General features: G+C 37.2%; 56 protein-coding genes and 1 pseudogene (2 of these 57 running past the window's edge). 33 read left to right on the forward strand and 24 right to left on the reverse strand.

Annotated elements, in window-relative coordinates; all coding sequences use genetic code 11:
* The 3 genes in view from ptsP to ACHMWN_RS14655 are tightly spaced (at most 10 nt apart) and all read left to right on the forward strand, a layout consistent with a single transcriptional unit that may run on beyond the window.
* On the forward strand, window positions 1–629 hold the final stretch of the coding sequence (ptsP, locus tag ACHMWN_RS14645; protein ID WP_397302536.1) for a phosphoenolpyruvate--protein phosphotransferase. Its footprint begins 1,081 nt before the window's first position; only the last 629 of its 1,710 coding nucleotides appear in the window; the start codon falls outside the window, past its left edge; the stop codon is at window positions 627–629.
* Window positions 626–892: an HPr family phosphocarrier protein gene (locus tag ACHMWN_RS14650; protein WP_397302539.1), complete on the forward strand. Its 267-nt coding sequence runs from the start codon at window positions 626–628 to the stop codon at window positions 890–892. Before ptsP ends, ACHMWN_RS14650 begins: the two co-directional genes overlap by 4 nt.
* A 10-nt stretch (window positions 893–902) precedes the next feature.
* On the forward strand, window positions 903–1,661 hold the full coding sequence (locus ACHMWN_RS14655) for a 6-phosphogluconolactonase (RefSeq protein WP_397302542.1): 759 nt from the start codon (window positions 903–905) through the stop codon (window positions 1,659–1,661).
* Between the two features lie 13 nt (window positions 1,662–1,674).
* On the opposite strand, the gene ACHMWN_RS14660 is transcribed toward ACHMWN_RS14655, so the two are convergent.
* The 11 genes from ACHMWN_RS14660 to ACHMWN_RS14710 form a co-directional block, all read right to left on the reverse strand.
* Window positions 1,675–2,892: a glycosyl hydrolase family 8 gene (locus ACHMWN_RS14660; protein ID WP_397302544.1), complete on the reverse strand. Its 1,218-nt coding sequence runs from the start codon at window positions 2,890–2,892 to the stop codon at window positions 1,675–1,677.
* The gene (locus ACHMWN_RS14665; RefSeq protein WP_397302547.1) at window positions 2,885–3,643 is read right to left on the reverse strand and encodes a ThuA domain-containing protein; all 759 of its coding nucleotides are present in this window, start codon (window positions 3,641–3,643) and stop codon (window positions 2,885–2,887) included. The genes ACHMWN_RS14660 and ACHMWN_RS14665 overlap by 8 nt, the downstream gene beginning before the upstream one ends.
* A 57-nt stretch (window positions 3,644–3,700) precedes the next feature.
* On the reverse strand, window positions 3,701–5,488 hold the full coding sequence (locus ACHMWN_RS14670; protein ID WP_397302549.1) for a glycoside hydrolase family 9 protein: 1,788 nt from the start codon (window positions 5,486–5,488) through the stop codon (window positions 3,701–3,703).
* 28 nt (window positions 5,489–5,516) lie between these two features.
* Window positions 5,517–6,572, reverse strand: a complete 1,056-nt coding sequence (locus ACHMWN_RS14675) for a glycoside hydrolase family 18 protein (protein WP_397302550.1) — start codon at window positions 6,570–6,572, stop codon at window positions 5,517–5,519.
* Window positions 6,573–6,582: 10 nt separating this feature from the next.
* A complete protein-coding gene (locus ACHMWN_RS14680; protein WP_397302552.1) occupies window positions 6,583–7,662 on the reverse strand; it encodes a family 20 glycosylhydrolase in 1,080 nt (359 codons plus the stop codon).
* 85 nt (window positions 7,663–7,747) lie between these two features.
* Complete coding sequence (locus ACHMWN_RS14685; RefSeq protein WP_397302554.1) at window positions 7,748–9,109, reverse strand: DUF4998 domain-containing protein; 1,362 nt, start codon at window positions 9,107–9,109, stop codon at window positions 7,748–7,750.
* 31 nt (window positions 9,110–9,140) lie between these two features.
* Window positions 9,141–10,340, reverse strand: a complete 1,200-nt coding sequence (locus tag ACHMWN_RS14690) for a DUF5000 domain-containing lipoprotein (protein ID WP_397302557.1) — start codon at window positions 10,338–10,340, stop codon at window positions 9,141–9,143.
* Between the two features lie 148 nt (window positions 10,341–10,488).
* Window positions 10,489–12,414, reverse strand: coding sequence for a RagB/SusD family nutrient uptake outer membrane protein (locus tag ACHMWN_RS14695; protein ID WP_397302560.1), 1,926 nt, complete (start codon window positions 12,412–12,414; stop codon window positions 10,489–10,491).
* Between the two features lie 28 nt (window positions 12,415–12,442).
* Window positions 12,443–13,141, reverse strand: coding sequence for a hypothetical protein (locus ACHMWN_RS14700; RefSeq protein WP_397302562.1), 699 nt, complete (start codon window positions 13,139–13,141; stop codon window positions 12,443–12,445).
* Window positions 13,142–13,249: 108 nt separating this feature from the next.
* Window positions 13,250–15,193, reverse strand: a complete 1,944-nt coding sequence (locus ACHMWN_RS14705; protein WP_397302565.1) for a SusC/RagA family TonB-linked outer membrane protein — start codon at window positions 15,191–15,193, stop codon at window positions 13,250–13,252.
* Window positions 15,156–15,686, reverse strand: coding sequence for a carboxypeptidase-like regulatory domain-containing protein (locus ACHMWN_RS14710; RefSeq protein ID WP_397302567.1), 531 nt, complete (start codon window positions 15,684–15,686; stop codon window positions 15,156–15,158). Before ACHMWN_RS14710 ends, ACHMWN_RS14705 begins: the two co-directional genes overlap by 38 nt.
* Before the next feature lie 822 nt (window positions 15,687–16,508).
* Between ACHMWN_RS14710 and ACHMWN_RS14715 the strand changes: the two genes are divergently transcribed.
* On the forward strand, window positions 16,509–16,739 hold the full coding sequence (locus tag ACHMWN_RS14715) for a hypothetical protein (protein ID WP_397302568.1): 231 nt from the start codon (window positions 16,509–16,511) through the stop codon (window positions 16,737–16,739).
* Here ACHMWN_RS14715 and ACHMWN_RS14720 read toward each other — a convergent pair.
* Window positions 16,729–16,953 carry a hypothetical protein gene (locus ACHMWN_RS14720; RefSeq protein WP_397302571.1) on the reverse strand — a complete coding sequence of 75 codons (225 nt, stop codon included), beginning with the start codon at window positions 16,951–16,953 and terminating at the stop codon, window positions 16,729–16,731. The genes ACHMWN_RS14715 and ACHMWN_RS14720 overlap by 11 nt on opposite strands.
* A 717-nt stretch (window positions 16,954–17,670) precedes the next feature.
* On the opposite strand from ACHMWN_RS14720, the gene ACHMWN_RS14725 reads away from it, so the two are divergent.
* From ACHMWN_RS14725 to ACHMWN_RS14735, 3 genes are all read left to right on the forward strand, one after another.
* Complete coding sequence (locus ACHMWN_RS14725) at window positions 17,671–18,600, forward strand: alpha/beta hydrolase family protein (protein ID WP_397302573.1); 930 nt, start codon at window positions 17,671–17,673, stop codon at window positions 18,598–18,600.
* Between the two features lie 8 nt (window positions 18,601–18,608).
* On the forward strand, window positions 18,609–19,517 hold the full coding sequence (locus ACHMWN_RS14730) for a helix-turn-helix domain-containing protein (protein ID WP_397302574.1): 909 nt from the start codon (window positions 18,609–18,611) through the stop codon (window positions 19,515–19,517).
* Window positions 19,518–19,622: 105 nt separating this feature from the next.
* A complete protein-coding gene (locus ACHMWN_RS14735) occupies window positions 19,623–20,000 on the forward strand; it encodes a hypothetical protein (RefSeq protein WP_397302576.1) in 378 nt (125 codons plus the stop codon).
* Between the two features lie 46 nt (window positions 20,001–20,046).
* Here ACHMWN_RS14735 and ACHMWN_RS14740 read toward each other — a convergent pair.
* Window positions 20,047–21,070, reverse strand: a pseudogene (locus ACHMWN_RS14740) (LLM class flavin-dependent oxidoreductase).
* A 344-nt stretch (window positions 21,071–21,414) separates the two neighbouring features.
* Here ACHMWN_RS14740 and ACHMWN_RS14745 point away from each other — a divergent pair.
* The 4 genes from ACHMWN_RS14745 to ACHMWN_RS14760 all read left to right on the forward strand — a co-directional run bounded on the left by ACHMWN_RS14745 (window position 21,415) and on the right by ACHMWN_RS14760 (window position 23,258).
* Window positions 21,415–21,780 (forward strand): hypothetical protein, encoded by a 366-nt coding sequence (locus ACHMWN_RS14745; RefSeq protein ID WP_397302578.1) that lies wholly within the window; start codon window positions 21,415–21,417, stop codon window positions 21,778–21,780.
* Window positions 21,758–21,949, forward strand: a complete 192-nt coding sequence (locus tag ACHMWN_RS14750; protein WP_397302580.1) for an OmpA family protein — start codon at window positions 21,758–21,760, stop codon at window positions 21,947–21,949. Before ACHMWN_RS14745 ends, ACHMWN_RS14750 begins: the two co-directional genes overlap by 23 nt.
* A gap of 31 nt (window positions 21,950–21,980) precedes the next feature.
* The gene (locus ACHMWN_RS14755; RefSeq protein WP_397302582.1) at window positions 21,981–22,673 is read left to right on the forward strand and encodes a PRC-barrel domain-containing protein; all 693 of its coding nucleotides are present in this window, start codon (window positions 21,981–21,983) and stop codon (window positions 22,671–22,673) included.
* An 81-nt stretch (window positions 22,674–22,754) separates the two neighbouring features.
* Window positions 22,755–23,258, forward strand: a complete 504-nt coding sequence (locus tag ACHMWN_RS14760; protein ID WP_397302584.1) for a DUF892 family protein — start codon at window positions 22,755–22,757, stop codon at window positions 23,256–23,258.
* A 45-nt stretch (window positions 23,259–23,303) separates the two neighbouring features.
* Here ACHMWN_RS14760 and ACHMWN_RS14765 read toward each other — a convergent pair whose 3' ends face one another.
* The gene (locus ACHMWN_RS14765; protein ID WP_397302586.1) at window positions 23,304–24,065 is read right to left on the reverse strand and encodes a DUF72 domain-containing protein; all 762 of its coding nucleotides are present in this window, start codon (window positions 24,063–24,065) and stop codon (window positions 23,304–23,306) included.
* A 158-nt stretch (window positions 24,066–24,223) separates the two neighbouring features.
* Here ACHMWN_RS14765 and ACHMWN_RS14770 point away from each other — a divergent pair, with 158 nt between their 5' ends.
* The 7 genes from ACHMWN_RS14770 to ACHMWN_RS14800 all read left to right on the forward strand — a co-directional run bounded on the left by ACHMWN_RS14770 (window position 24,224) and on the right by ACHMWN_RS14800 (window position 28,571).
* Entirely contained in the window at window positions 24,224–24,523 is a 300-nt protein-coding gene (locus ACHMWN_RS14770; RefSeq protein ID WP_397302587.1) for a DUF2892 domain-containing protein, read from the forward strand.
* The gene (locus ACHMWN_RS14775; RefSeq protein WP_397303604.1) at window positions 24,441–24,980 is read left to right on the forward strand and encodes an SRPBCC family protein; all 540 of its coding nucleotides are present in this window, start codon (window positions 24,441–24,443) and stop codon (window positions 24,978–24,980) included. The genes ACHMWN_RS14770 and ACHMWN_RS14775 overlap by 83 nt, the downstream gene beginning before the upstream one ends.
* Window positions 24,981–25,189: 209 nt before the next feature.
* Window positions 25,190–26,590, forward strand: a complete 1,401-nt coding sequence (locus ACHMWN_RS14780) for an MBL fold metallo-hydrolase RNA specificity domain-containing protein (RefSeq protein ID WP_397302590.1) — start codon at window positions 25,190–25,192, stop codon at window positions 26,588–26,590.
* 83 nt (window positions 26,591–26,673) lie between these two features.
* Window positions 26,674–26,952: a hypothetical protein gene (locus ACHMWN_RS14785; RefSeq protein WP_397302593.1), complete on the forward strand. Its 279-nt coding sequence runs from the start codon at window positions 26,674–26,676 to the stop codon at window positions 26,950–26,952.
* A 15-nt stretch (window positions 26,953–26,967) separates the two neighbouring features.
* The gene (locus tag ACHMWN_RS14790; RefSeq protein WP_397302595.1) at window positions 26,968–27,522 is read left to right on the forward strand and encodes an arylesterase; all 555 of its coding nucleotides are present in this window, start codon (window positions 26,968–26,970) and stop codon (window positions 27,520–27,522) included.
* Between the two features lie 134 nt (window positions 27,523–27,656).
* Complete coding sequence (locus tag ACHMWN_RS14795; RefSeq protein ID WP_397302598.1) at window positions 27,657–28,121, forward strand: XRE family transcriptional regulator; 465 nt, start codon at window positions 27,657–27,659, stop codon at window positions 28,119–28,121.
* Window positions 28,122–28,136: 15 nt separating this feature from the next.
* On the forward strand, window positions 28,137–28,571 hold the full coding sequence (locus ACHMWN_RS14800) for a DUF1810 domain-containing protein (protein ID WP_397302600.1): 435 nt from the start codon (window positions 28,137–28,139) through the stop codon (window positions 28,569–28,571).
* On the opposite strand, the gene ACHMWN_RS14805 is transcribed toward ACHMWN_RS14800, so the two are convergent.
* Window positions 28,564–29,019: an NUDIX domain-containing protein gene (locus tag ACHMWN_RS14805; protein ID WP_397302601.1), complete on the reverse strand. Its 456-nt coding sequence runs from the start codon at window positions 29,017–29,019 to the stop codon at window positions 28,564–28,566. The genes ACHMWN_RS14800 and ACHMWN_RS14805 overlap by 8 nt on opposite strands.
* 135 nt (window positions 29,020–29,154) lie before the next feature.
* Here ACHMWN_RS14805 and ACHMWN_RS14810 point away from each other — a divergent pair, with 135 nt between their 5' ends.
* Entirely contained in the window at window positions 29,155–30,231 is a 1,077-nt protein-coding gene (locus tag ACHMWN_RS14810; RefSeq protein WP_397302604.1) for an FISUMP domain-containing protein, read from the forward strand.
* A 130-nt stretch (window positions 30,232–30,361) separates the two neighbouring features.
* Here ACHMWN_RS14810 and ACHMWN_RS14815 read toward each other — a convergent pair whose 3' ends face one another.
* The 3 genes from ACHMWN_RS14815 to mnmE all read right to left on the reverse strand — a co-directional run bounded on the left by ACHMWN_RS14815 (window position 30,362) and on the right by mnmE (window position 33,325).
* On the reverse strand, window positions 30,362–30,589 hold the full coding sequence (locus tag ACHMWN_RS14815) for a hypothetical protein (RefSeq protein WP_397302607.1): 228 nt from the start codon (window positions 30,587–30,589) through the stop codon (window positions 30,362–30,364).
* Window positions 30,590–30,797: 208 nt separating this feature from the next.
* Window positions 30,798–31,652: a GIY-YIG nuclease family protein gene (locus ACHMWN_RS14820; RefSeq protein WP_397302610.1), complete on the reverse strand. Its 855-nt coding sequence runs from the start codon at window positions 31,650–31,652 to the stop codon at window positions 30,798–30,800.
* Window positions 31,653–31,966: 314 nt separating this feature from the next.
* The gene (gene mnmE / locus ACHMWN_RS14825; RefSeq protein WP_397302612.1) at window positions 31,967–33,325 is read right to left on the reverse strand and encodes a tRNA uridine-5-carboxymethylaminomethyl(34) synthesis GTPase MnmE; all 1,359 of its coding nucleotides are present in this window, start codon (window positions 33,323–33,325) and stop codon (window positions 31,967–31,969) included.
* Between the two features lie 333 nt (window positions 33,326–33,658).
* Between mnmE and ACHMWN_RS14830 the strand changes: the two genes are divergently transcribed.
* Window positions 33,659–34,783 carry an AI-2E family transporter gene (locus ACHMWN_RS14830; RefSeq protein ID WP_397302615.1) on the forward strand — a complete coding sequence of 375 codons (1,125 nt, stop codon included), beginning with the start codon at window positions 33,659–33,661 and terminating at the stop codon, window positions 34,781–34,783.
* Between the two features lie 20 nt (window positions 34,784–34,803).
* Here the strand turns inward: ACHMWN_RS14830 and ACHMWN_RS14835 are convergent, their stop codons facing one another.
* From ACHMWN_RS14835 to argS, 3 genes are all read right to left on the reverse strand, one after another.
* Window positions 34,804–35,577 (reverse strand): sulfite exporter TauE/SafE family protein, encoded by a 774-nt coding sequence (locus ACHMWN_RS14835; RefSeq protein WP_397302616.1) that lies wholly within the window; start codon window positions 35,575–35,577, stop codon window positions 34,804–34,806.
* A gap of 209 nt (window positions 35,578–35,786) precedes the next feature.
* Window positions 35,787–36,059: a hypothetical protein gene (locus ACHMWN_RS14840; protein WP_397302618.1), complete on the reverse strand. Its 273-nt coding sequence runs from the start codon at window positions 36,057–36,059 to the stop codon at window positions 35,787–35,789.
* Between the two features lie 381 nt (window positions 36,060–36,440).
* On the reverse strand, window positions 36,441–38,216 hold the full coding sequence (gene argS / locus ACHMWN_RS14845) for an arginine--tRNA ligase (RefSeq protein ID WP_397302619.1): 1,776 nt from the start codon (window positions 38,214–38,216) through the stop codon (window positions 36,441–36,443).
* Window positions 38,217–38,355: 139 nt separating this feature from the next.
* Here argS and ACHMWN_RS14850 point away from each other — a divergent pair, with 139 nt between their 5' ends.
* The 9 genes from ACHMWN_RS14850 to ACHMWN_RS14890 all read left to right on the forward strand — a co-directional run bounded on the left by ACHMWN_RS14850 (window position 38,356) and on the right by ACHMWN_RS14890 (window position 49,489).
* The gene (locus ACHMWN_RS14850) at window positions 38,356–39,798 is read left to right on the forward strand and encodes an arginine deiminase family protein (RefSeq protein WP_397302622.1); all 1,443 of its coding nucleotides are present in this window, start codon (window positions 38,356–38,358) and stop codon (window positions 39,796–39,798) included.
* 94 nt (window positions 39,799–39,892) lie between these two features.
* Window positions 39,893–40,804, forward strand: coding sequence for a citrulline utilization hydrolase CtlX (gene ctlX / locus ACHMWN_RS14855; RefSeq protein WP_397302625.1), 912 nt, complete (start codon window positions 39,893–39,895; stop codon window positions 40,802–40,804).
* Window positions 40,805–40,891: 87 nt separating this feature from the next.
* Window positions 40,892–41,245: a hypothetical protein gene (locus ACHMWN_RS14860; protein WP_397302627.1), complete on the forward strand. Its 354-nt coding sequence runs from the start codon at window positions 40,892–40,894 to the stop codon at window positions 41,243–41,245.
* 59 nt (window positions 41,246–41,304) lie between these two features.
* Window positions 41,305–41,883 carry a PhnA domain-containing protein gene (locus ACHMWN_RS14865; RefSeq protein ID WP_397302630.1) on the forward strand — a complete coding sequence of 193 codons (579 nt, stop codon included), beginning with the start codon at window positions 41,305–41,307 and terminating at the stop codon, window positions 41,881–41,883.
* Window positions 41,884–42,051: 168 nt separating this feature from the next.
* Window positions 42,052–43,446: an arginine decarboxylase gene (locus ACHMWN_RS14870; RefSeq protein WP_397302633.1), complete on the forward strand. Its 1,395-nt coding sequence runs from the start codon at window positions 42,052–42,054 to the stop codon at window positions 43,444–43,446.
* A 256-nt stretch (window positions 43,447–43,702) separates the two neighbouring features.
* Window positions 43,703–44,416, forward strand: coding sequence for a 3'-5' exonuclease (locus ACHMWN_RS14875; RefSeq protein WP_397302636.1), 714 nt, complete (start codon window positions 43,703–43,705; stop codon window positions 44,414–44,416).
* Complete coding sequence (locus ACHMWN_RS14880; RefSeq protein WP_397302638.1) at window positions 44,416–46,134, forward strand: ABC transporter ATP-binding protein; 1,719 nt, start codon at window positions 44,416–44,418, stop codon at window positions 46,132–46,134. Before ACHMWN_RS14875 ends, ACHMWN_RS14880 begins: the two co-directional genes overlap by 1 nt.
* A 133-nt stretch (window positions 46,135–46,267) precedes the next feature.
* Window positions 46,268–48,409, forward strand: coding sequence for a ribonuclease R (gene rnr / locus ACHMWN_RS14885; protein ID WP_397302640.1), 2,142 nt, complete (start codon window positions 46,268–46,270; stop codon window positions 48,407–48,409).
* A 117-nt stretch (window positions 48,410–48,526) separates the two neighbouring features.
* Complete coding sequence (locus tag ACHMWN_RS14890; protein ID WP_397302643.1) at window positions 48,527–49,489, forward strand: polyprenyl synthetase family protein; 963 nt, start codon at window positions 48,527–48,529, stop codon at window positions 49,487–49,489.
* A 78-nt stretch (window positions 49,490–49,567) separates the two neighbouring features.
* Here ACHMWN_RS14890 and rpmA read toward each other — a convergent pair whose 3' ends face one another.
* Window positions 49,568–50,026 (reverse strand): 50S ribosomal protein L27, encoded by a 459-nt coding sequence (rpmA, locus tag ACHMWN_RS14895; protein WP_397302646.1) that lies wholly within the window; start codon window positions 50,024–50,026, stop codon window positions 49,568–49,570.
* 57 nt (window positions 50,027–50,083) lie between these two features.
* On the reverse strand, window positions 50,084–50,395 hold the full coding sequence (rplU, locus tag ACHMWN_RS14900; protein ID WP_055133669.1) for a 50S ribosomal protein L21: 312 nt from the start codon (window positions 50,393–50,395) through the stop codon (window positions 50,084–50,086).
* Between the two features lie 399 nt (window positions 50,396–50,794).
* On the opposite strand from rplU, the gene ACHMWN_RS14905 reads away from it, so the two are divergent.
* The 4 genes from ACHMWN_RS14905 (at window position 50,795) to nudK (ending at window position 56,294) form a co-directional block, all read left to right on the forward strand.
* The gene (locus ACHMWN_RS14905; RefSeq protein WP_397302650.1) at window positions 50,795–51,769 is read left to right on the forward strand and encodes a GLPGLI family protein; all 975 of its coding nucleotides are present in this window, start codon (window positions 50,795–50,797) and stop codon (window positions 51,767–51,769) included.
* A 106-nt stretch (window positions 51,770–51,875) separates the two neighbouring features.
* A complete protein-coding gene (locus ACHMWN_RS14910) occupies window positions 51,876–52,841 on the forward strand; it encodes a GLPGLI family protein (RefSeq protein WP_397302651.1) in 966 nt (321 codons plus the stop codon).
* Window positions 52,838–55,483, forward strand: coding sequence for a carboxypeptidase regulatory-like domain-containing protein (locus tag ACHMWN_RS14915; RefSeq protein ID WP_397302654.1), 2,646 nt, complete (start codon window positions 52,838–52,840; stop codon window positions 55,481–55,483). Before ACHMWN_RS14910 ends, ACHMWN_RS14915 begins: the two co-directional genes overlap by 4 nt.
* Window positions 55,484–55,715: 232 nt before the next feature.
* Complete coding sequence (gene nudK / locus ACHMWN_RS14920) at window positions 55,716–56,294, forward strand: GDP-mannose pyrophosphatase NudK (RefSeq protein ID WP_397302656.1); 579 nt, start codon at window positions 55,716–55,718, stop codon at window positions 56,292–56,294.
* 123 nt (window positions 56,295–56,417) lie between these two features.
* Here the strand turns inward: nudK and ACHMWN_RS14925 are convergent, their stop codons facing one another.
* Window positions 56,418–57,671, reverse strand: partial view of a M56 family metallopeptidase gene (locus ACHMWN_RS14925; protein WP_397302658.1) — the 3' portion only. Its footprint extends 222 nt past the window's final position; 1,254 of the gene's 1,476 nt are visible here — the last part of the coding sequence; the start codon falls outside the window, past its right edge — the gene reads right to left on this strand; it ends in the stop codon at window positions 56,418–56,420.

Raw genomic sequence — 57,671 nt, forward strand, 5'->3', positions numbered from 1 at the left:
GCATTTGCTTAGACAGAAAGGATTTGTTTATCATTCAGTTAAAAGCAATATTAAGGGCTTCTACACTTGGTGATCTTAAAATCATGTTTCCAATGGTCTCTAATAGAAAAGAAATTCGTGAGGCAAAAATGATCCTTGAAGAAGCAAAATCTATCCTAAGAGAAGAAAAATTACCTTTTAACGAGCACATCAAAGTAGGTATCATGATTGAGGTTCCATCGGCAGCAGTAACAGCTGATATCTTAGCTAAGGAAGTCGACTTTTTTAGCATAGGCACCAATGATCTTTGTCAATATACCTTAGCGGTCGACAGAATGAACGAGAAAATCACTCATTTGTACGATCCTTTTAATCCAGCTGTATTAAGGCTTATTCGGCATGTGATTGAGCAAGCTCGAAAGTACAAAATTCATGTTGGAATGTGTGGCGAACTCGCATCAGATCCTTTAGCTACACAATTATTAATGGGAATGGGACTGGAAGAATTTTCTATGAGTCCAGCCTCAATTCCCATGGTCAAAAAGATTATTCTTTCCAGCAGTATGGAACAAGCAAAAGAGCTTTGCAAATATGTGATGGAGATGGAGAGTTCAGAAGATATTACTACCTATTTAAAACAAACACTATGATAACGAAAGATTACATGATTACGGCTCCACAAGGGCTACATGCACGACCGGCTACAACTTTAATTAAATTGGCAAAGAACTATAAATCTACCATAAGCCTCATTAGAGGAGAAAAAACCGTTTTACTGAACAGCATGCTAAATATTCTCTCTTTGAATATAAAAGGCGGAGAAACCATTTCAATAAGCATTACAGGCGAAGATGAATTTGAAGCTTTAGCAAATATTGATCAGTTTTTTACACAAGAATTAAAAGACCTATAATACTTTACAGATGAAAATTACCATTACAAAAGACGAACAAGAATTTGATATTGTTTCGGCATGGCGCATTATCGCACAGATGCTAGAAAAGAAAAATTCTGTAATTGGCCTTTCAACAGGGCAAACAACCATTAATATGCACCGCATCGTCTCTGATATTTACACTAAATATCCATTTGATGTAGCTAATATTACTTTATTTAATGTAGATGAGCTAACCAATTTGGATCGTTCGTATGCAGGCAGCTGTTATACGATGATTTTAAATCAGATCGCTGGTCCTTTGGGTATCCCTGAAGAAAATTTCATTATGCCACCAACCCTATCGGACGACTTTGAAGCAGAGAGTTTATTGTTTGAAAAAAGACTTGCTGAGCGTGGTGGCGCAGATTTACAGATGCTTGGTTTGGGTAGCAATGGTCATATAGGCATTAATCAGCCTGGTACACCATTCGAAAGCGAGACTTGGGTATCACCAATGGATCCAGATTTTGAGGCCCGTGTACGTAGAGAAACTCAAGTGCCACCAGAGATTGTTTTAGGCGGTTTAACACGTGGTGTAAAAAATATCATGCATACGCGTAAGCTTATTCTTATCGCTAAAGGGGCACATAAAGCTGAAATCGTTAAACAAGCTATTTTAGGTCCAGTAACCACTGATATACCAGCTTCTGTAGTACAATTGCATCCTAATTGTGAGATTTTGCTAGATGCTGATGCAGGTGCGCTAATTGCAGATTATGCCAAAATAAGAGGATATAATTTTTAAATAATAAGGTAGCTCATTGAGGAATCCACCAATTACCAGAAGCTACAATCATGCAGAGCAAAGTAATCGAATCGCCAAAATAGCTATCATATTTATTAACGCCATTATCCCAGAGCTTATTAAGCCATTCTTGATTACGCTTGTCTGTCATTGCGCTTACCATAAACGGCGATTGAAACGTAAGGTCTTGGTAAGTTCTTCCAGTAAGAACAGCACCATCCAATTGATAACCTGAGTAAATTTTAGCAGGATCACCAGTCGATGCTTTTTGAATCCACGCATTCAATGCAGTAAGTTGTGCTAAGCCTCTTTTATCTCCAGTTGTGATGTAATCGGTCGCTAATCTCCAAGGGAAACGAGCAGAATTATAAGAATAAGATCCGTCAACTTTATCTTCAAGTAATTGACCAATAGCTGGAATAAATTGACCATCTTTTCTTTCAGAGAAATCGGGCATTAAACCTGTTGACGAACTGTAGTTGGCCAAAATATGTTGCGTAACCCTATATGTACTATCTATCACAGCATTCCATGCGTTGTTTCCTGTTGCTTTTTGATATGCTTTTAGGTGTTGAAGCATATAGTCGGATGGTCGTGTTCCATCATTTACTCGCGAACCTTCTTTAGTTGCCCAATCGCCCATTTTAAGGGTTTTGAATTTAGTGTGAACTACAGATTGCATAAGCGCATCGATCACCAATAGACCTTCAGCTTTGTAATTAATCTCGCCTTTGCTTCCCCATATTTTATCTGCCAGCAATAAAGCATAGGCAATATCCATATCACCATCCGTTGCAGCACTACCTCCAACAGAAACCACTTTACCATCTCGTATTCCTTGCTGCCAGCACATTAAATGTTTGTTCCCATTACTTGGATGAGCTTTAAAGAAACGGACCATGCCATCAAAATACAACTTGGCATCTTTATCGTACCAAGCCATATAGGCTATAGATACCATTCCATAGCCATGCGCTTCGGAAACAGTTACAGGCCCATTGCGCTGATACTTAATGTAATATTGTCCTTTTACACCAATATCCTCGGTGAGGTAATTCTTTTTCCAACGATCATATACCAATCCTAAATCAGAATTCAGTTGCGCTGGAGATTTATGATTAGGCATGATGGTACCAGCTGTATAAGCTGCTTTTATTGGTGTCCGTTGTTGAGCACTGCTGATGATCGGTAATAAAAGCGCCAATATCAGAAGCATCGTAAGTTTATTCATTTTCAAATACATTTCCCTTTTTATCTGTAGCTATTACCCAACGCAATGCAGCTATAATGAGCCTATTCTGCGTTGCATCTTTAAATATTTCTCCTCCATGTCCAAAATTCAAGTAGATCATTCGATAATTGGTATTTGTCCATACTACTGGTGTATCTCCTCCTGGAAGAATATCCTTTAAACCTAATGGATAATTATCTTTAGATAGAGATGCGAGCACTTTTACATCTTTATTTGCACGTGGACTCGGTTTCCATTGGTACCACTCATTGGCGGGAGCAATATACGTTTTAGGTAAGCCATTAGTAATTGGATGTTTGGTATCTTCTACCACCAGTTTTGCAGGCAGCGGTGGCCAACTATTTCTATCAAATATACCTCCACCCAGAAAATTCACAAACCAAGGCCATTTGGTTGTACGATCGTTGTAGGCAGCTACGTGAAAGCCCATACATCCACCTCCATTTTCCATATATTTTTCAAAAGCTTGCTTTTGCGCAGGGCTAGTTGGAAAATCGTTTAACATCATGATTAATTGGTAATCTTTCACCTTTTCATCATTCATGTCGTCCATATTGGTAGTAAGATCGAATACAAAACCTTTTCCTATGGTTAAATCTTTAAAAAATTTAATGGCATCATTTGCAAAATTCACATGTGCAGATTCTACTGTAGTACTGTAAAATGCCAATACTTTAAATCTTGGATATCGTTGTGCTTTTAAATTTGTACCAACTAAAATCATCAGCATAATGCTGAATATTAGTCTCTTGTTACACATTAATTTCATCATTTGTTTAGCTTATTATTAGTTAACAGACATTGCGGTTACTGCTTGCAAGAACCAGCCAGTGTGCGGAATCCATTGTTCGCTCCAACGCCATTCGTTTCCGTTATCACTTACTTTAAAGTCGATACCAGAACCATCTCCTTTTCCATCTTTCCCTGTGATGCCATTAGAAATCCCTCCCTTTCCCGTTCCATGACCATACATTGAACTCATGTATGGCACATTGTTTTGGCCATAGCCATACATCATACACATATTGTAGGGGTTACAACCTAAAACCCATGATATCAGGTGGTCTGCAAAGTGGGAAAGTTCAGGTTTTACACCATAAGCACCGTTTCCAGGATATACCAAACGTCCACCAACAATTGCTGCGGTTGCCAAAGAACCCAATCTTGCATCTTCGCCCTGCCACCACCAGCCACTTTCATTTTCATGTGGAATGAAAAAACCGTTTTTCACTTTTCCTTTAAACAAAAAACTCTGTCTTGCATAACCAAAAGGATTAGTTGTTTCTTTGGTAATTCGAAGATTATAATCTAATGCCGTTTTAATGGTTAATAAAGCATTTTTTCTGAATACTGGATTTTTTTCCACATCAAGATACCTTGCCAGCGCAATAATAGGTAGACCTGCATCGGCTGCATGCCAAAACGGACGACCAGCATCATTTGCCAAAAAGTATCCGGCTGGAGCAAGTCGTTTATGTAAGTTCTCAGAGCGAATTCGGGCTTCTTTTCTATAAATTTCTTTACCTGTAGTTTTCCAGAGTTCAGTAGCGGCCATTAAGGCACAATAATCGTCTATAATGTTATTTTTATGATCATCAGCATACTTTAAGCTAAACTTTTGCAAATGGGCGAAAGCACGTTCTGCTGCATTTAAATATTCTTTCGAACTAAAGTCGCCATTTATATTCCAGCGAGAGATACGTGCCAGTGCTGCAACCGCCACACCTCCACCTTCACGATAAGCACACTGGTAATCATCTGTTGTTTTACTATCCGCTAACAATCCCACCACCCTTCTCGTCGATGGATCTTTATCAAAATAACTAAAAACAGTCATGTAAAAATAACCTTCAGGGTCAAGTGATCTCATCAGGTAATCTGCTCCATAAATAGCCTCTGCAGTAAGCGCTTGCTTACTTCCAACATTTTCTAACAAAGCAGGTAGCGTTTCTACTGTGTTAATCATAGACCATGTAACCATAGGAGTTTGCTGAGGCAACATTACGTTGGTGTAAGCTAAATGCGAGAAGTACTTGCTCACATCACCTGAAGCATCGCACCAACCGCCTGTTAAATTCACAGTACGGGTACTACCATGTAAACGTATGGCTTTATCAGCTTTTAGTTCTTCGGGAGAATTTGCTCGTTGATGCTGGAAAAAACCTACAATTGCTGGAATAGAAATCTTCCCAATTAAAGCCTCTCCTATTTGAAAAGGATAGGAGTCGATGGTTTCTCCATTCATAATCATGCGAATTTTGTATGTTCCATTTTTAGAGAATTCAGAGAAAACTATAGGGCTATAATATTCCGTTCCCCAGCTTATTACACGTTGAGCTGTCTTAACTTTTCCTGAAAATACTGACAATCCTGTTGCCGTATTTAACAGTTGAAAACTAATATCATTAGGTAAAGGCTGCGTACTTTTTACCATCGCTTGTTTTGTGCCCTTTTGATTATAAGCTACTTGGTTCACCAATAGTTGAATTTCATTTTTAAAAGGGCTGCTCGCTCTAGCAAATGAGAAATTCGTCAACAGCACGCATACCAAAATCATGATGATGTTATTCTTCATATTATTATAAAAATTGTAGCTTAAAACCTTATTTATTAACTCCAGCATATACTGCTTTTCTCAATACCCCATCCTCTGTATCACCAGAATAATCCCAATACATAGCGCCTAGCATTCCACGATTAAGCAAGTACGCACACTTAATTTGTATGGATTCTGGATTTTCGTACGTACATACAAATTCTCCTTTATCGTTTTCCAAATAAGGTACTTTCGCTACGGTATCCCATTGGTTTTTATAACCGCTTAGTTTAATCACTTCTTTATAATCAATAAAATTAGCTATCCCACTTTTGCCATGCCCATAAAATGGAATACCTAACACTAATTTTTGTATAGGCATACCTGCAGTTACATGTGCTGTCACTGCTTCATCTACACTGATCCATCCTGTATATTTTGAGCGATATAGACCAGCATGGTGCGTTGGCGGATTCCCCATATCGTAAGTCATGATGTTTACAAAGTTGACTATGGGTTCAATAGCTTTGAAATCAATGTATTTTGCATCGGCACATGAGGCAAGGGTTAACAGTTTATCGTTTCCAATTTTGCTTCTGATGGCCTTCATTAGCAAGGTATAATTTTGTGTATCATTTGGCGAAGCAGATATATTAGCGGCCTTGCTAGTGGGATATTCCCAATCAATATCAATCCCATCTAAATTGAATTCTTTTATGATGCGTAAGCAATCTTCTGCAAATTTACTTCTGGTGGTATCTGATGCAGCCATTTCGCTAAATTTTCCACTTCCCCATCCTCCTATAGAAATTAGAACTTTCAAATTTGGATGAGCATTCTTTAAGGCAGTCAACTTTCTAAGTCTTTCGGGATTATCAACACGAACTCCATTAAAACTGGCATTCACATGGCCAAAAGCATAATTAAGGTGTGTAATATAGGTTGGATCAGGAATTACGTTGGTCCAAGAGGTTACATAAGCTACTACAATCTTCTTTGATAATTGCGGTTGTTGAGTGTTGTTGGCAACAAAGCTTTGGAAAAAAGGAAGTATACTTATGCATAGCATAAATCCTAAAAATTTTATCGTTCTCATCAGCTGGTCATGGTGCTTTGTTTTCATTGATATCAATTTATTTAGTTTGGTTTATTTCGTTAAAGAGCGCTTTAAAACAATTCACTTCGCTATTTTCAGAAGTGCCTTTCTGTCCATAAAATTCCGCAAGAAAGGAATCAGCTCCCGACCAAATTGTTTGCATCATACCTTCATATCGGGGTTTTAAGGTGGAAGTTGCCGCTTTTTTAAAATTAATCATATCTCTAGTTTGTGCGACCGCATTATTTACGTTTTTCCACGGACAGGTAATTACAGATAAACCTTTCATTGCAAAGTAAACAGCGGTTTGATCTGGTCTTTCATAATGCCAATCGCAAATCATCACGTTCTTATTAATCAAATCTATGGCTTGATGTGTATTGTTCATACTAGCTTCCCAAGCACCAATACCAGTGGTTTTACCATCAATTAAGCGATCGCCCCAAATCCAAAGTTGTCTTTTGGTTAACGCTAAGTGATTACTGATTTTGTTCACTTCGTTCGCATAAAGTTCTGCTTTATTTAACCCTGAACATCTTGGACACTTGTCATCTCCAATGTAAAATACTTCGTCCATTCCGGCATGGAAAGCATCTGCTTCAAAAGCATCACAAATTTCATCAACTAAGTCAAAAACTACTTTATGTACATCTGGGTGTAATGGACAATAACTTTTACAATACAAACCATCTGCATTTGGCCATTCATACTTTTCAGGCATTTTTACATGTGGTGTTTCATCAAATTCTGGATACACTTTTAATAGCTTCCCTACAGTACTTGCCCATGACTGATGCCCTAGAAGGTTAATTTGAGGAATAATGCGGATTTGGTTTCGTTTACATGCTGCAACTATTTTTTTAACATCTTGGTTGGTTAAAGCACCACCATCTATTAATTCTGGATGGCTTTTAAACTGATAGTTAAAATCAATACGCAGTACCAAGGTGTTCACTTTTCTTGGCGCTAATTCTTCTTCAATAAATTTAATAAACGTATTTAATTGCTTAGCACTTGGTGCAGCAATACAAAATCCACGAGTTTGAAATACGTCTTGTGCCTTCAATTGCACCAGTACACTACACAAAAACAAAAATGAAATGATTACTTTCTTCATAGTTGGGTTCATTGATTAATTAATTGATTCATTAGTCATTGAATATACCCACAATGAACTAACGAACCAATTAACTTATTTTTTATTAAAATGCCAGTGACTTCATTCTTGTCCCTGAAATTTTAAGGTAGTTATTTGTCGTAGTTGTTCCTATCAATGTTGCCACAAAACCAAAGGAAACTTGTGTGGGTTGGTTTATGGTGAAGTTAATGGTAATTGTATAGGCAACCCCGGTTGCAGATGGTTTAATTTGCACAAAAGATGCATCATCTGTATTGCTTAAGGTAGATAAACTAGTCTTAGCACCTAATACCTCCACATTTGGAATTTGTGAACCCACACTTGCTACAAAATAAGACAATGAGGATGCAGAAGCAAGACTTGCATTCCCTACTCTTGCTTCTATGCTGTATTCACCTGCTGGTAATAATTGCGTTTGGTAAATTTTACCATTAGTAATGGTATTTAATGCAGGTGTAGTCACATTCTTTCCAGCTTCCATTGACATAGATCCGAAATTGGTGACATTTTCTGCGGTTCTCTGTACATAGGTACCATACGTATCAAAACCAGTCCCCCAGTTATTGGCTTGCGCATTTGAGGTCCACGAGGCTAATCGTCTCCAAGTAGCAGTGTTACCAGAAACTACAGCACCTTGACTTGTACTTACAGGTTGGAATTGGGTACCTGTTGCACTTCCAGGAGCCATTTTACCAGGATTAGCAATAAAACTTGCCGTTACGTCTGTTCTAGCATTAATACCAGTTCGATAAGCGGTATAAAATGTATCGATTGCCATTGTATCCGGCAAGTAAACAGTTCTATAATCAAATGTACTGCGGTATTTATAATCCAATAGTGTAGCTGTTGCAGCGCTAACTGGTTTTTTTGTTCTAATTGTTGCACCAGCAGTATTAATGTACGAAAGATCCATGTATTGAGCACCACTTGTTTTATCAAGTCCACCCCATGTAATGGTAGTGGTTGTGCCTTCTAAAGAGATATCTGCCGTAGGCATATTGATTAAAGATGCGGCATAATTATCGCCATACACTTTTACACCGCTTTTTACCACTGGGATAGAAGGATTGCCTTCTTTATCGTAGGTAATGATCTCGAAATTATAGCTTCCTTCAAATAGATTATTTACATACGTTTTTAAGGTATCTACAGCTAGTTTACGTGTAACAGGTACAATCAAAGAATCCTGTCTGCTATTCCAATATATTTTACATTTCGTAACCTTTCTATCCGAAATAAATAAACCTTGAACGAGTACACGGTTTCTGCCCGAACGTATTTTTAGAGAGTCGACCTTACCTGTATAAGATATTTCACCACCCTCACTGTATTGTTTAAAATCATCCATTTTAGTACAGGATGTAAGTGCTGCTATCCCTATTGTTAAGAGAAACAGCACTAGTTTTATGTTAAGCATCTTTTTCATTGTATAATCATGTTTTAAATGGTAATGAAATTTATTTAGGGTTACCATATGCCTGAACTTCAGAGATCATTAAGAAATTTGTTCCTTGCCAGTTATTGATACATTTTATCCTCACGTAACGTAGCTTAGGTACATTAATATCAAGATCGTAGCTTAAACCAGCCGCAGCAGTTGCCTGATCTTCATCACTTACTTCTCCATAAGGTAAACCAGAAGGTTTCACTGAAGTGTACGTTCCTAATTTGTACCAGCTATCGTATGAACCATCTGGATTAGGATTTGCAGAACCCCATATTTCGAAGTTTTTCATGTTTCCACGGTAATAATAGGTTTTTCTTCCACTTATGGTTTCAGGATAATCCCAAATTACCAATCGACTAAGCTGAGCCAATTGCCCTAAATCAAACGTAATAGAGTGTGGTCCTTGGTCTGTGATTGTTGGCGGTGTATAAGCAACACTAGGGAAGGTTACGGTTTGACCATCCCACATTGCTTTTACCCCAGTAGGATCTGTTCCGTTATTAGAGAAATTTGCACGTTGATCTCCTGGCCAAATTACAGGTTGCATTTCTTTGTACAATGATTTAGCTAATGGCAATTCAAATAATGGTTTAACCGTTGTAAACAAGGTATCGGTTTGGTTTAAGAATCGATCACGAATGACTACCGCTATTTTTGTTGGAATGGTATCTAAACCACGGATATTTTTGGTAATGTCTATTGTTGAGGTGTAAATTCCATCAAACGCAACCCAACCTTTATACCCTTGTAACCGCATAGGAATGATAGAAAGATTAGCTCTCGCCTCGTTTTTTAAGGAAATGTTAATCCCACCAAAAGCAGGTACCACTTTCATGGTTCTATATGCAATTTGAATGGCATTTTCTAAAGGTTTCACCTTTACCGTTACTGGTGCTGAAGGGACCTCACTTTTATTTACTACACGCAAAGTCACATCATGTACTTCTGTGTCGCCAAAACCATCTACAACCATCTGACTGGTATAAAAAGATGCTCTTACTTCTCTTTTTGCGCCCGACAACAAGGTATATTCTGCTTTTACATATGCTACATCTTCATCTGTTGGTAAGGTATAGGTCAGTGTAGCTTGTCCGGATTGGTTAGTTACGTTTACATTGGTTACTTGACCTGGTGGGTTTGTATTATTTCCCAAGGGGCCAATAATATCTTCCTGACATCCACTCAACACGGTAAGGAGCGGTAGTGCCATGACTAAAATTGATTTAATTAATTTCATCTGTTTATAAGTTTATTTTTTTAAGGGTCAGATGTTCCTTACCACAACCAAATAATCGTATCTTTTTGTTTTTTAATGATTATTTAGTTGTGGTCGGTTCATTTCTTAAGTTTTAAAATAATTACCATCCTGGATTTTGAACTAAATTTGTATTTACCCTAAAGGCTCCCGATTGTATTGGCCATAAGTAATCTCTTGGCGCAATAAATGTTTGGTTATAGATCACTCTAGTTTGGTAATACCCAACTGGAGAAACTTGACTAATCGTCCAACCTGAAATAGGGGCATTTAATTCTGATGCAGCAGTTTTCCATCTGCGTAAATCCCAGAAACGACTTCCTTCAAATGCTAATTCAATTCCTCTTTCACGTCTGATCAATTGTCTTACATACGCTTGATCGTTTAATTTTGCTGCGCCATTATCTACATAGGCATTCCACGAATCTTTCACCCCTAATAATCCAGCTCTTGTTCTAATCAGATCTAAATATTTATAGATGTCGTCATTTGTAGGACCAGTGGCTTCATTTAAAGCCTCAGCGTACATTAAATACAAATCAGCAAGTCTAATTTCAGGCCAATCGTATTGTTTTACAGTATTGGCAGTAGCCGAATTCACCAAGTTTACTTCCACTAGCTTTTTGATAAAATAGCCAGTTTCATTATAATATCCTTCTGCTCCGCTATTACCTGGTTGGCTATATTTAGCTTGCATGTAAAAAGTACCCTCATCTCCAACACCTGGGTTATTTGCAATCATATACCACGTACCGCCATCAAATCCAAGATCTGCATAAAAGCGTGGTTCGCGATCGAAGTTTACACGTGCAGTTTGGTAACCTTCGTTTATGGCAAAACGTTCATCACGAGTAGACGTTCTCAAATCGTTTTTCGTTGTAAAATTTAAGGTCTTATCTTCATCCATAGGTACTCCGTTTTTCGTATAAAACAGATTTGCAATCTTCATGGGAGCCGCCAATTGAGCGTTAGAATTGTTAGGCGTAAAACTAGAGGTAAGACAACCCATTGCTACACGTTGCAATTGACCTGCATAACTGTTTGATAATCCCCACACTCGTTCACTATTCCAACGTTCTGAGATGACATTTCTTAAGGTCATTTGTTGGTTGGTAAAAGGAGAAAGAACGCCATTTGGAACTGCAGTATATAATTTTATGCCTGCTAGTTCACTTACATCAATAGCGGCCTTTGCAGCTTGAGCAGCTCTATCCCATTTTGCTTTATCAAAAGTGGTTTTTACTAATGGTGTTCCATCTTTATTGACTAAACGGCCATAATCTGAATTTCCATTAAACAATGGACTTGCAGCAAGGAGCAATAGTTTAGCTTTAATTGCCAATGCAATAGGCTGAGTCATTCTACCCAGTTCATTGGTTCTATCGCTAATGGTAACTGGTAGCGCAGTAACTGATTTATCAATTAGTGAAACCACATAATTTACACAATCATCAAAAGGAGCTCTCGTCACCATCATTTCTGATGTTGGCGCATCGATATCAATATTCTTATCTACAATAGGTACTGGTCCATACATTCGTAGTAGTTCGAAGTTGTAATACGCTTTTAAGATATTCACCTCTGCAAGCCAGCGAGCTCTTAAATCTGTGGTTAAATCAAATACTTTATTTTCATCGCTCACATTTTCAAGGAATATATTACACTGTCTTATCGCTTGGTATCTACTTACCCATACCCCAGAAATTGGGTTGGCTGAGTTTTGACGTCCCAATGCGATATCCCAGTTCATCAATCCACCTCCGGTATCAAATGTGCCCCTTCTACTATTCGGGATCCACATCTCATCACCTGCAAGAAATGCAGGGTTCCCCATCGGATCACCATTTCTTGGTAAATACGAGTAACAGGTAAATAAAAACTTTTCAGCTTCATTTTTACTTGTAAATGCATTATCTATAGTTGGTACGTTATCTGGAACTACATCCAGAAATTTTTTGCAGGAAGAAACGGTAAATAGTAGTAAAACTAATACTGGCCATATCTTTCTTAATTGCATTATATTTTTCATTTATTTCTTTATTAAATGATGAACTAGATTAAAATCCTAAATTAACTCCCAGGTTATATACACGTTGAAGTGGGTAGTCTAACCCATTTCCACGTACTTCTGGATCCCACAAATCGAACTTGCTCATTACAAAAAGATTTCTCGCACTTGCGTAAATACGGAAGTTAGCTAAGCCTAATTTTTGTCTAAACTTTGCAGTTGGTGTATAGCCAATTTCTACCTGTTGCAAGCGTAAAAATGCGCCATTGCGTAACCACCAGCTAGAATTCACATAATTGTTTGGTGTTGGTGTGCTACTTAAACGTGGGAAAAAGGCATACGAGTTACGACTATCTTCAGACCAGTGATTGTCTGCAACCGCTTGTAAAAGGCCAGTTTGATAGCCGGCAATTTGCTGGAATGGTGCAATACCGCTTTTACTCAAGTCATCCAGGTTAAACCCACCACTATTCACAAAAAATGCAACACGAGCATTCCCTTGCATTTGGGCACTGATGTCGAAATTTTTATACGAACCAGAGAAACCAAAACCATAAGTAATTTCTGGTGTACTCGGTAATCCCATAAACACTCTGTCATCTGCATTGATAATTCCATCGCGGTTAACATCTCGGTATTTGATGTCTCCACCTCTTACTGGTGTATTTCCTGCTAATGCAACTTGACTTGGTGAATTGGCTACTTCAATATCATCGGTAAATAAACGCTCGGCAATATAGCCCATCATCTCGCCCGAAGAATGTCCTACACGGTATAGGTTCTTTAAACTTCCTGGATAAGTAGGTTCATCGTATTTTACGATTTTATTAGTGGCGTACGTAAATGTACCTCTAATCTAAATCCATCCATTTTTAAATGATTTGCTGTAATCGGTCTGAAAATCTACCCCTTTACTGTCTGAAATCCCCACATTGGCACTCGCATCAGCAAGTAATCCCATTGTGGTAGGAATACCACTTCTTTGCTGTAAAATGTTTGACGTGCGTTTTTTGTACGCATCGATAGTTATGTTAACCGAATGGAATAGCGAAAGATCCATTCCTAGATTGAGTTGTTTCGATTCTTCCCATGTAATTGCAGGGTTAGCATATCTAGATATGGTAATTCCATTCCTAGAATAAGCCGTTGCTGGGTCTTCACCAAAAGTAGCTCCTGGGCCACTCGTCAAATTTACGTTTGAGAGGTAAAAGAATCGATCTGCATCTGCACCTATCTGGTCATTTCCATTTAATCCATACGATGCTCTGAATTTCAGTAAACTTAATACCTTACTTAAAGGTTGGAAAAACTTCTCATTCGACAACACATAACCAATACCTGCTGAAGGGAAAAATCCGAAACGATTTTTCTCAGCAAATCTTTCCGTTCCGTTGTAACCGAAGTTAAATTCAGCTAAGTATCTATCGTCATATCCATAGGTAAACCTTCCCGATACACCAACATTACGTTTTGGAAGTGAATTTTGTAAGCTACCTGCATTACCAGAAAGAGAATTACGTAGAATTCCAACCAACATACCACTAACCGAATTCTTTTTAAAGGTTTGGGCATAATTTATGGCTGTTTCTGTATAGAGTGTTGCTTTGATATCTTTACTACCTTCAGCATAACTTAAATAGTCGCTACCTACAGTACCCACATTTAAAGGTCCACCATTATTAATTTCTGTTAAGGTAATATCCTTTCCATCGATAGAGTTGGCGCTGTAGTAAAATGGATTATACGCTCTTGAAACTGCATAACTACTGTTACGTTGCACATACCCCATAAACCGTGCTCTTAATCCTGGAATGAGCACCTTTAAATCTTGGTTCACTTCTATTTGTGGTTGCAAGTTTGAGGTATTAGACTGACGATAGCCTCGTACCAAATCTGCATAAGGGTTTACGTAAAGCCCTCCGCCAGTAATAGATCCTGGTACAGATTGTACCACAGCATTACCAAATAAAACGTGTTTTATTTTAGGCGCATAGTCTGAAGGATACTTCATTGGGAAGTTTACTGGATTGGCAAACATGGCTCGTTGAAAAACATCTTTACCAGATCCAAGGGGCCCATTGTAATCATCAAACTGTCCGTATACTCTAATATCTGCTCTAGTAGTTGGGGTTAGATTTAAGGTAACGTTAGATCGGATGGAATAATTAATGAGCTTCACATTACTATTGAAGTTGTTCAATTTATCTACATTATAAATCCCATTATCTATGTTGAATGTTCCTGCAACATAATAATTGGCTTTATCTGCACCACCTGTTACACTCATGTTAAATCGTTGATTATAGGTATAATCTTTTATCACTTGTTTAATCCAGTCGTTATCTGGGTATAAATAAGGATTTGCTGTGCCCGATGCAGTACGGTCTATTTTTGTTTGTGAATAAGGCAATGGATTTAACGGATTTCTTGTTAAAGCCGCCTCATTAGCCATTAACATATAGGTAATGTTATCTGCGTAGTTCAGGTTTTCGGTATTACCAGATATGGTATTGTCTGTACGGAAAGCAAATTTTGTTTTTCCAGGCTCACCTTCTTTTGTTTTAATGAGGATTACACCATTTGCACCACGTGCGCCATATACCGCAGCTGCTGTGGCATCTTTTAATACCGAGAAACTTGCGATATCATCTGGCTGTAAGCGAGCAAGATCATTTTGAGTTGATTCGATCCCATCTATCAAAATTAAAGGATCAACTTTTCCCGCTCCAAATGATCCAAGTCCCCTAATAAAGAAAGAGGCATTATCCGCACCAGGTTCTCCCCCCGCTTTGGTATCCAATTACCCCTGCAAGTCGTCCTGCCAACATTTGTGTCAAGTTACTGGTAGGTCCTTTCAGGTCTTTCGGGTTAATGGTGGTTACTGCACTCACCATACTTATTTTCTTTTGCGTACCAAAACCAACAATAGCCACCTCATTCAGTGTATTCTCATCTGATTTTAACGTCACATTTAAGAAGTACTCTCCCGTGGCTGTTGGTTTAAAGTTTTGGATATCGAATTTTTGTGCGATAAATCCTACAAATGAAATGGTAAGTGTTCCTTTCTTAGGCACATCGATTTTAAAATTTCCATCGCCATCTGTTGATGTTCCTAGTTTTGTGCCTTCAACAGCAATGTTTACACCTGGTAAACCGCCTACGGTATCTTTTACTATACCTCGTACTTTGATTACATCTTGTGCCATGCCACGTTGTGTTGCAAATAGCAATAATAGAAGTACAAAGGAAATGCGTACTGTGCTTAACAGTCGTTTTTTGGGCGCCTTTACCATGGTTTTATCGTTAATTTAGTGAGCGCCTCTGATTGTAAATTATAGTATAATTTAAACTTCATAATAATTTAGAAAATGCTTTTAAGAGTTATTATTGATTAAATTTTAGGTCATAGTTCTCCATTGGCGAATTCATTCATTCACCTTAAATGGACTACACATACGAACTTGTGGATTAGAAGAGAATTGGTCTAAGTTTTTTCATTTACGTTTGGTTTAAGTTGGTTTGATTGGTTAATTAGTTTGTTATCTATAAGATGATTGTTCTATCGTCATCTAATTTTTAGTAGGGAGACTGGTGGGAAGTTTTTAAACACCGAGCGGTGCTACCCATATAAGCGTGTTCTTCATCGTTATGTATTTGGTTAGCGTTTGATTTAATACGATAAAACTATTCGAATGAAATGATAATAGCAAGGGTTGTGGGTTTCAAGGGATTGGTAAACAATAAGTTACAAAAAACACTGATACGCTTTAATCGCAACAGTTCTTCTCCATTTTATTTGTTTTTACTACGTTGAGGGTACATTCTAATTTTTACCTTGATACGCTATGAAAACACTAAAAACTGAAGTTTGTAGAGGCAATGAGGGGCTGACTTTTAATTTCTATTTTGGTAGTGAGCGCCTGTAAAGGTCACTTGATCTGAGATTTAGAAAGCGATCTTTCAGGTTTTTATTCGTTTATTAGGTAAAATAACCCATACTTCTTCATCTTCTAATGCTGTTAATTACCAGTCCAGAAAACCATATCCTCCTTGAAGTGTTTCCTTAGAAAAGGAACGTAAAATATACAGTCCGATGTAACCAAAACTAATTCGTCATGGAAAACCAAAAAGAGCAACCTAATGAACGCAAAGCAGAAAGCGGTAGAAATGTACATTTACAAACCGAGCATACTGCTCATGCAAAAGATAAGTTAAAACATCGTTCAGATGATGCTGGGTATACTGAACAAGAAAATCAGTTTGCAGATGGAAAGGGGACGCAGTTAAACGAAGAGATGGATTCGCAGCACGACCAAACCCAAGCGACAGATGAGGTTAAAGAATAGATTTTCCTAGTTCGTGTTCGGAAATCAACTCTCCGATTTGCGTTGCAAAATCATCACCCATGTCATTCGTCGACTTCCATTCCATGCCTAAGGTGCCTGGCTCTGGATATACTGTTCCGAGCTGATCTTCTCCCTCCATTACCTGAAAAGATCCATCTTGCTGAGGGTGGATGGTGTATGTAATATCCAATACTTGTATGTCAAAATCTTCCATGTTTGTTTATTTCATCAACAGTATTGGGTTGATTTTGTTTTTCTAATATTCTAAATTTCTTGCTTACTGCTTCCTTCGTGCTCGTCATCCTGAGCGTAGCCGAAGGATTTTTCTTTTAGCTTACCTCCATTAGGCTTGTTCTTTATTCTTCCTGTTCCCCTCCATGCTCGTCATCCTGAGCGTAGCCGAAGGATCTTTCTTTTAGCTCGCCGCCGCTAGGTGAATGGCTTCGAAGATGGTTGATAATTATATTGATCGTCATGCTCAGCTTGACTGGGCATCATAATACATTGGAAGGTTTTCATCGTTTTATTATTCCCAACGATTAATGCACTGGCTTGCCTTGGTTCGCCGCCACCGAGGGCTCTAAACTTTTTCTTGATAAAAAGTTTAACAAAAATCAAGTCAGGAACGATGCTTCCACCCACAAGGCTTACGCATTGCCCGCCGTTCCTGTCTGCCCTACGCTCTCAGTAAGTGTAGGTTTGACTTGTGATTTAGGAAAGGTTGTAGTGTGGTTATCTAGTTCTTTATTCATCCTGCTTCATCCATGCTCGTCATCCTGAGCGTAGCCGAAGGATCTTTCTTTTAGCTCGCCGCCGCTAAGGCTCTCCCATAATTCTACTTCACTTTGGCTACGAAATACCCCGATTTCACTACACCGGTGGGCTTAAAACTGATGAACTTTGACTATATCAAAATTTAATCAATAATAAAATGAAACAGTCAAAAACACCCATCATCAGCTTTAGTCCAGTTATATTACCGGTTCCTGGACGTCACGTCGACCTTGAAATAAAAGTTTCTGCTCCTGCAAGCGGAGATAACCTACCTGTCATTCTTCTTTCGCATGGACATGGTGCCTCCAACTTCCTTTCTTCATACAGAGGATATGGCCCTATCGTAGACTTTTTTGCAGCAGCAGGATTTGTAGTTATTCAACCTACGCATCAAAATTCTAAAGCACTCGGGCTTTCTTCATCCCTTCCTGAAGCACCCCTTTTCTGGAGCTCAAGGCCCGCAGACATGAAATTTATTCTAGATCATCTGGACGAAGTTATTTCTACAGTACCAGGGTTAACCGGTAGAGTTAATAAAACAGAAATTGCTGCTATCGGCCATTCTTTAGGCGGCCATACTATTGCAATGCTTGCTGGCATGGAAGTGACAGACCCCTCAACAGGAAAAATTGTAAATGTAACAGAACCACGAATAAAAGCCCCAGTAATGATAGGTTTACCTGGCGGTCCTGATGGATTGAACGGAGCGGTCAGAGATCATTATCCTGTAATGGCAGGCTCTAATTTTAGCACTATGGTTTTACCAGGGCTCATTGTAAACGGTGACAAAGACAAAAACCTCATGTTCTCTGATCTGGACAATTGGCGTGCCGATGCTTATTACCTAAGTCCAGGCCCAAAAGATTTGCTAACCGTATTTGGCGCTGAACACATCTTTGGTGGCATTTCAGGTTATGATGCCCTTGAGACAAGTGATGAAGATCCAGAACGTGTTGCATTTGTATGTCAAACCATTCTTGCGTATATTCGGAGTACATTCGATCCTTCCGATTTAAGTTGGGAACAAGCAAAGGAAAACCTTAATGGCGTACAGGATGCTTTAGGCAGCATTGAAAGCAAATTATAACAGACAATATGAAAGATGAACTATCTAAACATAGATTCGATTCTTTATCAAGGTTGCATAAGGTGCTGGATATGCCTGCACCTATGCACCCATTAGTAACTTTAATAAACAATGCCACAGGATCCATTCCGTTAGAAAGGCTTCCCAGTCCGCATATCTTAAATTTTTACAAAATCTCTTATAAGGTGAACTTTAAGGGAAAGTTTAAATACGGGCAGCATTACTACGATTTCGACGAGGGAGGAATGTTTTTTGTTTCACCAAATCAGATTACAGGAGCCCACGAAACCCTCAGTGATCAATCTGGTTATACTTTACTTTTTCACCCTGATTTTTTACTTGGTTACGAACTTGCTAAGAAAATAAAAGCGTATGGTTTCTTTTCTTATTCCACTCATGAAGCGTTGCATTTATCCGAAAAAGAAAAATCTACAATCATTGCTGTTTTTAAAAGTATTGAAGAAGAACTGGAAAACAGAATTGATAATTTTAGTCAGGACGTCGTTATTTCTCAGATTGAATTACTGCTGAATTACGCCAATCGATTTTACAACCGACAATTTATCACCCGTAAAGCGGTAAGTAGCGATTTACTTCAAAGGGTAGAAGAAATCTTGCACACTTATTTCCTGTTACCACACAAGCAAGGGCTTCCAACTGTCCAATTTCTTTCTACGCAATTAAATGTCAGTGCTAGTTATTTAAGTGATATGCTACGCTCACTTACAGGGCAAAACGCACAACAGCATATCCACAACCACCTAATTGAAAAAGCAAAGGAGCAGTTATCAATAACTCAGGCTTCCATAAGCGAGATAGCCTATGGATTAGGATTTGAACATCCGCAATCCTTTAGTAAACTGTTTAAGCTCAAAACCAGCATCTCGCCCTTGGATTTCAGACGTTCTTTCAATTAACACTATTCGGGCACAATACACGAATTATAGCTCATAGCATTTATGCAGTGTTTATACTTTGTAGCGTTTTTTAACTTAGATTCGTATAGGTAGAAAAACCAAAACATGAAAAACTTACTATTCACTGGTGCACTACTTTGTGCTTTATTACTGAATGCCTGCAAAAAAGATGACCAAACTACAGGCGAAATCTACGGAAAATGGATATTGACTGAACAATATGCAGACCCTGGAGACGGCAGCGGGACCTATCAAAAGGTAAAAGAATTTAAAACTATAACCTTCCTTCCTACTGGAGAAACGATGGGTGACGTTTTTGAGCCGCTTACACGCTTTAAGGTTTTGGACAGTGTGCGTGTGGAAATCACCACCAAAAATGTTAACCAGCCTCTTATTTATCAGTATAAAGTTACTGCCAAGCAATTGATACTTAATCCGCCATGTATTGAAGGTTGTGGATTAAAGTTTAAGAGAGTTAAATAGTGCCGTGGGTATTTGATAGCTTGATGCTACCTTATAATCCAAGCTATTATCTCCATCCCAACCCTGGGGCAACGTGCTCCAAAATGGATGAAAGTACATGTACATTGTAATCCACTCCTAGTGTATTTGGAATGGTTAATAGCAATGTATCCGCTTCCTGTATCGCCTCATCCCCTGCTAGTTCTTTAATGAGCTGATCAGGTTCTGCCGCATAACCCCTTCCGAAAACTGCCCTTTGAGTAGGTTCGATATATCCAAAACTGTCTGCTCCTTTTCCCTGTCCTCCAAAATAATACCTATCCTGATCGTTCATGATTGCAAAGATCGATCTGCTCACGGAAACCCTCGGCTCTCGTTCGTGTCCAGCGTTTTTCCAAGCTTCCTTATATAACCTAATCTGCTCCGCCTGCTGGATATGAAAAGGTTTGCCATTTTCATCAAACTTTAGTGTTGAGCTTTGCAAAAACATACCATTTTCCGCCGCCCAAATTGCTGTCGCATTGGAAGCAGCTCCCCACCAGATGCGCTCCCTAAGCCCTTGCGAATAAGGTTCGAAGTCTCAAGAGGCCGGGTGGATTTGGAAACATTGGATTAGGATTTGGCTGAGCAAAGCCTTCGCCCTTCAAGCGTTCCAAAAATTCCATTGCTTTTTGTCTTCCCATGTCCGCGTCACTTTCTCCGTCGTTTAGCTCATAACCAAAATATCTCCAGCCATCAATCACCTGCTCGGGCGAACCGCGACTAATGCCAAGTTGCAGCCTACCCCCAGCAATCAAATCGGCTGCTCCAGCATCTTCTACCATATACAGCGGATTTTCATAGCGCATATCGATTACTCCAGTGCCAATCTCGATCTTGGTTGTCTTTGCCCCGATTGCCGACAACAACGGAAAGGGCGAGGCTAATTGCTTTGCAAAATGGTGTACTCGGAAATAAGCACCATCTAGGCCAATCTCTTCTGCGGCAACCGCAAGATCAATGGATTGCAAAAGCGTATCACTAGCAGTTCTTGCTTGATATGAGGGATGGTCTGACCAATGACCGAACGATAGAAATCCTATTTTTTTCATGTTTAAGATTAAACTCAAATATAACCATCAGAGAAGTCTATTCTGGTCAGAAGATGGTCAAAACAAATGCATTGGCATACTCAATGATCTGATAAAAAACAACGTATTGAGTTTCGCCTAAGGTTTAAAATAAACGTGCAGGTAAACGTATACATTACCTATGCAAATAGAAAGATAAAAAACCAGCCTGTGTAAACAATTTCTCATTCGTGCTGTTAACTAAACCAATTACAAAACAATCACACCTTAATAACAAACCTATGGCCCATTTAGAAGTAGAACCAAAACCGAAACGTCCCTGGTGGATATGGCTACTGACTTTCCTTGTACTCATCCTGCTTTCTGTGCTGCTACTCAGAAAATGCGATCCAGAAAAATCAAATGCGGAGAGTGTAACTAAAGATTCCACCACAGCAATTGCCACAACTGGCCCCGATTGGAAAGCCGTAGACTTTGCTGCAGCTACCATGACCGATGCTGATATAGCTGACAGCGACATACAAACTCGCTCCAATGGAACCTACACCATTTACTCCCTTGGTGAGAATATTCTTTTCCCAACAGATGGAAATGAGGTATCTGAGGCAGGAAAAACGAAATTGAAAATCATTAGCGATGTACTCAACAACAGATTTAAAGAGGCGACTATAGGCGTGTTTGGCGCAACTGATTCTACAGGACCTGCCGATGAGAAGTCAAGAATTGGGTAAACAGCGAGCTGAAGCAGTAAAGCAATGGCTTACCTCTCCTGGAAATGTACCAGCAACAACTATTTCCGTTCAATCTGTTGGCGAAACACAGCCAGTAGCTACAAACGAAACTAGTCAAGGAAGGAAACAAAATCGTAATGTATCGATTGTTGTCTTCCCAAAACAATAATAAATTTTTAACCACACTACAACAAAAAATCATGGAACAACATACCTATGCATACTTAAAAGAACTATCAAACTCCGACTTCCAGATTGTAGACGGTGAGCCTAACATTATTGGTTGGAAAGTAAAATCTGAAACAGGTACTTATATTGGAGAAGTAGAAGAATTACTCTTCGATCCGCAGACTAGAGCTGTACGGTACTTAGTTATTGACCTAAATGACAATGATCTATCCATAGACGATAAGCGTGTCATGATTCCAATCGGCATTGCTCACTTGCATACTAGCGACGATGAAGTTGTGTTGCCGAACATACATCTTGACCAATATAATGCACTTCCAGCTTATGAATTTGATAAAATAAGTCCTGAGACAGAAGTCTATATCCGTACTATCATTGGCAGTCCAGCAGCATTAAGGATAGAAGAAAAAATGGTAGATTTTGACCAACAGCAATTTTATGCGCATCAGCATTTTGATACCAGCAGCTTTTATCAGCGTGGCGGAAACCCCGAAAGGTCAACTGAGCAAAGATCTATCCATGAGATGATTGAAAGGTCGAAGGCCAACAATTTACATGCAGCAGATGAGCATACTGGAGAAAACACACATCACAACGAGCAGCACCAGATTAAGCCATGGCTACAACCGGGAGCATCTCACAACCAAGGTGGAGATGACCATAAAGGAGAGGGTGATCCCGATAGACCGGAATACCAAGCGTAGCATAATATACAAGGGAGTGCATACGCATTCCCTTTTTGCCTGTGCCCCATTGCAAATCCATTTAATCACAACGCTTCATTCATGCCATACCCACAACACCTACCACTCCACCAGCTTTTCGCCCAACGGATCTTGCAAGTAGAACAACTGGAAAAACTTTCAGCAAAAAAATATGTTCAGCTAGCAAAAGCAGCACATACGGATGAGCTTGCTAAATGCTTGAATCCTGAATCAACAGATATTCCTGCCCATCAGCAGCGCATATCACTCATTAAAAAGCTAATTCCCAAAACAGAAAAACCTGAAATTCAACATCCCTTATCTCCCTTTCAAGTAAAGTCTAAAGGCAGCCTCAATCAAGATTTGATCCTGATTGAATACGCCCTGCAGGTTCAAAACCAAAAGCTAGCACTATATGAATTACTTCACCCTATTGCTGTAGCACTCGGTTTGGAAACCGTCCCCTCTCTTATCGAGCAGACCATTTCTGATAATCGAAATACTAATACTTGGTTACGACAAATCATCCAAAACATTATTTCTCCGCAGTTAACTGATAATGAAAATCAGCCCATTAAATCTTAAAAACTGGAGTCAATAGCATTCAGAAAGTAAATATTGTACTACTAACTAATAGGTGTCTCGAACCATTTGACGTAGGGTATTTAAGTTTTCATGCGCCTGCCCTAGTGTGTTATTAAAATAGACAAATACCTTTTTCCCTTGTTCGAGCCATTCGGTAACATAGCCCGCGTATTCGTACAGCAAATCATCTGAATAGCTACCACGGTAATTACCACCCGGTCCATGAAAGCGTAGGTAAATAAAATCCATTTCGCCTTCCCTTAAAGGTGAGGCCGCCGGAGTTTTATCATGGATGACCATGGCAAGTGCATACTCTTCCAATATTTCATATACCTCATCTACATACAAAGAAGGATGGCGGAACTCTAAAGCAATTTTCCACTTCTGATCAGGATCATTCTCTCTCAACACCTTCATTAACAGGCGTAGTTGCGCAAAATGTCCTATGCGTACACTAGGAGGAAACTGTACCAATAAGCAACCTCTTTTGTTTCCTACTTGGTTTATCACCTCGAAAAATCGGGTCACCAGTTGTGGATCAAAAGCTAAATCTTTGTGGTGAGTAATTTCCTTAAATAACTTAAAGGTAAACCAGAATTCTTTGGGTACATCATTAGCCCATTTGTGTAGTGTACGGGGTTGTGGGATTTTATAAAAAGAAGAATTTATCTCGATGGTGTCCATTAACGAGGCATAGTAACACAGCCTGCTTTTGTCCTGAAATTCTTCGGGATAATGGAGCTTGTTAGGTACGGGAAGAACAAGGCCGCTGGTTCCCGAATAGTAGTGTTCAAATGGAATATGCATACTGATGGTACAAACAACTATTAGATAAAATTGTTCCTGGCATTTCCTTCAAGTCTCTCCCCAGCTAAGATGATTAGTAGTTATAAAAAAAACCTATTTTTTTATAAAAACAAAAATTTGTTACCGCTGTTATTTTGTTCACATTAACATTATAAACTATGGAAACTACCCTTGCAAACAGCGTTATAAATAAGATCAAAGACATTAACCTTAAACCTTCAAGCAGTGCTAATATTGATACGGGTGAACGTGCCCTATCTTTTCTTGGAGGAACCTATTTACTGTACAAATCGCTTAAGCTGATTACTAACCGCCCATTGCTGGCTCTTGAAGGAGTAGCTGCAAGTGGATTGCTAATTTATCGTGGAGCAACAGGTGTTTGTCCGGTATACAGAGCCCTTGACATCGATACCACCGATCCTCAGGCCATCCAAATCAGCGAAATCCCTAACAGTTAATGTTCCAAGAGAAAAAGTATACTCCTTTTGGAGAGAATTATCTAACCTGCCCAATTTCATGTCGCACCTAAAGCAAGTAAGTGAAACCAGTCCTACACGCTCACACTGGATCGCTCAGACACCCGGAAATCTTATTCCGTTGGAGTGGAACGCAGAAATTACCCACGAAGAGTTAGGGAGCTATATCGGTTGGCAATCAATCACAGGTTCAATGATTGAACATGCTGGAAAAATCACTTTCACTGATGCACTTAACGCTATTGGAACTGAAGTTCATGTAGAGCTTAATTATTTTGCACCTGCTGGAAGTATAGGGCGTGGAATAACTTCCTTGTTTAACGGCTTATTTGAAAAAATGATCCGCGAAGATATCCAAGGCTTCAAAAGCTATGTAGAACAGGCAGATTTTTTGAATTATGCAGGTCTAAATATGCCAGAAGAGACTTTATTAGGATAAATAATAAGCAATATCTTACGTAGCCGCCTGCACCAACATGCAGGCGGCTTTATGTAATGTTGTTCATCTCCAATGTCCCGAACAAAAAGAATAACTAACTGTCAGAAACAGCAGCTAAAAGGCAGTTGATCGATTTGCGAAAGCTAACGACTAAAATCACCTTTAATCTCTATAAACCAAAATTCCTATAAAACGCGTACCACAGACCTATGAAAATAGCATTCCATGGCGCTGCCCGTGTAGTTACAGGCAGTAAACATTTAATTAAACTAGACAACGGCACAAAAATACTTCTAGACTGCGGCATGTTCCAAGGTATGGGCGAGCAGACCGACATACTTAATGGTTATTTCGGATTTAAGCCATCGGAGATCACGATGGTGATTCTGTCGCATGCCCACATCGACCACTGCGGACTGCTTCCAAGGCTGGTAGCAGAAGGATTTGAAGGAACTATCTATTCCACCCCACCAACTATGGATCTGGCACGTATTCTGCTGCTTGATTCGGCCAATATTCACGAACAGGACGCTGAATTTGCTAATGAGAACAAGAACATAGATGAACCTGAACAACTTCCACTTTTCACACAAGAGGATGTAATCAAAACTATGGGTATGTTCAAAGTCATTGACTATGGTCAGGAAATTGATATTGACAAATGCATTAAGCTGTCTTTCACCGATGCAGGGCATGTTGTTGGCAGCGCTGCAGTGCACTTAAAGATCATCGAAAATGGAAAGCAGAAAGCAATTACTTTCAGTGGAGATATTGGTAGATATTCAGACCTATTGCTGAGAAGCCCACAAGTGTTCCAACAATCCGACTATATCCTACTAGAATCAACCTATGGCGACTCTCTGCATAAAGATCAATTGCCTATTGAGGATATGTTATTGGAAATCATAAATGATACCTGTGCCATCAAAAAGGGAAAGGTTCTGATCCCTGCCTTCAGTGTGGGAAGAACCCAAGAGCTGCTCTTTGCACTCAATAGTTTAGAACTAAAGGGAAAACTGCCCGACATTCCCTATTATGTAGATAGCCCCTTGGCTACACAGGCCACACAAGTGCTTCGTAATCACCCAGACGTATTCAATAACGGGGTTAAGCAGTTATTAAAAGTAGATGATGACGTATTTAACTTCAAAGGACTACGCTTTATAGATAGTCCTGTCGAATCGAGGAAACTCTCAGAAGATCCAAGACCCTGCGTCATCATTGCCTCATCTGGTATGGCCGAAGGTGGAAGGATCCGTCACCATATCAAAAGCAACATCGAAAACCAAAAAAACACTATACTTATTGTAGGCTACTGCGACCCAAATTCCCTTGGCGGAAAACTGTTAGCAGGAGAAAGAAATGTTCAGATCTTTAAGCAATATTACCATGTTAATGCCGAAATCAAAGTCGTCAAGTCCATGAGTGCACACGGCGATTACCAAGACTTGTTACATTTCATGTCTTGCCAAGATCCCACTAAAAACAAGCAGGTATTTTTGGTGCATGGGGAATATGCCACCCAACAAAAGTTAGCCGATCGGTTGCGTGAAAAAGGTTTCAAGCATATAGCCATTCCGGAGTATCGTCAAGAGTACGACATTGACTAATTTCAAACCAAACATGGTAATGATTGTTAAAGAAAAAGAAGGCAATTAAGGTAAGTACTACAGTAAAACTTAGACTACATCACATGAACAATAGAGACTTTGATAGTTTTGAAAAAGTTGAATTCAATTTCGACCAAGAATGGGTGCCTAAAAAAGCACAGAAACTTAGACCACATCTCTACAAAGATGGATTTGCCTATTGCTGCGTATTCGGTCCCGATCCACAGGTGGGAATCTACGGTTGCGGAGACAGTCCAGAAGAAGCCATCATGGATTGGGCAGACGACCTTGACCAGCGCATCGCTGCTTTGACTGGAGAAGACAATGCCGCACACATCGCTATCGAACATCTGGAAAGATAGCAAGCGCAAATATTGATGAAGCATATTGTATTTTTCGGCGACAGCCTTACTGCTGGTTATGGCTTAAAATCTCCTTCTACCGAATCCTTACCAGCACTGCTTGCCAAAAAAGCACTAGAAGAAAATAAAGAATTCTCCTATACCAATGCAGGAGTCAGTGGCGATACCTCGGCTACTGCCCTACAGCGGTTACCAATTATATTAAAAGAAAAGATTGATATTTTCGTTCTTGGCATTGGCGCTAACGATATCATCCGCGGACACACAGCCCAATCGATGAACACCAATATTGAGTCAATCATTCAAAAAATCAGGATAAGCGATCACAATACTAAGATGATTCTGCTCGGTATGGAGCTTCCTGCATGGATTTCTCACAAAACCGTTTCGGCCTATCGCGAGAGCTATAAGAACCTAGCAAAAAAATATGAGCTCCCTTTTTTACCCTTTCTATTAGAAGGTGTAATCGGAAATCAAATGCTCAATTTGCCAGACCTAGTCCATCCAAATGCAGCTGGTTATCAAATCATTGCCGAAAACGTTTGGCCATTACTGCAAGCACTACTCTAACATTCCTGGATAGTCTAGTTCCAATATTTATCTAAATAAGTATGTGCCTTTAAACAATTAAATCAGCCCATTGTTATTCTTATACCGAAAACAATCGGTCGGCATTGTGTTAAATAGCAGAAACAAAAGAAATTATGATAAGCAGTATCCCAGGTATTGAAAAACTAAGCGAGCTATTGAGCAGCACTGAAATCGAAAAACTCGTTAAAGCAGCAGAACGTCATTGCGAATCCTCCAATATGAATTTTACGATTCTTTCTGCAAATGCAGAAGGAATAGAGATTGAGGTTGCGCAAGGAGAAACTAAATCGGGCAGATACGCTAGCGAGGCTACCCTTTCCAACCGCACCAAAGAACTTTTCGCAAACTTACTTCCAAAAGCAAAACTCCATATCTACGCTCAAACCTTTGCACCTTCACCTGCTAGCACTGTAACTACAGCGTGGCTAGAAAGTAAAATGCAACAAAAGGGAGTAAGGATTAAGCAGATTGCCTTTGATACAGGCTTGGATAGGGAAAGTATTTCTGACTGGGTAACTGGCAAAAGATCAATGAGCCAGATCGTAAAGGCAATGTTTTACTTCTACCTTAATAACTAACAAAGCATTAAGAAAATGACGATCCGAAAAGCTAAGCTCGAACATTATGTATCCGCTCAAAACCAGTCATACGCCTCGGCGCTGCAAGAAATCAAAAATGGTAGAAAAACCAGTCATTGGATGTGGTTCATCTTTCCTCAACTTCAGGGGCTCGGCCATAGCGAAATGTCCATCCGATATGGCATCGAAAGCCTTGACCATGCATCAACCTATCTATCTCATCCTATACTTGGTCAACGCTTAATTGAAATCGCCAGCGCTGTACTGCAATCCAACATCAAAAATGCTACTCAAATGATGGGCAGCCCAGATGACCTTAAGCTACACTCTAGCATGACACTATTTAACGAGCTCAGTCCTACAAATCCAGTATTTAACGCAGTACTTATTAAATTTTTTAAGGGAGAAAAAGATCCTAGGACCCTAGCACTACTATCCAGATCTATTTAATTAGCTTAAGCAACCTATTTAGCAGTTCTACTTGCTGAGGGTTGATCTTTTCTTTAGCAGTGTTTAAATCGAACCACTTACCTTGATCCACTTCAGGGAATGAAGACATCTTTCCTGAGCCAGGTGGCCACTGCAACTCAAATGTATTACTTTTTAGCGCCGAGTCATCTAGATCGAATGCTAGACCAAAGCAGTGTACACGCTTTCCTCCTTTCTGGACAATATGACCGAGATCCACAAACTCACCATCAAGCTGAAAACCTGTTTCCTCAAAAAATTCACGCTTAGCAGTAGCTAGCAGATCCTCATCCACTTCCACCAGCCCCTTGGGTACTGTCCAAACACCGAAGTCTTTTTTAGCAAAGAAGGGACCTCCGGGATGGACAAGAAAAAACTCCAATATGTCAGCATGATTTCTATAGACTAAAATACCCGCACTTAACTTCATTTTGCTTTGCTTTAAACTTCTGCTATTCGCATAAATATAAAAATTCCATGTCAGAAGCTCATCATAATATACCTAATAATTGGTATTGACTGCAAGTAGATTGACTGGTAAATTTGGTTATAAGAAATAAAAGACATGAAAATAAGTAAACTATTATTGATGGCAATACTTGTGCAGTTAGCCATTACAACCAAATTAATTGCTCAAGTAAAAAAGTCGGTGACTAAACCAGCTACTCAGGTTAACACAAAATACGGAGCCTTAGCGGTAGACCGATCAAACGGTTTTTATTATGGTTTTTCATTCGATCAGCCAAACTTGGCAGAGGCTGAAAAAAGAGCCGTTGCCGAATGTAACAAACGTGGTGGCGCCTGCAGCATTGTACTCACCTACTCGGGAACAGGTTGCGCTGCTTACCGGACCATAAACGGCAATGTAGGTACCGCATTTGGTTGGGGAATTGCGAAAACCAAGGAAGAGGCAGATGTAATAGCAACTAGAGAATGTTTAAAAAGAAGCGGCGGTATACAACCTACTAATTTTGTCTGGAGTTGCAACTCGACACAATCTGGTCAGTTGAAAGAAATATACAACGCCTCATCAGAAATTACAGCTCCTGTAAAAATTGGTAATCAAGTGTGGACGACCACCAACCTAAACGTAAGCACCTATAGGAACGGTGAGCAGATTTATTACGCAACCAATCAAAAAGAATGGGAAAAAGTAAGCAAGGAAAAGATTCCAGCTTATTGTTACCTTAATTTCGATAGCAGTAATGAAAAGAAATATGGAAAGCTGTACAACTTTTATGCAGTTACCGATCCCCGTGGGTTAGCACCCGCTGGCTGGCATGTGCCCAGCAGCAATGAATTTTTAACCATGATTGCTGCTTTAGGTGGTGAAAAAGTGGCCGGTAAAAAAATGCGTGGTACTACTGGCTGGGATGTAAAAGACCCGTACAAATTTGCACATGGCAATGGCGATAACTCCTCAGGTCTTAATTTATTAACCAATGGAAGTGCAGGTGGTGATGAATATGGTGGAGGGAAATCTTTTTTATATGGTGTATGGTTAAGCTACTGGTGGTCTAGCACCACCAAATCGAGTAGCGACAGCTTTGCCTACTATCTTGATTTTAACAAATACAGCGAGCCACGTGTAACCGATTATAGTAAAACCACAGGTGCTGCAGTAAGGTTAGTGAAAGACTAGTGCGATACTAAATTTAAACTTCATTGCATTCGAATGAGTTATTAAAATACATCGCATTTTAAAGAAATGCGATGTATCAAACATATGCATACATTTAAATACATTTAGCCACTACTAAAACTAAAAGATTTTATTCCCCTTGCTGCGAGTGTTCGCTAGGATTTTCTAAAGAAGGTAATTGGTCTTCTCGTGTAGAGGTATTAGGTCCTCCTTTTGAGCCGTACTTAGGGCGTTGCTGGTTAGGATCTCCTTCTTTAACCGTTGGATTTTTACCCTGTGGAATGGCAATTGGAACGGATGAACCTTTTTGATTTGGTGATGACCCCTGCTGTTGGTTTGTGTTATCTTGATTTTCCATGATCTGTTGTTATAAAACTATAACCTGTATCGCTCTACTTTTGTTTCTAAAAATAAGATTAACAGCAAAGCTGATAACGTAAAACCATTCTTGATTTATAAATTACTCATTGTCTAATATAGGTTATTTTGAATGCTTTAAATTGTCTTAACTAGTAATTTAAGTATCACAAGCAGGACGCTTGCGCTAGAGGGGGAAATAGTAAAGCTTACAATTCAAAATGTTTTAATTGAACACCGTCTTCTGTTTTCCATTCTAATGGTCCACTTGACGATCTTGCAAGAGTTGCAGCAGCAGCCCTTGAGGAAGATGTAAAGACATAATCTTTTTTTAATATATAGAATTTACCTTGTAATTCTAAAATTCCATCTTTAAGTAATTTCTCTCTTTCCATTCGAATACTATATGTTAAAGAAGGTTGCTCTTTAACTATAAGCAAAGATCCTTTATAGACTACAAAACCTTCGGTTGATGGGCTTCCTTTACTATCTGCCCCTAAACTATTTTTGCAATAAAAAACATGATTTTGGATAGTTTTATTTTCAATGGTTTCTTCTAGTGATTCAAATAATTTATGACCCAATGTCGCTGTTAATACTTTTATGTGTGCTAGGAACTCTTCTAATTCGGCTTGTTCGGCTTCAGACAATTCTGACCGAGTGGGTATATTTTGATTAATAGCATATCTTCCAGCTTTTATCGCTAAATCATGCAATCTATTTTCCAAATACTTAATACTAGCTTTATTTAAGTATTTATCTTTACTGCCAAAAAATATTGCTTCTGTCCAGAAATCTTTACTAGTATTTGCTCTATGATGAGATAAACGATCCGCAATTACTTCAGCTTCGCCAATATATGCTGAATCTTCATTATTTTCACCCTTCCCAATTAAAATATAAACTCCAGGCTTTTGAAATTCTGGCCTATTATTATATTCTTTAATTTTAATTCGTGGCACCTTAACACCAATACCAGTCCAATTACTCAGCTCAGCAGTTATTAAGCCATTTGTTGTTCCATCTACTAAAAATAATCTTATAGTTTTTCCAAATGAATTCATATCGTTATTTTAAGGAATCAACCACCATTCCATTTATAAATGTTCCTACAAAGTACATTATTCTTTTCAATATTCTATCGCCTAATTTTTTGCGTTTTAGTAAACTTGGTTTTTCTCCTTGAATGAGGTTGGTGTTCTGCAAATAAATAATCCTAAATTAATTTTTCTGTTTTATGTGCTGAAAGGTTTTATTTACTTCTTCAAAAGTATTCTATTTTTAATAAAATCTAATATAAGTTCAATATGTAAAATTTAACCTTTGAACAAATCGCTAAGACAACTCAAGTTTGTATTTAGCCTTAAACTATGCACTTCTACTTCCCAATACAAAACTTACTAAATATATTCTCCAGTAAATCATCTGTCGTAACGGTACCCGTAATTTCTCCTAAATAATGTAATGCCTGTTTAATATCCATCGCTAAAAAATCTGAAGTAACAGGATTATCGATATTGTTTAGCACGTTATGCAAGGCTTTCTCTGTATTCTTTAAAGCCTCTACATGGCGAATGTTGCTCACTAGCGTTTCGCTGGTATTAATGTGATGAAGGTTTACTTTTTCTAAGAGTGTTGACTTCAATTCTTCTACCCCTATGCCATCTTTGGCGGATAAAAACAACACCTCTTGCTGGGCAAAAGCTGTTTTTTGTTCCTCGGTAAACAAATCAGCTTTATTTACAATGGCCAAATACGGAATGTCAATTTTCTTCAAATCATTCAATTGCTCTTCTAGTTCAGTTGGCGTTTGTAAGGCATCAACCATATATAAGATCAGTTTTGCTTGCTTCATTCGCTCTAAGGTACGTTCTACCCCTTTTGCCTCAATAATATCTGCTGTATCGCGAATACCAGCAGTATCTATAAATCGGAAAATGACCCCATTGATATTGAGTTCGTCTTCGATGGTATCACGTGTAGTACCTGCAATGTCGGATACAATTGCTCTTTCTTCGTTTAATAAGGCATTTAACAAGGTTGATTTCCCTACATTCGGTTTACCTGCGATCACAATGGGAACGCCATTTTTTAACACATTGCCCATCTCGAAAGAAGAGATCAAACGGTACAACACATTATTGATTTTCAAAATTAAGGCCCTGAGCTGTTCACGATTGGCAAATTCTACATCTTCTTCCGCAAAATCGAGTTCTAATTCAATCATAGAAGCGAAATGAATTAACTGCTCCCGTAAATCTTTTAATTCGCTCGAAAAACCGCCACGCATTTGTTGTAAGGCTACATCATGGGATGCTTTACTATCCGATGCAATTAAATCTGCTACGGCTTCTGCCTGACTTAAATCGAATGCCCCATTTAAAAATGCTCTTAACGTAAACTCGCCTGGTTTGGCGGCTCTTGCTCCTTTTTTAATCAATAAATTCAAAATCTGCTGAATAATGTAATTGGAACCGTGACATGAAATTTCTACTACATTTTCTTTTGTATATGATTTTGGGGCTACATATAACCCTGCAACCACCTCATCTACAATAAGTTCCTCATCTTTAATTAAGCCGAAATGCAAGGTATGCGAAGCTTGTTTCGTTAAATCTTTTCCTGCAAAAACCTGATTGGTTAGGTTGATGGCATCTGGACCTGATAAACGAATAACGCCAATAGCGCCGCTGCCTGGAGGTGTAGATAAAGCAATAATGGTATCTGTTGTATACATTTCTATGTCAGTGAAGCACAAAAATAAGTATATTTTTATTAGTGCTAGGTCAAATTGCTCACGTCCCGTCTTCCAACCGTTTTTATGTCCGAAATTGTCTGTGCATGTCCGGATATGTCAGTCTAAAAGTAAAGTTCTCCTAGTGTTCTTCGAGATTTACCCTAGGTTTGTTCTTCTCAAACCGCGTTTTGTAGGAGAAATGCAGGAGCACACTAGGAGGAATGTGGGAGAAAAAAGGAAGAATTTGAGTTCGCTCATTATTTTCTTTCTTTCTAAACAGCCAAACAAATTCCCTATCTTAGTGTTTAACACCTGAAAACTAACAAACCATTGATGAATCAATATCCACTTACCGTAAAACGGTCCATAGAATTATTAGGCGTTTCGCTTGTTGTTGTCATTTTAGTGGTTGGACGTGACATTTTTATGCCTGTAATTATGGCATTTTTCATCAGTATTATGTTGTTGCCAATATATCGGTTTTTACGAAAACGCAACGTACCTAAATCACTTTCTATCATTTTGCCAATTTTACTAGTACTCCTCTTTATTGCAGGAATTGTATGGTTTTTATCGGCACAGGTAGGTATTTTGGTAGATGATTTCCCTCAGATTAAACAAAACGTAGCCAAGCACTTACAAAGTTTAAAGGAATGGATAAGCGGCTTTACGAAGATGAGTGTGAGTAAGCAGGAAAATTTCATCAAGACAAAAAGTGATGATCTATTGGGTATGGCTGGATCGGCAGCTGGTGGTGCTTTTGTAACCTTAAGTGGGGTATTTGTATTTGTGGGTTTGTTGCCAATTTATATCTATCTGATTCTATTTTATAAAGATATTTTACTGCGTTTTGTGTTTTTGTGGTTTAAAACAGATGATCATGCTAAGGTTAAAGATGCGGTGTATGAAACTGAATCGATTATTAAAAGTTATCTTGTTGGTTTGTTGATTCAAATTACATACATGACCATCCTTTTAGGCGGGATTTTACTTTTAATTGGCATTAAACATGCGCTTTTAATTGGTGTTATTTTCGCTATCTTAAATTTAATCCCTTATGTAGGTGCCCTAATTGGCAACGTAATAGGCGTGCTCTTAACCTTAACTTCCTCTACCGAATTGTGGCCAGTGGTTACGGTGCTAGGGGTTATTGCCTTTGTTCAGTTTTTAGATAATAATATTTTGATGCCTCGTATTGTAGGATCAAAAATTAAAATTAATGCACTGGTTTCTATTGTGGGCGTATTTATTGGTGGAAGTATTGCTGGGGTCTCCGGGATGTTTCTCTCGATGCCAATTATTGCGGTATTAAAAATCATTTTCGATCGTAGTGAATCATTTAAACAGTGGGGTGTGTTATTGGGTGATGAGAGACCTAATAAAAGTCCCTTAACTTTTCCAAAATTCAGAAAACTCTCTCCTGTAAGTACAAAGGCTGGAACTATTGATAAGAAGTAAGAAAGTGATTGTAGGTGATTCTATTTCAGTAGAACATCATAAGCAAAGCGTAAAATTGTTCCAAAAACAACGATTAAAAAGAAAATACGGATAAATTTATTGCCTTTGAGCAGTGCTAATTTTGCACCAAAAAATGAGCCTAATATATTGAATAGTGCCATAGGGATTGCATATTGATACAACACATGTCCCGTTGAACTAAAGTAAATTAGCGCTGCTAAATTAGTAGACATGTTTACGATTTTGGCATGTGCACTTGCACCAACAAAATCAAAACCTAGGAATGCAATAAACACCAAAATCAAAAAAGAGCCTGTTCCTGGTCCAATTAAACCATCGTAAAAACCGATAATCAACCCGAAGAAACCTGCCAATAACACCTGTTTTTGTACAGAATGTGCTTTATGCTGATGGATGCCAAATTGTTTATTGAAATACGTATACACTGCTACTAGGATTAACACCACTAAGATAACCGGCTTAATGACTGCATTGTTAATCATGCTGACCGAATAGGCTCCTAACAATGCCGCACAAAAGGCTGCAATTACACAAGCAATTAACACGTTATACTTGAATTTTACTTGTTTGGAATATTTATACGCAGCTACAGTAGTACCTGCCAAAGATGGAATTTTAACAGTACCGAAAATACTTGCGACTGGATAGTGTGGTAAAATAAGTAAGGTAGCTGGGGTTTGTAATAAACCACCACCGCCAACAATGGCATCGATAAAACCTGCAGCAAATGCTGCTAAGCATAGTAATATGAGTTCTTGGATATAGTTTGTCATTCAGAGCATTTTTGTCATCCGATAGCTATCGGATCAGATCGAATTGATGAATTTATTCATTTTTTTGGTTTGGTAAGATATCATTCGATAGAATTTTCTTTTGAATGTAATTAGATCCTTCATTTCATTCAGGGTGACAAAACTAGTGTTGCCAAATTAATGAATGAATCAACGATGTTAATGAATTATTATCTAAATAGATAACAACCTTATCCAAAGATACTGAGTAGGATTAACCAGCTGACGAAGCCAACTGGAGCAAGTATTCCTCCAGAGATTAATAGTGCTTTAGCAATCTCATCTTTCCCCATTACCAGCAAAATCAAACCAGCAATAATGTTTATTACCACATGCATAGCTATGCATATACCTCCAGCAATAGCAATACTAAAGCCTCTATCAGCGGGAGCCGCACCAGTGGTAATTAGGGTGCAGTAAACACCTAGTAAGAGCAAATTAATGAGTATAGCCTTGAGTAACATTTGTAACTGTATTAAGGTTCTATATCAACAGTTAGTGACTAAAATATGTTTTGGATATCCTTATTTAAATAGATCAAATTGGTGCTTTGACTCGACAACACATATTTCCAAATGAAACTAATGAACGAATGAACTACGCCCTTCAAAGGGCAATCCCTACGGGGTGTAACTTTTTTCCAGTAGCTGAAAAAAGTCACCAAAAAAAGCCACGCCTGCGCCTGATGCTATTAAAGATTCTAGGTATAGCAAATTGGTACACCCGCACCAGCCAAGGGCGATTTTAGTAGCAGAAAATTAGTGCTTAGGCTCGACAGAACGCACAGCGTATTGCCAATTGAACAAATGATACTAATGAACCAAAAAACTAACAAACCATCAGGTTTACATTCTTTCCGGCACATTAATACCTAAAATCTTTGTCCCGCTTTTTAGTACATCCGCTGTCAGCTTGCAAATGTTTAAACGGTGTTGTTTTAATGCTGTATTTTCTTCTTTTACGATAGGTGGTACTTCGTGGTAAAACTTATTGAACACTTTAGCCACTTCGTATAAGTAATTCGCTAAAAACGCTGGACTGTATGCTTTTGCTGCATTGGCAATTTCTTCTGGATATTTAGCTAATAGCATAATCATATCTAGTTCTGTAGCGGATAATGGCACATGTACTAATTTCTCACCAGCTATTAGTTTATAATTTGCTTTACTTAATAGCGATTTAATACGAGCGTGTGTATACTGAATAAACGGTCCTGTATGACCTTGAAAATCTATAGATTCTGATGGGTCGAACAGTAAACGTTTTTTAGGTTCTACTTTGAGTAGGAAGTATTTTAAAGCGCCTAAACCAATGTTGTAATACAGTTCCTCTTTTTCTGCATCCGAGAAATCGTTTATTTTACCTAATGCTTCTGTTTTTTGTTTCGCTGTTTCAATCATTTCAGCTACTAAATCATCTGCATCCACTACGGTTCCTTCTCTACTTTTCATTTTCCCACTAGGTAAATCTACCATACCGTACGATAAATGGTGTAATCCTTTCGCCCAGCTTTTGCCTAATTTCTCTAAAATCAGAAACAGCACTTTGAAATGGTAATCTTGTTCATTACCCACCACATATATAGATTGATCCATGTGGTAATCGTCGTACTTCATTTGTGCAGTACCCAAATCTTGGGTAATGTACACCGAAGTACCATCGGCACGTAATACCAATTTCTGGTCTAATCCTTCGTCCGTTAAATCAATCCATACCGAACCATCTTCTTTTTTAAAGAAAACTCCTTTTTCCAAACCTTCATCAACGGTATCTTTTCCTAAAAGGTAGGTATTGCTTTCGTAATAGTATTTGTCAAAGTCTACACCTAAGTTTTTATAGCTTACTGCAAAACCATCGTACACCCAACCATTCATCTTTTTCCAAAGTGAAATCACATGTTCGTCGCCTGCTTCCCAAGCCAATAACATCTGCTGGGCGGCTTTAATTAACGGTGCATTTTTCTTGGCTTCGTCTTCGGTTTGTCCTTCAGCAACAAGGGCCTCTATTTCTTTTTTATATTCTTTGTCAAAAATGACGTAGTATTTTCCTACTAAATGATCACCCTTTAAGTTCGAACTTTCTGGTGTTTCTCCGTTGCCCCATTTCTCCCAAGCCAACATCGATTTACAAATGTGAATTCCTCTATCGTTTACCAAATTCACTTTAAACACTTCGTAACCATCCGCTTTTAACAATTCGGCTACTGCATAGCCTAACAAATTATTACGCACATGGCCTAAGTGTAAGGGTTTGTTGGTATTTGGCGAAGAATATTCGACCATTACCTTTTGTCCGTTTGGTTTTACCTTCGCAAAATCATTGCTCAATAGATCGTTATTGAATAAGTTTAGCCAATAACTATCCGCAATGCTGAGATTTAGAAAGCCTTTAACCACATTAAAAGCGGTAACTTGTTCAACATTTTGCACTAAATATTGGCCAATGGCAGTTGCAGTTTCTTCTGGAGATTTCTTTGAATAACGTACAATCGGAAAAACTACGATCGTAATCTGACCTTCAAATTCTTTACGGGTTTCTTGTATATTGATGACACTCTCTGCAATTTCTTCGTTGTAAATTTGCTTAATTGCGTTAAGTGTTTCGGTAATGATAAAATTCATGGTTCAAAAATAGGCAAAGAAGTCGGGAAGTCAAAAGAGTCAGGAAGTCCGATGAAAGATAAGTTACCTCAACTTTCGGTCTTTCTGACTTTCGGACTCTCAAAAAATCTAATAGCTTTGCATAACGACAAACCAATATATGAGCGGACAGAACGAAAATTTTAAAGTGAATGTAAATTCCGAAATCGGCAGGTTACGTAAATTGCTGATCCATAGTCCTGATAGTGGAATAGGTAAAGTAGTGCCTTCTAAAGCACAAGATTGGCTTTTTGAAGACATTGTGCATTTGGATACCATCCGCAAAGATGAATATGATTATTACGTTAAATTGCTGATGTATTTCTTAGATCCAACTAAGATAAAAGGTAAACTGGCGGATATTGATTCGGAAAAAGCAGACCGTAGCTTCTTTAAACCAGATAGCAAAGATTTCCATGCCTCTACTCATGTGATTGAACTACAACAATTACTAGGGGAAATTTTAACAGATGCTTCCATTAGAAAGAAATTAGCAGCTTCTGTTTGTGCAATAGAAGGCTGTAGCTATAAATTACAACTTCAATTAATTGATACGGACCCTAAAGAATTAGCAAAAACATTGATTTCTGGCTCTTTACCAGATGGAAGAATGATCTTCTCTCCTATTCCGAATTTAATTTTTACGAGAGATGTGGGTACCACCATCAACAATTTCATTTTATTAAATAAGCCGGCTAAAAAAGCAAGGGTACGTGAAAGTTTATTGATGCGTTACATCTTCTTTAATCATAGCTTATTCGAAAATTATAGAGATAACATCTTAGAAATCCCTGATGGGGAGCATCATTTTTTACGTCCGGGAGAAGAATTAGAAAACAGAACTACCCTAGAAGGTGGCGACGTGATGATGATTAGCAAAAACCATGTATTGATTGGTTGCAGCGAACGTACTTCGCCTTATGGTGCAAATGAAGCCATGAAATTGTTGTTCGATAACAATGTGGTAGAAAAAGTTACTGTAGTGCGTATTCCGAATAAAAGAGATTTTATGCATTTGGATACTGTATTTACACAAGTGAAAAGAGATACCTGGGTGTTATTGCATTCTATTGCGAGCGTTGAGGAAAACAAACAGCAAAATCCAATTGATTTCTTAGTACAACCAGAACCAAAAGAACAGACTGAAATTATTCAGTTTTACAAAGATAAACGTGCTCCGAAACATTATAAGAGCATGGAAGAGCTTTTTGAAGACATTAGTAAGAATGACCTGAAAAGCACTGCACCTACTAAATTTATTTATAGCGGTAGTGGTGTATTTCCATACGATGCTCGTGAGCAATGGACGGATTCGTGTAATTTATTAGCCATTAAAGAAGGGGTTGTATTGGGTTACGATCGTAACGATAAAACGGTTGAAGCTTTTAAAAACAATGGGTTTAACGTCATCAATGTTAAAGAGTTAATTAATGACCTAGAAAGTGGTAAGACAACTGCAGATGAAATAACCGATACACTAATTTTAATGCCTTCGGCAGAATTATCCAGAGCACGTGGAGGATTTCATTGTATGAGTTTACCAATTTTGAGGGATGACATTTAAAAGAGTTTATTAGTCATTAGTTCATTCGGTAGGGCGTACTAATAAGCAATTAGCCTAATGAACAAGTGAACCAATGAACGATTGAACTACAAGTATGCAAACAACTAACCATATTTTAATGATCCGCCCAGTTGATTTTAAGTTCAACGAACAAACGGCAGGTAATAATAAATTTCAGCAAGCAACTGAGCAAAGCGATGTACAACAGCAGGCTTTAGCAGAGTTTGATGGGTTTGTAAAAATGCTGCGCACTAATGGAGTGGATGTCACTGTAATAGATGACACATTAGATCCAGCAACTCCAAATTCTATTTTCCCAAACAATTGGGTTTCTTTTCATGATGACGGATCAGTTTACTTATACCCTATGTTTTCAGAAAATAGACGTTGGGAGCGTAGAAAAGATATTATAGATCAACTTTCACAGCAATTTGAAGTAAACCACATTAGTGATTTAAGTTTTTTTGAGCAGCAGGTTTTATTTTTAGAAGGCACAGGAAGCATGGTTTTAGATCGTGAAAACAAAATTGCTTATGCCTGTTTAAGTGTGCGAACGGATGAGGAAGTTTTAAATAACTTTTGCATGTTAACTGGCTACACTCCTGTTTGTTTTCAGGCTATAGATGAAACTAATTTCCCTATTTACCATACCAATGTGATGATGTGCATTGGAGATACGTTTGCTGTGGTTTGTTTTGATTCAATCCCTAACCAACAGGAAAAAGAGAACGTAAAACAACGTTTAAGCAGTACGGGCAAAGAAATCGTAACCATTAGCTTTGATCAGATGAATCACTTTGCTGGCAATATGCTTCAAGTTCAAAATAAAAATAAGGAAAGATTATTGGTAATGTCAGAGCAAGCGTATTTGTCCTTAGAAAAAGACCAAGTAATTGCATTAGAAAAACATTGTAAGCTGATTTATGCCCCGTTATACACCATAGAAAAAAATGGTGGTGGTAGCGCAAGATGTATGTTAGCAGAAATACATCTGCCGGTTAAATAAGTTGAATTCTCTCATCGTATAAAATTTATACCTGTAGCGTTTTTGAATAAGTAAACGTATAGGCCTATAGACCTAAACTAATTCATAATGATGAACCAGAAATTTACCACTCTAAAAACGTTTATTGCGCTTCTTATTACTGCTATTTTCTTAGTAAGTAGTTGCAAAAAAGATCAACTTATAGTCGACCAAGAAAAAGTGTTTTTACAAAAAGATTTCAAAGCAAGTACGAACCCGTATGATTCAGGATGGCAACTTACTTTAAAACCAGATGGCGTTGCTGATATATTACCTGGTGGAGATATTAGGTGGCGAGGTACCTATAAAATTAGTGGTAGCTTGATCACAGTCAAAGCAGACAATGTTACCTACAAATTCGAAATTCTATCTAAAACAGAAATCAAAGATAAAACTTATGGCGTAGTGCTAAAATTGCAATAGCTCCTACTCCTCAAGCTTCCTTAAATTAATTTAGTATTTTCGCAGAAAATCTAAATTCAATGTCTTTACTAGAACAGTTATTAACACGCTCTACTCATCAATGCGAATTATGCACAGCTAATTCGAATTTATCCGTTTACGAAGTTCCACCTATAAGTAATGCCAATACCGATAATAGCATTGTAGTTTGTAAAACTTGTTTAGACCAAATTGAAAAAACAGAGCAAATTAATCCTGAGCATTGGCGAATATTAACCGAAACCATGTGGTCGGAATTTGCACCAGTACAAGTAATGGCTTGGAGAATGTTGAGCAGATTAAGAAACGAAGGTTGGGCAGCAGATAGTTTAGATATTTTATACCTTGACGAGGAAACTTTGGAGTGGGCTAAAAAAACTGGCGACCATGAGCAAGATGGAACGGTAGAATTTCATCAAGATAGTAATGGTGCACGTTTACTTGAAGGCGATACTGTGGTGTTAATTAAAACATTAGATGTTAAAGGTTCTACCATTAGTGCAAAATTAGGCACTGTGGTAAAGAACATTCGTTTGGTGCACGATAACATTGAACAGATTGAAGGTAAAGTAGAAGGGCAAACCATTGTGATTTTGACTAAATATTTGAGAAAAGGATGATATGGACAGCAAGGCTTAAATTGCCAATGGAAAACAGTTTCTACTTTTCAACTGTTATGAATTAATTATATCCCTTTAGTCAAACTTTTAGTATTATGCCGAATAATTTTAAACTACTACATTATTTCTCGATTTAAAATTACATTTTTGCAAAAATTATTTGAATAAATGCAGAGTTACTCCGAATTTCTTGATCTAAGTGTTGGCTTTCCACAAGAAGGTTACAGCGTTATAGACGATGAATTATATTTTCAGGATCTAAATTTAATGGAAATGATAGAAACCTATGGTACGCCATTGCGTTTCACTTATTTACCAATGATTAGTAAGAAGATACAACAAGCTAAGTTGTTGTTTCAACAGGCTATCATCAAGAATAATTACCGTGGCGATTATAAATATTGCTACTGCACAAAAAGCTCTCACTTTAAGCATATTGTAGAGGAAGCCTTAAAAAATGGAATCCACTTAGAAACTTCTTCGGCGTTTGATATGCCAATGATTGAGGCGTTGGAGAAAAAAGGGGCATTAACGAAAGACATTACTGTAATTTGTAATGGGTTTAAAACCTATCAATACAAGCAATATATTATTGATATGTTGCACGATGGGTATAAAAACATCATCCCCGTGTTAGATAATAAAGAAGAATTTAACTTGTATGATGATGAAGTAGAGATGGATACGCCTTGTAATTTAGGAATCCGTATTGCTGCTGAGGAACAACCAGATTCACAATTCTATACCTCTCGTTTAGGGGTGCGTATGGAAGATGTTATTGATTTTTACAACAATAAAATATCTGCTAATCCTAACTTCAGAGTTAAATTATTACACTTTTTCATCAACTCGGGTATTACTGATTCGCCGTATTATTGGAACGAATTAGAAAAATACGTGACGTTGTATTGCAAGTTCAAAAAAATTAATCCAGAGTTAGATACACTTGATATTGGTGGTGGAATGCCATTTAAAGATAGTTTGGTATTTGATTTCGATTACGAATACATGGTAAATGAAATCGTAAAACGGATTAAAGAAATTTGTGCAGAACATGATGTGGTTGAACCAGATATTATTACTGAATTTGGAAAATATACCGTTGCAGAAGCTTCAGGTATTTTATATAAAGTATTAGGTCGTAAACAACAAAATGACCGTGAAAAATGGTTAATGTTAGATGGTTCGTTTATCACTAACTTACCAGATGTTTGGGCATTGAACCAAAAATATATCCTATTACCAATTAATAACTGGGACGCCGAATACGAACGTGTAAACTTAGGTGGTATTACATGCGATGGTCAGGATTATTATAACCAAGAAGCACACATGAATAGTGTATTTATGCCGAAAACGCGTAAAGTACAATACCTTGGTTTCTTTAATACGGGTGCTTATCAGGAAGTTTTAAGTGGTTACGGAGGTATTCATCACTGCTTATTGCCTAGTCCTAAACATGTGATTATTCGCAGAAATAGAGATGAAACGTTCAATTTTGAAGTTTTTGGAGAAGAACAAAATAGTAAACAGGTATTAAAAATTCTGGGTTATACTTCTTAGAAAATAAAAGATTAAATCCTTTCCGAGAAATTGGGAAGGATTTTTTTTATACACTAACTAAGCGTCCTTGCGTAATAAACTATAAATTAGGAGATTGCTTCGTGCCTCACAAAAGCAACTGCCCTGCAATCTTCACCGCATTAAGATTCCCTCACAATAGCTATTGGGATTCACTGGAATGACGAATTATATAAACCCAACAATTTTCTCTATCTTCAATTTCCCTATTTAAATTTACATCTAAACATTTATGCTTATGCTTAAAGACGTTAACTTAAATAAGGTTTTTGTCATCGACATCGAAACTATTCCCTTATATGAATATTTTGAACAGATGCCATTACAAATGCAATCCTTGTGGGATAGCAAAACTCAATTTCTTCGAAAAGACGATAAAACACCTGCTGACTTTTATGAAAGAGCTGGCATTTGGGCTGAATTTGGAAAAATCATTTGCATTAGCGTAGGTTTATTTCATACACACAAAGGCAAACTACATTTCAGAGTAAACTCTTATTTTGGTGATAACGAAACAGAGGTATTAACTCAATTTAATGCATTACTTTCAAAGCAACCAAAAGACCTAATGCTATGCGCACATAACGGTAAAGAATTTGATTTTCCATATTTATGCCGTAGAATGTTAGTGAACAGTATTCCAATTCCACCTCAATTGGAAATTGCAGGTAAAAAACCTTGGGAAATTAATCACCTCGATACTATGGAATTATGGAAATTTGGAGATTACAAAAACTATACTTCCTTAAATTTATTGGCAGCTATTTTCAATATCCCTACCCCAAAAGATGATATTGATGGAAGTATGGTAAAAGATGTGTATTACCAAGAAAAGGATTTACAACGCATTGTGACCTACTGTCAGAAAGATGTAATTACCACTGCACAAATTCTGTTACGCTTTAAAGGACTAGATGCAATTTCAACAGAAAATATTACCTTAGTGAAGTAATGTTAGACGTAAAAGAACTCGCCATAGAATTTTATAACCGAGAAGAAAAAACTTGGTCGGAAGCTGTACATAAAGTTAGTTTTAAACTTGAAAAAGGAAAGGTTTTAGGCATTGTTGGTGAATCTGGCTCTGGAAAATCCGTTACTTCTTTTTCTATTATGCGTTTGCATGATTCTAAAAACACCAATATTTCAGGCGAAATAGACTTTGATAACATCAGTTTATTGAATTTATCTGATCATGAAATCAGGAATTTTCGCGGGAATAAAATCTCCATGATTTTTCAGGAACCGATGACTTCTTTAAATCCTGTGTTTACCTGCGGTTATCAGGTTCAGGAAGCGATTATGTTGCATCAAAATGTAAATAAAGCAACCGCAAAAGAGCAAACTATTTCACTTTTTAAAGAGGTGCAACTCCCCCGCCCTGAGCAAATTTTCGAAAGTTATCCGCATCAATTATCTGGTGGACAAAAGCAACGTGTAATGATTGCCATGGCTTTAAGTTGTAATCCCGAGTTACTAATTGCGGATGAGCCAACCACTGCTTTAGATGTAACTGTTCAGAAAACCATCTTGGATTTATTGCTTCGTTTAAAGAATGAGCGGAACATGGGTTTGATTTTCATCTCACATGATTTGGCTGTAATTAGCGAAATAGCCGATGAACTTTTAGTGATGTACAAAGGCAATATTGTAGAGCAAGGGCCAGCGAAAGAATTATTCAACAACCCACAGCATCCGTATACAAAAGGACTTTTAGCGTGTAGACCAGCTCCACAACGACGTTTAAAAAAACTCCCTATTGTTGCCGATTTTTTAAATGAAGATAAAAATGTAGCGGTTAGGCATTTGCTTGATATTAATAGCTATACGAATCAAGAAATTGAACAACGAAGACACGAATTATATACACAACAACCCTTATTGCAAGTGCAGAATTTGTGTACTTGGTATCCCGTAAAAAAAGGATTATTTGGTAAAGCTACTTCCTTTGTAAAAGCAGTAGACGATATTACATTCGATGTTTTTCCTGGAGAAACTTTAGGTTTGGTCGGCGAATCTGGCTGTGGTAAAACAACTTTAGGAAGAAGTATTTTACGTTTAGTAGAACCTACTTCTGGCAAAATCATCTTTAACGGAACAGATTTACTCGGAGCTAGCAAAACTGATTTAAGAAAAATGCGGAGAGATGTACAAATCATTTTCCAAGACCCGTATTCTTCTTTAAATCCTAAAATAACTGTTGGTAATGCCATAATGGAGCCTTTGCAAGTCCATCATGTATTTAACACAGATCAAGAGCGTAAAGCACACGTTTTACATTTATTAGAAAAGGTAAATTTAAATCCAGAGCATTTTGATCGTTATCCACATGAGTTTTCTGGTGGACAACGCCAACGTATTGTAATTGCTAGAGCACTGGCCTTGCAACCTAAATTTATCATTTGTGATGAATCTGTTTCGGCATTAGATGTTTCCGTTCAGGCGCAAGTTTTAAACTTGCTAAGAGAACTTCAGCAAGAATTTGGCTTAACCTATATCTTCATTTCTCATGATTTAGCAGTTGTTAAACACATTTCGGATCGAATGATTGTAATGAATAAAGGAAAAGTTGAAGAAGAAGGATTTCCAGAAATAATTTATAATTCTCCAAAAGCAGAATATACTAAAAAACTAATCGCTGCAATTCCAGGTACTGGAAGTATAGCTATTTAACATTTCATTAACTTATTTTCTTAACTAGAAATCAAAATATAGTTTAATTGTGTTGTAGAAACGGTTATTTCTCATAAAAAATAACCTAACGTAAATTTACAATTACTATCTTCGATAAGATATATCAATAGCTATGGCAAAAAACAAAAATTCTCAATTTAAACTCGTTTTAATACAGCTGATTAGTGATATTTTCGAGAAAAACAAAAATGTTGCACTAAATCATAAACAAGTTGCTGCCAAGCTAAATTTAAGTGATAAAGCCGCAGTTGATACCATTTTAGAAGTTTTAATAGAGCAGACAGAAAATGGAATATTCATTCGGCCTGAACGCGGTAAATTTAAGCTAAAAGACCAGAAAGTTTTCATTACTGGTAAAGTAGACATGACTGCCGATGGCTCAGCTTTTATTGTACCGGATGATGAATTTGAGAAAGACATTTTTGTTGCCCCACGTAAGTTACGCAATGCTTTACATGGGGATATTGTTAAAGTTCACGTTTTTGGTAAAAAAACAAGTGGACGTAGAAACGAAGGTGAGATTGTAGAAATTATAACCAGAGCAAAAACAGATTTCATTGGTGTTGCAAAGGTTTCTGAACGTTTTGCTTTCATTATCCCCGATGATCGTAAAATGTTGCATGATATTTTTGTGCCATTGAGCGATTTAAATGGTGCAAAAAATGGTCAGAAAGTACAAGTAGGCATTACCGATTGGCCAGAAGGAGCAAAAAATCCAATAGGAAAAATTCTAAATGTTTTAGGTACGCAAGGCGAAAACGATACCGAAATGAATGCCATCTTGGCTCAATATGGTTTTCCTTTAAGTTTTCCTCCTGAAGTTGAAAAAGAAGCTAATGCAATTCCGGAAACGGTTAGCGAAGCTGAAATAAATGAAAAGGGAAGAAAAGATTTCAGAGATACCGTAACTTTTACCATCGACCCTGCTGATGCAAAAGATTTTGACGATGCCATTTCTTTTAAAAAATTACCAAATGGAACTTATGAAGTTGGTGTGCACATTGCAGATGTATCTCATTATGTAAAACCTAATAGCGCATTAGATAAAGAGGCTTACGAGCGTGCTACATCTGTTTATTTGGTTGATCGCGTGATACCCATGCTACCGGAAAGATTAAGCAATGGCGTATGTTCATTACGACCAAATGAAGATAAATTATGTTTTGCTGCTGTTTTTGAATTAGATGAAGAGGCAAACATTAAAAATGAATGGTTTGGTAGAACAACCATCCACTCTAACCGACGTTTTAGTTACGAAGAAGCACAAGAAGTTATAGAAACGAAAGCTGGCGATTACGCAGAGGAGATTTTAAAACTAAATGAACTGGCGTACATTTTACGTGATAGAAAGTTTAAAAATGGCGCCATTAGTTTCGAAAGTACTGAGGTTAAATTTAAACTCGATGAACGCGGAAAACCAATTGGTGTGTACATCAAAGAACGCAAAGATGCGCATAAACTAATTGAGGATTTTATGCTATTGGCGAACAAAAAAGTAGCCGAATTTATTGCTAAAAAAGGCAATGGAAAAAATAAGTATACCTTCGTTTATCGTTCTCACGATTCACCTAACCTAGAGAATTTAAACAATTTTGCTGCCTTTGCCTCTCGCTTTGGTTATAAAATCAATACAAAGAGTGATAAAGACATCGCCAAATCTTTAAATTTTTTAATGGAAGATGTGGAAGGAAAAAAAGAACAGAATATGTTAACACAATTAGCTATTCGTTCGATGGCTAAAGCAATTTATACCACTAAAAAAACAAGTCATTATGGTTTAGCCTTTGATCATTATACGCACTTTACCTCTCCTATTCGTCGTTATCCGGATGTAATGGTCCATCGCTTATTAGCTTTATATCTAGATGGTGGTCGCTCAGCAAATGCCGAAGAATATGAAGCAGCAAGTTCTCATTCATCTGCTATGGAGAAAAGAGCTTCCGATGCAGAAAGAGCTTCTATTAAATATAAACAAGCTGAATATTTAGAAGATAACATTGGAAGCATATATACTGGAATAATTTCTGGTGTAACTGAATGGGGAATGTATGTAGAGATTTCAGAGAACAAATGTGAAGGAATGATTCGTTTAAGAGATATAACTGATGATTTTTACGTTTGGGATGAAAAAAATTACTGTATTGTTGGCCAGCGTAAGCATAAAAAATACCAATTAGGAGACGAAGTTCAAGTAAAAGTTAAAAAAGTAGATCTTTCTAAACGTCAAATCGATTTTTCATTGATACAAGATTAATTTACATAAACAAACAAAAGATAAATAGGAATAAAATTGAATAAGCAAGTAGCTATTGAAATTCTTTCTAATGATGAAAAGCAACAAGCTTTTAGCACCATGACTAACCCTTAAATAATGCACAGTTCTACACAGTTACAAGAAATAATAGAGAAAGCTATACCTCAAATAGAATATCCAAAACATCCAGCAAATTTATATGAGCCTATTCGTTATATAATGAGTTTAGGCGGCAAACGAATAAGACCAGTAATGGTTTTAATGGCCACAGAACTATTTACTACTGAAGTTTATAAAGCATTACATGTGGCTTTGGCCATAGAAACCTTCCATAATTTCACTTTGGTACACGACGACATTATGGACAATGCCCCTTTGCGTCGTGGTAAGCAGACCGTACACGAAAAATGGGGAAATAACAATGCCATTTTAAGTGGGGATGTAATGATGGTTGAATCAAACAAACATTTATCAAAAGTAGACATTAACGTATTAAAACCAGTATTAGATACGTTTAATGCTACCGCTCAAGGAGTTTGTGAAGGCCAGCAGTTAGACATGGAATTTGAACAACGAAGTGACGTGAGCATATCCGAATATTTAGAAATGATCCGTCTTAAAACAGCTGTTTTATTAGGTGGAGCAATGAAATTAGGTGCAATTGTTGGCGGAGCAAGTTCAGCTGATGCTGAATTACTCTATAATTTCGGTGAAAACTTGGGGGTTGCCTTTCAATTACAAGATGATATTTTAGATGTATACGGTAATCCAGAAAAATTTGGAAAGCAGGTTGGTGGTGACATTATCGCCAACAAAAAAACTTTCCTGCATTTAAAAACATTATCCCTAGCCCAAGAAAATGAAAAAGAAAATCTTATAAGCATTACAGACAATAAAATAGACAAAATAAATGCAGTGAAGGAGTTGTACGACAAATATGAAATAAAGGACCTATCCATCTTAGAAATGAATAAATACCTAACAAAAGCAAATTTAGCATTGGATAGTTTAGCAGTCGCTGATGAAAAGAAAGCTAATTTTAGAGAATTGGTACAGCAAATTTTAGATAGAGAGAAATAAATTCTCTTCCAACAAAGATTAACAAAAAAAGCCTCGATAAATTATCGAGGCTTTTTTATTGTAATTAGATTACAAATATTATTCAGCTGCAGTTGTATCGTCAGCTTTAGCTACTTTTTTTGCTGGTGCTTTTGCTGTCGCTTTAGGAGCTGCTGCTTTTTTTGCAGGTGCTTTTGCTACTGTTTCTTTAGCTACTACTGGTTTTGCTTCAACTGCTTTTTTTGCAGGTGCTTTTTTAGCTACAACTTTTTTAGTTGCTGTTTTAACAGGTGCATCTTCAGCAACTACAGGTAATACAGAAACATAAGATTTGTTATCTTGTTTCTTTTTAAAAGTTACTACACCAGGTACTAAAGCGAATAAAGTATGATCTTTACCAATACCTACTCCTTTATCTGGATGATGTTTAGTACCACGTTGACGAACGATGATGTTTCCAGCGATAGCTTCTTGACCACCAAAGATCTTGATACCTAAACGCTTGCTATGCGATTCACGTCCGTTTCTAGAACTACCGGCTCCTTTTTTATGTGCCATTTGATTTTATATTTTTTAAACTGGGAAACCCAATTTGACAATTAAACAAAAAATTAACTACAGAGTGATACTCTCAATCTGGATTTTAGTGAAATACTGGCGGTGACCATTTTTCTTTTTGTAACCTTTTCTACGTTTCTTTTTGAAAACGATTACTTTATCACCTTTTAAATGAGACACGATTTTAGCTGTAACCGATGCACCTTTTACTGCAGGAACCCCTACTGTAATTTTACCACCATTATCAACCAACAATACATTGTCAAATTCAATACTAGCGCCTTCATCTCCTTGTAAACGGTGTACAAAAAGGTGCTGGTCTTTTGCAACTTTGAATTGCTGTCCTGCTATATTTACTATTGCGTACATTGTTAAATAATTATTTTTTAAATTGTATATTTTTTATCGAGGTGCAAATATAGAATAAATACTATTCAAACACAAACAGATAGCGAAAATAATTTATAACAATAGTTAATAGACGTAGCTCTTAATCAAATCTCTTTAATCGTTTTAATAGAAAAATAAGTTTTGAACAGAAATTTGTATCTATTGAAGAATGTGATCTACTTTCTTTTTTACTTGCTTAACAGCATGATTACTTCTATTATATTTATGTAGGACAGGTTAATGTTATTTAGAGTCTGATATTAAATACCGTATTAAAATTGATAAAATATCTTCATTCGTTAAAAAATGTTAAATCATTTTCAATATTACGAAATAATCGTAGATTTACGAATAATTAATTACAACTAACTAAATGATATGAAAACTTTATCGACCATTTTAATTGCATTATCAATAGGTACTGCATCATTTGCACAAAATCCTGACAAGGCATTAACTAGAGTGAGTTACAACTTTACACACATTCAAGATACTACTCAAAAAGACAGGCCTTACAAAGAGAACATGTTATTGTTAGTGGGCAAAAATGCTTCAGTTTATACGAGCTACGATAAAATCAATCAAACATTAGCAAGGAGGAAACAGATAGAGGAACAAATGAAAAATCAAGCCGGCAATGCCAATGTCAGTATTTCAGTTAAAAGTAATGGTTACACCCCTACTTCATCAACAGATTACTTCTACTTCGCTAAAGAGAATAAATTTTATACTAAAGAACGAGTTTACAATTACTATTTGGTAGAAGAACCAACAACAAAAATCAATTGGAAAATCACAAAAGACACCGCCAGTTTTTCTGGGGTTCATTGTCAAAAAGCAACCACAACTTTTAAAGGCAGAAACTGGACGGCTTGGTACGCTACCGAATTACCTTTCCAGAGCGGACCATGGAAGTTAAATGGTTTACCTGGTTTAATCATCGAAGCTTACGATGACACAAAGACCGTTTCCTTCCAATTTGCAGGAATGGAGAATGTGGGTGAAGCACAAAACGAACCTACAAAAACAAGTGTAAATAGTGGAACCCAAGTAACTGTTTCTGATGGAGGTGTTGCAGTATTTAGTGGTGGAGCCGGTGGCGTAAATAGTGTTAGCCCATATTTAGGAAATGAAATTAAACTCCCAGCAGATGCAATAAAAGCAACCAGACAGGAGCTAGACAAATTAAAAGAAGCCAGAGACAAAGACCCACAGGGATTTATGAAAACCCAAATGGCTGGCAGTAATGAAGGTATCATCACTGTAACTGGTGTGGCGATGTCAAGACCTTCAGGTCCAGTTTTACCAAAAATTGTTTTGAATAATCCTATTGAATTACCTGAAAAGAAATAATTAGAGAGCTAAAAGTCGATTGTCATCCTGAGCTTGTTGAAGGATAACAATAGTCTTCGATAGGCTCAGACTTATAAATAATATTAATAACCAAACAAACAGACAAATGAAAATCTTTTTAACCACCTTTTTAATGCTGGCAACTGCAGCAGCTGCCTTTGCACAAAACCCAGATAAAGCTTTAGCTAGAGTTAGATATAGCTTTATACACCTACAAGATACCACTCAGAAAGATAAACCCTATACCGAGAATATGTTGTTGGTTATTGGCAAAAATGCTTCTGTTTACACAAGTTACGATAAGATAAATCGTGATATAGAAATGCAAAAGGCAATTGCAGAACAAATGAAAAACCAAGCTGGTTCTGGTAATTTTAGTATTAATATAAACAGAACAGGAACAACACGAGTTTCAGACCTTGATTATTTTTACTTTGTAAATGAAAATAAGTTCTACACCAAAGAACGTTTGGTTACCAATTACTTGGTTGAAGAAGATGTTCCTAAAATAAGCTGGAAAATAGCTAAAGACACCACAAGTCTTTCAGGTGTACATTGTCAAAAAGCTACGGCACATTTTAAAGGCAGAAACTGGACGGCTTGGTTTGCTCCAGACCTGCCATTTCAAAGCGGACCTTGGAAACTAAATGGCTTACCAGGATTAATTGTTGAGGCTTATGATGAAACCAGAACTGTTCAATTCAAATTTGCTGGTTTTGAAAACGTAAAAGAAGAAGACGTAAAAACAGCTGCAGCCAATGATCCAAAAATCACTGTTCCTGGAGGTGGTACAGGTACAGTAAAAATTGTGGGTATGGATGTGGGCACAACTTATTTAGGTGCAGAAATTAAACTTCCAGCAGATGCCGTAAAAACAACTAGAAAAGACCTAGACAAGCTAAAAGAAGCAAGAGATAAAGACCCACAAGGCTTTATGAATGCACAAATGGCAGCTCAAGGTATTACTATGGCTACAGGAACCAGCATAAGAAGAACAGTTGGTGGCCCAAGTGGTGGTGCTCCTATTAAAATTATAATTAACAATCCAATCGAATTACCTGAAATCAAATGAGAGCGTTAATCATCACCCTATTTTTCTTATTTGGTTTTGCATCCGTCTTTGCGCAAAAACAAATCAAGGGAAAAGTAAAAGATACAAAAGGAGCTCCTGTTGTATCCGCTAATGTAAATTTAAAAGACAAGGAAGGCAATATTTTAAGTTTTACTAGAACTGATGATAAAGGCAATTTCACTTTATCATTTACTGAAGAAAATAAAGACCTATCTATCGAAGCAACTACCATTGGTTATGAGAAAAAAATCATAGCGGTTACTGATTTAGCTAAGGTTTACGATTTAGTAATGAAAGATAGCGAGATTAACCTCAAAACTGTTGTGGTAAAAAATCGCCCTGCGCTAAGTGTAAATGGCGATACCTTGAGCTATAAAACTTCTGATTTTGCCGACAAACAAGATAGATCTATTGGCGATGTACTAAAAAAAATGCCTGGTATTGAAGTTAGTGAAGATGGCAAAGTAAGTTACAATGGCAAGGGAATTTCTGCTCTTTACATTGATGGAGATAATGTTTTGGATGACAAATATAGTATCGGAACTAAAAGCATTCCACAAGGAGCTGTAGACAAAGTGCAGGTAATAGAAAAAGATCAACCCATAAAAATGCTTCGTAAAAATAACATGAGCGATGATGTCGCTTTAAATTTAGTAATGAAAGAAGAAGCTAAATTAAAAGTGATGGGCGACATTAGAGCTGGTTTAGGCACTCCAGATCGGTTTGACGGCAATGCCAATGCCATGCTATTTAAAAAGAAAACAAAATTCATTAATAACATTAAAGGGAATAATGTTGGCATAGACCCTGGTATAGATTTAACCTCTTTTAATCCATTTAATTCAGGTAATGATAGACCAAGTGGTTTTCTTTCTGCAGGTGCAGCTGGCGTACCTACCCTGCCACAAAAAAGAACATTATTCAATAAAGCTGGATTGGCAAACCTAAATAACTTATATAAGTTTAGCGAGGAGTTACAAGTAAAAGCAAATGTTGCATATCTATACGACCAAAGAGACCAACAATACAGCAAATTCTCTGAGACTTATCTTTCTGGTCAAACAATTACTTATAACGAATTGCAACAAAATGCAATTAATCCACAAAAGTTCCAAGCTAAATTAAATGTTTTGGCTAATGCTGATGATCATTATTTCAGCAATAACCTAGTAACCAATTATAGCTTAAACAATACTGCTTCTAGTATAGTAACTAATGGGATTGGCGCAAACCAAGCTTTAAACCAAAAAAACTTTGAGATTTCTAATGAGCTGAGTTATCGCAAAAAATTAAAATCAGAAAACACCCTTAACTTTTTCTCTTTCATCAGCAGAACATCCCAACCTGAAATATTAAATATTAACCCTGGATTAAATGAAGCCATATTAAACAATAACCAACCATTTGCAGGTTTAAATCAGTATGTTAAATTACCAACTTGGTACACCAATAATTACACAGCTTTTGCCTTTGTAAATAACAAGTTTACACAGACTTACAGAGTTGGTTTTAATGTGCAACATCAAGAACTTGGTTCACAGTTATATCGTATACAAAATAGTGGCAATACGGAATTGGTTTCGCAACAAATGACCAATAATCTTGAGTGGTTAAAAAGTAAATTCTATACAGATGCCACCTACGAATACAACTCTGGTAATTTTAAAGCAAGCCTTGGGTTGCCTATTAGCTACAATTACATTAGCTATGAAGATGGAGCGAAGAGTTTAGACAAAAACCTGCACAGGATGTTTGTTAATCCTTCCTTAAGCTTTAAATACCAAACTGGCATAGAGAATTATGTAACCGCCAATTATAGCTACAACAACAGCTTAGGAGGTATAGATGATGTTTACCGCGGAACAATTTTAAAGAATTACAGGTCTTTATTTGCTAATGATGCCCCAATAACAGAAAGTAAATCTCAATCTGTTGGAGGAGCTTTTAATTTCCGCAAGGCGATGCAAATGTTTTTCTTTAACCTAAGCGCAAATTATACTACATCTACCGTAAATACCATATCTTCTTATAGCCTATCTAACAACATACAGCAACGTGTGGTTATATCATTGCCAAACGATATGAAAAGCTTAGCTTTTGGTGCAAATGCAAGTAAATATCTTTTCAAATTAAGAAGCACAGTAAACGTTGGCGCAAGTTTCAATCAAGCCACATTTGAGCAATTGCAAAACAATGAGTTATTACCTTTCACTTCACAGTCATTATCTTATAAAGCAGGGATTGATTCTAAGATTAATAACTTTATCAATTTGTCATACAATGCTACTTATGCCATTAGCAAAAATAAAACCACTAGTGCAAGTGCAATTAAAAACAATAATCAACAGCTAAGACAACAATCATCAATAACTACAACAGCATTTAAAAGTGTATTTATGACCTTGTCTGCTGAACATATTTTCACACATCAAACTACGCAACCAGACCTAAAATATTTATTTGCTGATTTTAATGTGAGATATAGAGTTCAAAAACTCAAAACAGATTTAGAATTTGGTGTAACAAATTTGGCAAACATCAAAAAATTTGAAGCTAATTATCTTTCGGCCAACTCTTTCTCATCAGGCACCTATTATATCCCTGGCAGAGTTGCAATGATGAAAGCTACATTTAATTTTTAGGTTATTAGCCTGGATGGGCGAAATAATAGTAATAGTTAATAAATCACACAAACAATTGAGAAGCCCTGAAACTGCAAAGTTGAAGGGCTTTTTTTTAAGCAATTCGTCTTTGCAAGGGGAATGACGAAGCAATATCCTTTCAAAGGAATTAAGCTGGACTGGTATAAATAATTAACTGCAATTGAGCTTCAAAAACTTTAAACTTTACTACATTTAACTCAATTAAATAGGGATGATAAAAGACGTAAAGATTTTAAAAACAGAATTGCTTTCAGATAATTGGTACATTCTTAAAAAGTTAACTTATGAGTACTTAAAAAAAGATGGCACACATCAACAACAGACCAGAGAAGTTTACGATAGAGGGAATGGTGCTACAATTTTACTTTACAATACTACTCAGCAAACAGTAATCTTAACCAAACAATTTAGGCTACCAACTTTTGTAAATGGTAATGAAGGTGGTATGTTGATAGAGACATGTGCTGGTTTATTAGATAAAGACAATCCTGAAGACTGCATTAAACGAGAAACTGAAGAAGAAACGGGTTACAAAATTAAAGACGTTCGTAAAATTTATGAAGTCTACATGTCGCCAGGTTCAGTTACAGAAAAAATTTATTTTTTTATCGCAGAGTATTCTAGCGATATGAAAATTAATGATGGTGGTGGTGTAGACGGAGAAGAAGAAAACATCGAGGTATTAGAATTATCAATTAATGAAGCAATTGAAATGTTAGATAATGGGGAGATAAAAGATGCCAAGACAATTATGCTTTTACAATACATAAAACTAAAAAACATCTTATAATCATTCCCAACTTTATTAGGAATCGTAAGTTGATAGAATTGGCAGTTTTATGCTTTAAGATTCCCATCTGATTGGGAATCACGACAACTCCAATCCCGTGGTTACTAATGACAAAGATTGATCTTAAGGATTAGTCTTTTTGCCGTAACCAACAACCGTTACTTCTTGTATCGTTTTAGCTCTTTGAATGGTTACGTTTTTTATCTCATCTGGCTTTATTTTATTTAAATCTTCTTGACTAATCTTTTGTCCATTTAGATAAATAATCCCACTTGCTTTTCTCGCTGCACTATCTGGTATCTTTGTGCCAGTTTTGAAACCTCTCACAATAACGGTCTCAGTGTAAGGTTTATCTGCAATTGTAGCAGAAACTTCTGAACCACGTAGTCTAATAGATATATTTTCAATTTTTGGCTCTTTATTATCACCTAGTGAATCCGTTTTTAGAATAAACATTCCAGAAACCTTATTTTTCACATTTGTGGGCGACCCTTCTCTTCTTGCAATAATGAAAGCTTTTTCTGGTGTTAGATCTGGTAAAGATGAATAGGAAGAATTTGTTATGATATTAATTGTATTTACTATAAAATTAAGCTTTAATGAAGTAGTATCCTTCTCAATATCAATAGTTTTATCAACTAACTTCTTTTTAACCACTTGCTTTTTTTCAACTACAGGAATTTCATCTTTTTCTATAATTCTTGCGTAAATTAATGCTTGTTTTATCGGAGCAAGATGTTTTTTAACGTCTTTTTTAGAAACTGTAAAAGCAAGTGTAGTTAACAATAGAATTGGCAAAACCAACATGTAACGACTTAAAGTCAATTTTGATGAGCGTTTAGCATTCATCATTTTAATTCGTTTTTTTAAGTCAGATAAGTTAAAATTATTTACAATTTCTACGGCTGGCATTAAATTTCCAACATCTAATAAACTGTACTGGTATGCTTTTTTATCTACACCTTTTTTTAAGATTTTTTCGTCGGTTATAAATTCTAGATTTTCCTTAACAGCTTTTTTCATTAACCAAACACCCGGATTAAACCAATAGAAGACCACGCTTAATTCTGCTAAGATGATATCTAAAGAATGCCATTCTTTAACGTGAATTTGTTCATGCTCTAAAATCGTTTGTAATTCTCTTTCTTGATGTAAAGATGGATTGATATAAACAGTTTGCCAAAATGAAAATGGACTAACTGGTTCATTTAAAATTCTTACTTCGAAGTTTTCCACACAACCCGGAGCAGATTTTTTATGCATTCTGTAAAGCGAAACAAATTGAACAATCAATCTGAAAGCCATTATTACCACACCTGCATAAAAAATGGTGGCTATCAATTGCCAATACTCTTCAATAAAACTAGATGGCATCAA

This window comes from Pedobacter sp. UC225_61, assembly GCF_044452285.1.
Classification (GTDB): domain Bacteria; phylum Bacteroidota; class Bacteroidia; order Sphingobacteriales; family Sphingobacteriaceae; genus Pedobacter.

What these genes read in the sequence shown, in the direction of transcription:
- ACHMWN_RS14650 (WP_397302539.1), top strand. Translation starts at nt 626, where the DNA reads ATGATAACGAAAGATTACATGATTACGGCTCCACAAGGGCTACATGCA.
- ACHMWN_RS14655 (WP_397302542.1), top strand. Translation starts at nt 903, where the DNA reads ATGAAAATTACCATTACAAAAGACGAACAAGAATTTGATATTGTTTCG.
- ACHMWN_RS14660 (WP_397302544.1), bottom strand. Translation starts at nt 2,892, where the DNA reads ATGAATAAACTTACGATGCTTCTGATATTGGCGCTTTTATTACCGATC.
- ACHMWN_RS14665 (WP_397302547.1), bottom strand. Translation starts at nt 3,643, where the DNA reads ATGCTGATGATTTTAGTTGGTACAAATTTAAAAGCACAACGATATCCA.
- ACHMWN_RS14670 (WP_397302549.1), bottom strand. Translation starts at nt 5,488, where the DNA reads ATGAAGAATAACATCATCATGATTTTGGTATGCGTGCTGTTGACGAAT.
- ACHMWN_RS14675 (WP_397302550.1), bottom strand. Translation starts at nt 6,572, where the DNA reads ATGAAAACAAAGCACCATGACCAGCTGATGAGAACGATAAAATTTTTA.
- ACHMWN_RS14680 (WP_397302552.1), bottom strand. Translation starts at nt 7,662, where the DNA reads ATGAAGAAAGTAATCATTTCATTTTTGTTTTTGTGTAGTGTACTGGTG.
- ACHMWN_RS14685 (WP_397302554.1), bottom strand. Translation starts at nt 9,109, where the DNA reads ATGAAAAAGATGCTTAACATAAAACTAGTGCTGTTTCTCTTAACAATA.
- ACHMWN_RS14690 (WP_397302557.1), bottom strand. Translation starts at nt 10,340, where the DNA reads ATGGCACTACCGCTCCTTACCGTGTTGAGTGGATGTCAGGAAGATATT.
- ACHMWN_RS14695 (WP_397302560.1), bottom strand. Translation starts at nt 12,414, where the DNA reads ATGAAAAATATAATGCAATTAAGAAAGATATGGCCAGTATTAGTTTTA.
- ACHMWN_RS14700 (WP_397302562.1), bottom strand. Translation starts at nt 13,141, where the DNA reads ATGATGGGCTATATTGCCGAGCGTTTATTTACCGATGATATTGAAGTA.
- ACHMWN_RS14710 (WP_397302567.1), bottom strand. Translation starts at nt 15,686, where the DNA reads ATGGTAAAGGCGCCCAAAAAACGACTGTTAAGCACAGTACGCATTTCC.
- ACHMWN_RS14715 (WP_397302568.1), top strand. Translation starts at nt 16,509, where the DNA reads ATGGAAAACCAAAAAGAGCAACCTAATGAACGCAAAGCAGAAAGCGGT.
- ACHMWN_RS14720 (WP_397302571.1), bottom strand. Translation starts at nt 16,953, where the DNA reads ATGGAAGATTTTGACATACAAGTATTGGATATTACATACACCATCCAC.
- ACHMWN_RS14725 (WP_397302573.1), top strand. Translation starts at nt 17,671, where the DNA reads ATGAAACAGTCAAAAACACCCATCATCAGCTTTAGTCCAGTTATATTA.
- ACHMWN_RS14730 (WP_397302574.1), top strand. Translation starts at nt 18,609, where the DNA reads ATGAAAGATGAACTATCTAAACATAGATTCGATTCTTTATCAAGGTTG.
- ACHMWN_RS14735 (WP_397302576.1), top strand. Translation starts at nt 19,623, where the DNA reads ATGAAAAACTTACTATTCACTGGTGCACTACTTTGTGCTTTATTACTG.
- ACHMWN_RS14750 (WP_397302580.1), top strand. Translation starts at nt 21,758, where the DNA reads ATGAGAAGTCAAGAATTGGGTAAACAGCGAGCTGAAGCAGTAAAGCAA.
- ACHMWN_RS14755 (WP_397302582.1), top strand. Translation starts at nt 21,981, where the DNA reads ATGGAACAACATACCTATGCATACTTAAAAGAACTATCAAACTCCGAC.
- ACHMWN_RS14760 (WP_397302584.1), top strand. Translation starts at nt 22,755, where the DNA reads ATGCCATACCCACAACACCTACCACTCCACCAGCTTTTCGCCCAACGG.
- ACHMWN_RS14765 (WP_397302586.1), bottom strand. Translation starts at nt 24,065, where the DNA reads ATGCATATTCCATTTGAACACTACTATTCGGGAACCAGCGGCCTTGTT.
- ACHMWN_RS14770 (WP_397302587.1), top strand. Translation starts at nt 24,224, where the DNA reads ATGGAAACTACCCTTGCAAACAGCGTTATAAATAAGATCAAAGACATT.
- ACHMWN_RS14780 (WP_397302590.1), top strand. Translation starts at nt 25,190, where the DNA reads ATGAAAATAGCATTCCATGGCGCTGCCCGTGTAGTTACAGGCAGTAAA.
- ACHMWN_RS14785 (WP_397302593.1), top strand. Translation starts at nt 26,674, where the DNA reads ATGAACAATAGAGACTTTGATAGTTTTGAAAAAGTTGAATTCAATTTC.
- ACHMWN_RS14790 (WP_397302595.1), top strand. Translation starts at nt 26,968, where the DNA reads ATGAAGCATATTGTATTTTTCGGCGACAGCCTTACTGCTGGTTATGGC.
- ACHMWN_RS14795 (WP_397302598.1), top strand. Translation starts at nt 27,657, where the DNA reads ATGATAAGCAGTATCCCAGGTATTGAAAAACTAAGCGAGCTATTGAGC.
- ACHMWN_RS14800 (WP_397302600.1), top strand. Translation starts at nt 28,137, where the DNA reads ATGACGATCCGAAAAGCTAAGCTCGAACATTATGTATCCGCTCAAAAC.
- ACHMWN_RS14805 (WP_397302601.1), bottom strand. Translation starts at nt 29,019, where the DNA reads ATGAAGTTAAGTGCGGGTATTTTAGTCTATAGAAATCATGCTGACATA.
- ACHMWN_RS14810 (WP_397302604.1), top strand. Translation starts at nt 29,155, where the DNA reads ATGAAAATAAGTAAACTATTATTGATGGCAATACTTGTGCAGTTAGCC.
- ACHMWN_RS14815 (WP_397302607.1), bottom strand. Translation starts at nt 30,589, where the DNA reads ATGGAAAATCAAGATAACACAAACCAACAGCAGGGGTCATCACCAAAT.
- ACHMWN_RS14820 (WP_397302610.1), bottom strand. Translation starts at nt 31,652, where the DNA reads ATGAATTCATTTGGAAAAACTATAAGATTATTTTTAGTAGATGGAACA.
- mnmE (WP_397302612.1), bottom strand. Translation starts at nt 33,325, where the DNA reads ATGTATACAACAGATACCATTATTGCTTTATCTACACCTCCAGGCAGC.
- ACHMWN_RS14830 (WP_397302615.1), top strand. Translation starts at nt 33,659, where the DNA reads ATGAATCAATATCCACTTACCGTAAAACGGTCCATAGAATTATTAGGC.
- ACHMWN_RS14835 (WP_397302616.1), bottom strand. Translation starts at nt 35,577, where the DNA reads ATGACAAACTATATCCAAGAACTCATATTACTATGCTTAGCAGCATTT.
- ACHMWN_RS14840 (WP_397302618.1), bottom strand. Translation starts at nt 36,059, where the DNA reads ATGTTACTCAAGGCTATACTCATTAATTTGCTCTTACTAGGTGTTTAC.
- argS (WP_397302619.1), bottom strand. Translation starts at nt 38,216, where the DNA reads ATGAATTTTATCATTACCGAAACACTTAACGCAATTAAGCAAATTTAC.
- ACHMWN_RS14850 (WP_397302622.1), top strand. Translation starts at nt 38,356, where the DNA reads ATGAGCGGACAGAACGAAAATTTTAAAGTGAATGTAAATTCCGAAATC.
- ctlX (WP_397302625.1), top strand. Translation starts at nt 39,893, where the DNA reads ATGCAAACAACTAACCATATTTTAATGATCCGCCCAGTTGATTTTAAG.
- ACHMWN_RS14860 (WP_397302627.1), top strand. Translation starts at nt 40,892, where the DNA reads ATGATGAACCAGAAATTTACCACTCTAAAAACGTTTATTGCGCTTCTT.
- ACHMWN_RS14865 (WP_397302630.1), top strand. Translation starts at nt 41,305, where the DNA reads ATGTCTTTACTAGAACAGTTATTAACACGCTCTACTCATCAATGCGAA.
- ACHMWN_RS14870 (WP_397302633.1), top strand. Translation starts at nt 42,052, where the DNA reads ATGCAGAGTTACTCCGAATTTCTTGATCTAAGTGTTGGCTTTCCACAA.
- ACHMWN_RS14875 (WP_397302636.1), top strand. Translation starts at nt 43,703, where the DNA reads ATGCTTAAAGACGTTAACTTAAATAAGGTTTTTGTCATCGACATCGAA.
- ACHMWN_RS14880 (WP_397302638.1), top strand. Translation starts at nt 44,416, where the DNA reads ATGTTAGACGTAAAAGAACTCGCCATAGAATTTTATAACCGAGAAGAA.
- rnr (WP_397302640.1), top strand. Translation starts at nt 46,268, where the DNA reads ATGGCAAAAAACAAAAATTCTCAATTTAAACTCGTTTTAATACAGCTG.
- ACHMWN_RS14890 (WP_397302643.1), top strand. Translation starts at nt 48,527, where the DNA reads ATGCACAGTTCTACACAGTTACAAGAAATAATAGAGAAAGCTATACCT.
- rpmA (WP_397302646.1), bottom strand. Translation starts at nt 50,026, where the DNA reads ATGGCACATAAAAAAGGAGCCGGTAGTTCTAGAAACGGACGTGAATCG.
- rplU (WP_055133669.1), bottom strand. Translation starts at nt 50,395, where the DNA reads ATGTACGCAATAGTAAATATAGCAGGACAGCAATTCAAAGTTGCAAAA.
- ACHMWN_RS14905 (WP_397302650.1), top strand. Translation starts at nt 50,795, where the DNA reads ATGAAAACTTTATCGACCATTTTAATTGCATTATCAATAGGTACTGCA.
- ACHMWN_RS14910 (WP_397302651.1), top strand. Translation starts at nt 51,876, where the DNA reads ATGAAAATCTTTTTAACCACCTTTTTAATGCTGGCAACTGCAGCAGCT.
- ACHMWN_RS14915 (WP_397302654.1), top strand. Translation starts at nt 52,838, where the DNA reads ATGAGAGCGTTAATCATCACCCTATTTTTCTTATTTGGTTTTGCATCC.
- nudK (WP_397302656.1), top strand. Translation starts at nt 55,716, where the DNA reads ATGATAAAAGACGTAAAGATTTTAAAAACAGAATTGCTTTCAGATAAT.